This is a genomic window from Pseudomonas sp. 20-5 (assembly GCF_056782835.1).
The window spans coordinates 559639-613345 of record NZ_CM165584.1 but is presented as its reverse complement, the minus strand read 5'-3'; the positions used below and the strand labels follow the sequence as shown (position 1 = coordinate 613345).

Annotated in this window: 57 protein-coding genes (2 of these 57 running past the window's edge); 23 read left to right on the top strand and 34 right to left on the bottom strand. The window is 67.8% G+C overall.

Annotated features, from left to right (window positions below):
- From AC1RB9_RS02850 to epd, 6 genes are all read right to left on the bottom strand, one after another.
- On the bottom strand, positions 1 to 429 hold the 5' portion of the coding sequence (locus AC1RB9_RS02850) for a hypothetical protein (protein WP_003459357.1). 54 nt of this gene lie to the left of the window's left edge; the window shows 429 of its 483 coding nt (coding positions 1-429); it begins with the start codon at positions 427 to 429; its stop codon lies beyond the left edge, outside the window.
- 65 nt (positions 430 to 494) lie between these two features.
- Positions 495 to 1559, bottom strand: coding sequence for a class II fructose-bisphosphate aldolase (gene fba, locus AC1RB9_RS02845; RefSeq protein ID WP_003084964.1), 1065 nt, complete (start codon positions 1557 to 1559; stop codon positions 495 to 497).
- 119 nt (positions 1560 to 1678) lie between these two features.
- Complete coding sequence (locus AC1RB9_RS02840; protein WP_003084963.1) at positions 1679 to 2020, bottom strand: MliC family protein; 342 nt, start codon at positions 2018 to 2020, stop codon at positions 1679 to 1681.
- 159 nt (positions 2021 to 2179) lie between these two features.
- The gene (locus tag AC1RB9_RS02835) at positions 2180 to 2380 is read right to left on the bottom strand and encodes a hypothetical protein (protein ID WP_003084961.1); all 201 of its coding nucleotides are present in this window, start codon (positions 2378 to 2380) and stop codon (positions 2180 to 2182) included.
- Between the two features lie 72 nt (positions 2381 to 2452).
- Positions 2453 to 3616, bottom strand: coding sequence for a phosphoglycerate kinase (locus AC1RB9_RS02830; RefSeq protein ID WP_003101603.1), 1164 nt, complete (start codon positions 3614 to 3616; stop codon positions 2453 to 2455).
- Positions 3617 to 3621: 5 nt separating this feature from the next.
- On the bottom strand, positions 3622 to 4683 hold the full coding sequence (epd, locus tag AC1RB9_RS02825) for an erythrose-4-phosphate dehydrogenase (RefSeq protein WP_003084958.1): 1062 nt from the start codon (positions 4681 to 4683) through the stop codon (positions 3622 to 3624).
- A gap of 214 nt (positions 4684 to 4897) precedes the next feature.
- Between epd and otnI the strand changes: the two genes are divergently transcribed.
- Positions 4898 to 5695: a 2-oxo-tetronate isomerase gene (gene otnI, locus AC1RB9_RS02820; RefSeq protein ID WP_003084956.1), complete on the top strand. Its 798-nt coding sequence runs from the start codon at positions 4898 to 4900 to the stop codon at positions 5693 to 5695.
- Here otnI and AC1RB9_RS02815 read toward each other — a convergent pair.
- Together AC1RB9_RS02815 and tkt are read right to left on the bottom strand one after the other, a co-directional pair.
- Positions 5676 to 6740, bottom strand: a complete 1065-nt coding sequence (locus tag AC1RB9_RS02815) for a hypothetical protein (RefSeq protein WP_003101600.1) — start codon at positions 6738 to 6740, stop codon at positions 5676 to 5678. The genes otnI and AC1RB9_RS02815 overlap by 20 nt on opposite strands.
- Positions 6740 to 8737, bottom strand: a complete 1998-nt coding sequence (tkt, locus tag AC1RB9_RS02810; RefSeq protein ID WP_003101598.1) for a transketolase — start codon at positions 8735 to 8737, stop codon at positions 6740 to 6742. Before tkt ends, AC1RB9_RS02815 begins: the two co-directional genes overlap by 1 nt.
- A 246-nt stretch (positions 8738 to 8983) precedes the next feature.
- Here tkt and AC1RB9_RS02805 point away from each other — a divergent pair, with 246 nt between their 5' ends.
- Both AC1RB9_RS02805 and metK read left to right on the top strand, forming a co-directional pair.
- Positions 8984 to 9985 carry an ArsR/SmtB family transcription factor gene (locus tag AC1RB9_RS02805; protein WP_003113231.1) on the top strand — a complete coding sequence of 334 codons (1002 nt, stop codon included), beginning with the start codon at positions 8984 to 8986 and terminating at the stop codon, positions 9983 to 9985.
- Positions 9986 to 10000: 15 nt separating this feature from the next.
- A complete protein-coding gene (metK, locus tag AC1RB9_RS02800; RefSeq protein WP_003084948.1) occupies positions 10001 to 11191 on the top strand; it encodes a methionine adenosyltransferase in 1191 nt (396 codons plus the stop codon).
- A 55-nt stretch (positions 11192 to 11246) separates the two neighbouring features.
- Here metK and AC1RB9_RS02795 read toward each other — a convergent pair whose 3' ends face one another.
- The gene (locus tag AC1RB9_RS02795) at positions 11247 to 12551 is read right to left on the bottom strand and encodes a ferredoxin reductase family protein (RefSeq protein WP_003142758.1); all 1305 of its coding nucleotides are present in this window, start codon (positions 12549 to 12551) and stop codon (positions 11247 to 11249) included.
- A 204-nt stretch (positions 12552 to 12755) separates the two neighbouring features.
- Here AC1RB9_RS02795 and AC1RB9_RS02790 point away from each other — a divergent pair, with 204 nt between their 5' ends.
- The gene (locus AC1RB9_RS02790) at positions 12756 to 13499 is read left to right on the top strand and encodes a metallophosphoesterase (RefSeq protein WP_003459351.1); all 744 of its coding nucleotides are present in this window, start codon (positions 12756 to 12758) and stop codon (positions 13497 to 13499) included.
- 3 nt (positions 13500 to 13502) lie between these two features.
- Here AC1RB9_RS02790 and AC1RB9_RS02785 read toward each other — a convergent pair whose 3' ends face one another.
- Positions 13503 to 14471: a CE1 family esterase gene (locus AC1RB9_RS02785; protein WP_003101591.1), complete on the bottom strand. Its 969-nt coding sequence runs from the start codon at positions 14469 to 14471 to the stop codon at positions 13503 to 13505.
- A gap of 249 nt (positions 14472 to 14720) precedes the next feature.
- On the opposite strand from AC1RB9_RS02785, the gene AC1RB9_RS02780 reads away from it, so the two are divergent.
- Positions 14721 to 15140, top strand: a complete 420-nt coding sequence (locus AC1RB9_RS02780) for a DUF1090 domain-containing protein (protein ID WP_003101589.1) — start codon at positions 14721 to 14723, stop codon at positions 15138 to 15140.
- A gap of 191 nt (positions 15141 to 15331) precedes the next feature.
- Here AC1RB9_RS02780 and AC1RB9_RS02775 read toward each other — a convergent pair whose 3' ends face one another.
- The 3 genes from AC1RB9_RS02775 to AC1RB9_RS02765 form a co-directional block, all read right to left on the bottom strand.
- Positions 15332 to 15790 (bottom strand): c-type cytochrome, encoded by a 459-nt coding sequence (locus AC1RB9_RS02775; RefSeq protein WP_003110213.1) that lies wholly within the window; start codon positions 15788 to 15790, stop codon positions 15332 to 15334.
- A 112-nt stretch (positions 15791 to 15902) separates the two neighbouring features.
- Entirely contained in the window at positions 15903 to 16289 is a 387-nt protein-coding gene (locus AC1RB9_RS02770; RefSeq protein WP_003101585.1) for an MAPEG family protein, read from the bottom strand.
- A gap of 69 nt (positions 16290 to 16358) precedes the next feature.
- Complete coding sequence (locus AC1RB9_RS02765) at positions 16359 to 17189, bottom strand: DMT family transporter (RefSeq protein ID WP_003101583.1); 831 nt, start codon at positions 17187 to 17189, stop codon at positions 16359 to 16361.
- A gap of 228 nt (positions 17190 to 17417) precedes the next feature.
- On the opposite strand from AC1RB9_RS02765, the gene AC1RB9_RS02760 reads away from it, so the two are divergent.
- From AC1RB9_RS02760 to AC1RB9_RS02750, 3 genes are all read left to right on the top strand, one after another.
- A complete protein-coding gene (locus AC1RB9_RS02760; RefSeq protein ID WP_003459347.1) occupies positions 17418 to 17927 on the top strand; it encodes a disulfide bond formation protein B in 510 nt (169 codons plus the stop codon).
- Between the two features lie 87 nt (positions 17928 to 18014).
- Positions 18015 to 18623 carry a LemA family protein gene (locus tag AC1RB9_RS02755; RefSeq protein WP_003084923.1) on the top strand — a complete coding sequence of 203 codons (609 nt, stop codon included), beginning with the start codon at positions 18015 to 18017 and terminating at the stop codon, positions 18621 to 18623.
- Between the two features lie 3 nt (positions 18624 to 18626).
- A complete protein-coding gene (locus AC1RB9_RS02750; RefSeq protein ID WP_003142752.1) occupies positions 18627 to 19652 on the top strand; it encodes a TPM domain-containing protein in 1026 nt (341 codons plus the stop codon).
- 110 nt (positions 19653 to 19762) lie between these two features.
- Here the strand turns inward: AC1RB9_RS02750 and AC1RB9_RS02745 are convergent, their stop codons facing one another.
- From AC1RB9_RS02745 to AC1RB9_RS02735, 3 genes are all read right to left on the bottom strand, one after another.
- Positions 19763 to 20317 carry a helix-turn-helix domain-containing protein gene (locus tag AC1RB9_RS02745; RefSeq protein ID WP_003101576.1) on the bottom strand — a complete coding sequence of 185 codons (555 nt, stop codon included), beginning with the start codon at positions 20315 to 20317 and terminating at the stop codon, positions 19763 to 19765.
- A 17-nt stretch (positions 20318 to 20334) separates the two neighbouring features.
- Positions 20335 to 21624: an NAD(P)/FAD-dependent oxidoreductase gene (locus tag AC1RB9_RS02740; protein ID WP_003118872.1), complete on the bottom strand. Its 1290-nt coding sequence runs from the start codon at positions 21622 to 21624 to the stop codon at positions 20335 to 20337.
- A 337-nt stretch (positions 21625 to 21961) separates the two neighbouring features.
- Positions 21962 to 23452, bottom strand: coding sequence for a helix-turn-helix transcriptional regulator (locus tag AC1RB9_RS02735; RefSeq protein WP_003121801.1), 1491 nt, complete (start codon positions 23450 to 23452; stop codon positions 21962 to 21964).
- A gap of 285 nt (positions 23453 to 23737) precedes the next feature.
- On the opposite strand from AC1RB9_RS02735, the gene AC1RB9_RS02730 reads away from it, so the two are divergent.
- Positions 23738 to 24001 (top strand): hypothetical protein, encoded by a 264-nt coding sequence (locus AC1RB9_RS02730; RefSeq protein ID WP_003084903.1) that lies wholly within the window; start codon positions 23738 to 23740, stop codon positions 23999 to 24001.
- 74 nt (positions 24002 to 24075) lie between these two features.
- On the opposite strand, the gene AC1RB9_RS02725 is transcribed toward AC1RB9_RS02730, so the two are convergent.
- Genes AC1RB9_RS02725 through AC1RB9_RS02710 form a run of 4 tightly spaced genes read right to left on the bottom strand, consistent with a single transcriptional unit; the run spans position 24076 to position 26900 of the window.
- The gene (locus tag AC1RB9_RS02725; RefSeq protein ID WP_003084901.1) at positions 24076 to 24792 is read right to left on the bottom strand and encodes a type 1 glutamine amidotransferase; all 717 of its coding nucleotides are present in this window, start codon (positions 24790 to 24792) and stop codon (positions 24076 to 24078) included.
- The gene (locus tag AC1RB9_RS02720) at positions 24792 to 25973 is read right to left on the bottom strand and encodes an aspartate aminotransferase family protein (RefSeq protein WP_003459342.1); all 1182 of its coding nucleotides are present in this window, start codon (positions 25971 to 25973) and stop codon (positions 24792 to 24794) included. The genes AC1RB9_RS02725 and AC1RB9_RS02720 overlap by 1 nt, the downstream gene beginning before the upstream one ends.
- Positions 25966 to 26202 carry a hypothetical protein gene (locus tag AC1RB9_RS02715; protein ID WP_003113233.1) on the bottom strand — a complete coding sequence of 79 codons (237 nt, stop codon included), beginning with the start codon at positions 26200 to 26202 and terminating at the stop codon, positions 25966 to 25968. The genes AC1RB9_RS02720 and AC1RB9_RS02715 overlap by 8 nt, the downstream gene beginning before the upstream one ends.
- A complete protein-coding gene (locus tag AC1RB9_RS02710) occupies positions 26199 to 26900 on the bottom strand; it encodes an MOSC domain-containing protein (RefSeq protein ID WP_003160865.1) in 702 nt (233 codons plus the stop codon). Before AC1RB9_RS02710 ends, AC1RB9_RS02715 begins: the two co-directional genes overlap by 4 nt.
- Before the next feature lie 101 nt (positions 26901 to 27001).
- On the opposite strand from AC1RB9_RS02710, the gene AC1RB9_RS02705 reads away from it, so the two are divergent.
- The 3 genes from AC1RB9_RS02705 to AC1RB9_RS02695 all read left to right on the top strand — a co-directional run bounded on the left by AC1RB9_RS02705 (position 27002) and on the right by AC1RB9_RS02695 (position 29195).
- Positions 27002 to 27880 (top strand): LysR family transcriptional regulator, encoded by an 879-nt coding sequence (locus tag AC1RB9_RS02705; RefSeq protein ID WP_003084893.1) that lies wholly within the window; start codon positions 27002 to 27004, stop codon positions 27878 to 27880.
- A gap of 353 nt (positions 27881 to 28233) precedes the next feature.
- Entirely contained in the window at positions 28234 to 28917 is a 684-nt protein-coding gene (gene dnr / locus AC1RB9_RS02700) for a transcriptional regulator Dnr (protein WP_003113234.1), read from the top strand.
- 83 nt (positions 28918 to 29000) lie between these two features.
- Entirely contained in the window at positions 29001 to 29195 is a 195-nt protein-coding gene (locus tag AC1RB9_RS02695; protein WP_003113235.1) for a hypothetical protein, read from the top strand.
- 6 nt (positions 29196 to 29201) lie between these two features.
- On the opposite strand, the gene AC1RB9_RS02690 is transcribed toward AC1RB9_RS02695, so the two are convergent.
- The 6 genes from AC1RB9_RS02690 to nirQ form a co-directional block, all read right to left on the bottom strand.
- Positions 29202 to 31040 carry a nitric oxide reductase activation protein NorD gene (locus tag AC1RB9_RS02690; protein WP_003117939.1) on the bottom strand — a complete coding sequence of 613 codons (1839 nt, stop codon included), beginning with the start codon at positions 31038 to 31040 and terminating at the stop codon, positions 29202 to 29204.
- Between the two features lies 1 nt (position 31041).
- Complete coding sequence (gene norB, locus AC1RB9_RS02685) at positions 31042 to 32439, bottom strand: nitric-oxide reductase subunit NorB (RefSeq protein ID WP_003084883.1); 1398 nt, start codon at positions 32437 to 32439, stop codon at positions 31042 to 31044.
- Complete coding sequence (gene norC, locus AC1RB9_RS02680) at positions 32439 to 32879, bottom strand: nitric oxide reductase subunit NorC (RefSeq protein ID WP_003084881.1); 441 nt, start codon at positions 32877 to 32879, stop codon at positions 32439 to 32441. The genes norB and norC overlap by 1 nt, the downstream gene beginning before the upstream one ends.
- A gap of 89 nt (positions 32880 to 32968) precedes the next feature.
- Positions 32969 to 33226 carry a cytochrome C oxidase subunit IV family protein gene (locus tag AC1RB9_RS02675; RefSeq protein ID WP_003113239.1) on the bottom strand — a complete coding sequence of 86 codons (258 nt, stop codon included), beginning with the start codon at positions 33224 to 33226 and terminating at the stop codon, positions 32969 to 32971.
- 7 nt (positions 33227 to 33233) lie between these two features.
- A complete protein-coding gene (locus AC1RB9_RS02670; RefSeq protein WP_003118864.1) occupies positions 33234 to 33761 on the bottom strand; it encodes a cytochrome c oxidase subunit 3 in 528 nt (175 codons plus the stop codon).
- A 34-nt stretch (positions 33762 to 33795) separates the two neighbouring features.
- Complete coding sequence (gene nirQ, locus AC1RB9_RS02665; RefSeq protein ID WP_003084875.1) at positions 33796 to 34578, bottom strand: transcriptional regulator NirQ; 783 nt, start codon at positions 34576 to 34578, stop codon at positions 33796 to 33798.
- Between the two features lie 215 nt (positions 34579 to 34793).
- Here nirQ and nirS point away from each other — a divergent pair, with 215 nt between their 5' ends.
- The 11 genes from nirS to nirN are packed head-to-tail and all read left to right on the top strand — an operon-like array spanning position 34794 to position 43783.
- Positions 34794 to 36500 (top strand): nitrite reductase, encoded by a 1707-nt coding sequence (nirS, locus tag AC1RB9_RS02660; protein ID WP_003106104.1) that lies wholly within the window; start codon positions 34794 to 34796, stop codon positions 36498 to 36500.
- Positions 36501 to 36550: 50 nt separating this feature from the next.
- Positions 36551 to 36865 carry a cytochrome C-551 gene (gene nirM, locus AC1RB9_RS02655; protein ID WP_003084872.1) on the top strand — a complete coding sequence of 105 codons (315 nt, stop codon included), beginning with the start codon at positions 36551 to 36553 and terminating at the stop codon, positions 36863 to 36865.
- Positions 36862 to 37221 (top strand): cytochrome c55X, encoded by a 360-nt coding sequence (nirC, locus tag AC1RB9_RS02650; RefSeq protein ID WP_003084870.1) that lies wholly within the window; start codon positions 36862 to 36864, stop codon positions 37219 to 37221. The genes nirM and nirC overlap by 4 nt, the downstream gene beginning before the upstream one ends.
- Complete coding sequence (gene nirF, locus AC1RB9_RS02645; RefSeq protein ID WP_003084866.1) at positions 37218 to 38396, top strand: heme d1 biosynthesis protein NirF; 1179 nt, start codon at positions 37218 to 37220, stop codon at positions 38394 to 38396. The genes nirC and nirF overlap by 4 nt, the downstream gene beginning before the upstream one ends.
- An 8-nt stretch (positions 38397 to 38404) precedes the next feature.
- Positions 38405 to 38857, top strand: a complete 453-nt coding sequence (locus AC1RB9_RS02640; protein WP_003084864.1) for an AsnC family transcriptional regulator — start codon at positions 38405 to 38407, stop codon at positions 38855 to 38857.
- Positions 38854 to 39378 carry a siroheme decarboxylase subunit beta gene (gene ahbB, locus AC1RB9_RS02635; RefSeq protein ID WP_003111534.1) on the top strand — a complete coding sequence of 175 codons (525 nt, stop codon included), beginning with the start codon at positions 38854 to 38856 and terminating at the stop codon, positions 39376 to 39378. Before AC1RB9_RS02640 ends, ahbB (AC1RB9_RS02635) begins: the two co-directional genes overlap by 4 nt.
- Positions 39371 to 39814, top strand: coding sequence for an Lrp/AsnC family transcriptional regulator (locus AC1RB9_RS02630; protein ID WP_003084860.1), 444 nt, complete (start codon positions 39371 to 39373; stop codon positions 39812 to 39814). Before ahbB (AC1RB9_RS02635) ends, AC1RB9_RS02630 begins: the two co-directional genes overlap by 8 nt.
- Positions 39789 to 40304 (top strand): siroheme decarboxylase subunit beta, encoded by a 516-nt coding sequence (gene ahbB, locus AC1RB9_RS02625; RefSeq protein ID WP_003084858.1) that lies wholly within the window; start codon positions 39789 to 39791, stop codon positions 40302 to 40304. Before AC1RB9_RS02630 ends, ahbB (AC1RB9_RS02625) begins: the two co-directional genes overlap by 26 nt.
- Positions 40298 to 41461 (top strand): heme d1 biosynthesis radical SAM protein NirJ, encoded by a 1164-nt coding sequence (gene nirJ / locus AC1RB9_RS02620; RefSeq protein WP_003459326.1) that lies wholly within the window; start codon positions 40298 to 40300, stop codon positions 41459 to 41461. Before ahbB (AC1RB9_RS02625) ends, nirJ begins: the two co-directional genes overlap by 7 nt.
- Before the next feature lie 10 nt (positions 41462 to 41471).
- Positions 41472 to 42311 carry a uroporphyrinogen-III C-methyltransferase gene (gene cobA, locus AC1RB9_RS02615; RefSeq protein ID WP_003113243.1) on the top strand — a complete coding sequence of 280 codons (840 nt, stop codon included), beginning with the start codon at positions 41472 to 41474 and terminating at the stop codon, positions 42309 to 42311.
- Positions 42302 to 43783, top strand: a complete 1482-nt coding sequence (gene nirN / locus AC1RB9_RS02610) for a dihydro-heme d1 dehydrogenase (RefSeq protein ID WP_003121798.1) — start codon at positions 42302 to 42304, stop codon at positions 43781 to 43783. Before cobA ends, nirN begins: the two co-directional genes overlap by 10 nt.
- A gap of 463 nt (positions 43784 to 44246) precedes the next feature.
- On the opposite strand, the gene AC1RB9_RS02605 is transcribed toward nirN, so the two are convergent.
- The 8 genes from AC1RB9_RS02605 to bioF all read right to left on the bottom strand — a co-directional run.
- Positions 44247 to 46025 carry an acyl-CoA dehydrogenase C-terminal domain-containing protein gene (locus tag AC1RB9_RS02605; RefSeq protein WP_003163221.1) on the bottom strand — a complete coding sequence of 593 codons (1779 nt, stop codon included), beginning with the start codon at positions 46023 to 46025 and terminating at the stop codon, positions 44247 to 44249.
- Positions 46026 to 46297: 272 nt separating this feature from the next.
- Complete coding sequence (locus AC1RB9_RS02600) at positions 46298 to 48094, bottom strand: acyl-CoA dehydrogenase C-terminal domain-containing protein (protein ID WP_003103343.1); 1797 nt, start codon at positions 48092 to 48094, stop codon at positions 46298 to 46300.
- 212 nt (positions 48095 to 48306) lie between these two features.
- The gene (locus AC1RB9_RS02595) at positions 48307 to 50112 is read right to left on the bottom strand and encodes a phenylacyl-CoA dehydrogenase (protein ID WP_003084842.1); all 1806 of its coding nucleotides are present in this window, start codon (positions 50110 to 50112) and stop codon (positions 48307 to 48309) included.
- Between the two features lie 339 nt (positions 50113 to 50451).
- Positions 50452 to 50682 (bottom strand): hypothetical protein, encoded by a 231-nt coding sequence (locus AC1RB9_RS02590; RefSeq protein WP_003103338.1) that lies wholly within the window; start codon positions 50680 to 50682, stop codon positions 50452 to 50454.
- A 108-nt stretch (positions 50683 to 50790) separates the two neighbouring features.
- Positions 50791 to 51477 carry a dethiobiotin synthase gene (gene bioD / locus AC1RB9_RS02585; RefSeq protein WP_003103336.1) on the bottom strand — a complete coding sequence of 229 codons (687 nt, stop codon included), beginning with the start codon at positions 51475 to 51477 and terminating at the stop codon, positions 50791 to 50793.
- A gap of 3 nt (positions 51478 to 51480) precedes the next feature.
- Positions 51481 to 52305: a malonyl-ACP O-methyltransferase BioC gene (gene bioC, locus AC1RB9_RS02580; protein WP_003113247.1), complete on the bottom strand. Its 825-nt coding sequence runs from the start codon at positions 52303 to 52305 to the stop codon at positions 51481 to 51483.
- Positions 52298 to 53020: an alpha/beta fold hydrolase gene (locus AC1RB9_RS02575; protein ID WP_003103332.1), complete on the bottom strand. Its 723-nt coding sequence runs from the start codon at positions 53018 to 53020 to the stop codon at positions 52298 to 52300. The genes bioC and AC1RB9_RS02575 overlap by 8 nt, the downstream gene beginning before the upstream one ends.
- On the bottom strand, positions 53013 to 53707 hold the 3' portion of the coding sequence (bioF, locus tag AC1RB9_RS02570; protein ID WP_003084826.1) for an 8-amino-7-oxononanoate synthase. Its footprint extends 511 nt past the window's final position; 695 of the gene's 1206 nt are visible here — the last part of the coding sequence; its start codon lies beyond the right edge, outside the window; the stop codon is at positions 53013 to 53015. The genes AC1RB9_RS02575 and bioF overlap by 8 nt, the downstream gene beginning before the upstream one ends.

Sequence of the window (53707 nt, the reverse complement as noted above, 5' to 3'; positions counted from 1 at the left end):
ACTGAGCAGCGAGCAAGGCTTGCCGACCAGGTAGCTGCGGTAGACCTTCAGCAGCATAGCCTGGCTGTAGCGGCAACCCTTGCCGCTCTTGCGCAGGCAGGGGCTCTCGAACTCGAAGCGACCGTTGACCGGCTCGGCCAGCTGGATGCGCAACGCCGGCCAGGTGGAGCGTTGCGGCGCCGGCGGGGTTTCCAGTCGGCGACCGTCGCACACCACCAGTTCGCCGCCGGCCTCTGCATAGTCGAAGACGAACAGCAGGGTGCGCGAAGTCTTGGTCGTGCAGTCGCTACGCGCCAGGCAATCCTGCGGATCGGCGGGATCGCGCGCTACGCTCGGCGACGCGGCCTCCTCGACGTCGCGGGACGGCGCGTGCAGGCCAGCGCAACCGGCCAGCAGGAGGAACGGCAGGGTCAGGAGCCAGCGGCGCATCGGATTTCCCCGGGGCGGATGTGCAAGAGCCCCGACCAGCGGGGCTCCCGTTCGAACGAAGGCGCTTAGTTGACCTTCGGATCCAGCTCGCCGCGGGCGTAGCGCTGGAACATGCCTTCCAGGGAGATCGGCTTGATCTTGGAAGCGTTGCCGGCGGTGCCGAAGGCTTCGTAGCGAGCGATGCAGATGTCGCGCATGGCCTCGACGGTCTTGGAGAAGTACTTGCGCGGGTCGAACTCGCTCGGGTTCTGCGCCAGGAAACGGCGGATGGCACCGGTGGAGGCCAGGCGCAGGTCGGTGTCGATGTTCACCTTGCGCACGCCGTACTTGATGCCCTCGACGATTTCCTCGACCGGCACGCCGTAGGTCTCTTTGATCTCGCCGCCGTACTCGTTGATGATCGCCAGCCAGTCCTGCGGTACCGAGGAAGAGCCGTGCATCACCAGGTGGGTGTCCGGGATGCGCGCGTGGATTTCCTTGATGCGCTGGATCGACAGGGTGTCCCCGGTCGGCGGCTTGGTGAACTTGTAGGCGCCGTGGCTGGTGCCGATGGCGATGGCCAGGGCGTCGACCTTGGTCTTCTTCACGAAGTCGGCGGCTTCTTCCGGGTCGGTCAGCAACTGGCTGTGGTCCAGCACGCCTTCCGCGCCGACGCCGTCTTCCTCGCCGGCCATGCCGGTTTCCAGGGAACCCAGGCAGCCCAGCTCGCCTTCCACGGACACGCCGCAGGCATGGGCGAACGCCACGGTCTGCTGGGTCACGCGGACGTTGTAGTCGTAGTCGGCAGGGGTCTTGCCGTCTTCACGCAGGGAGCCGTCCATCATCACCGAGCTGAAGCCCAGCTGGATGGAACGCTGGCAGACGTCGGGACTGGTGCCGTGATCCTGGTGCATGACCACCGGGATGTGCGGGAATTCTTCGATCGCGGCGAGGATCAGGTGGCGCAGGAAGGGCGCGCCGGCGTATTTGCGAGCACCGGCGGAAGCCTGGACGATCACGGGCGAATCGGTCTTGTCGGCCGCTTCCATGATGGCGCGCATCTGCTCGAGGTTGTTGACGTTGAAGGCCGGCACGCCGTAGCCGAATTCGGCGGCGTGATCCAGCATCTGGCGCATGCTGATGAGTGCCATGGTTCTCGTATCTCCCAATCGCGGGGTCGTTCAGTGATTCAGAAGCCTGCCGCAGGGGCAGGCCCGGTTCAAGTTCCTTGCGAGGAGCGGTCGCGGCGCCGCGCCCCTGCCGGCGCGACTCAGCGCGCCTTGCAACCGCGACCGATGAGGTCGTCGGTTTCGACCCAGTACACCAGGCCTTCGTCGTTCTCCAGGTGGAAGCCCAGGCGTCCGTCGCTATAGAAAGCGCCGACGGCCGCAGGTTCCTGCTCCAGATGGTGGACCACGTCGTCCTCGTCCTTCAGGCGCAGGTCGACGATGTTCTTGCTGCCGTCGATATAGCGCCATTCGATCACCGCCTTGCTGTCGCAGGTCCAGCGGGTCCAGTCCTTGCCACCGGGCTTGCCCGAGGAGCCGGAGCAGCCGGCCAGCAGGGCCGCGGCGGCGAGGCCGCCGAGCAGGGCGATACGCGAGTAGTTCATGTCCATCCTCCATCCGTGCGGAACGCTCCGCCGCACCTCGCCGGGCCGCAAGCGGCCCGCGCGGCGGCCGGCTGGCCTTGCCTGTCACAGGAAAGGCGCAATGCTACTGCGTACGCTGGCGAATCCCCAGCCCTTTCCGTAGAAACTGGCAGAAAAGCACTACGGGCATTCCACCGGCTTTTGTCCGGCGGTCGGATCGCCGCTACTCTGCTGCTCGACCCGCTGGCGGTTCTGCTCGGTCGGCACCATCACGTCCGGCGGACTGATCACCTCGCAGGTGCTCGGGCGTCGACCGCCATCGCCGCTACAGGCGGCCAGGCCCAGGCAGAACATCAGGAGTGGCAAGGTTACGGAACGCATGGGGCACCTCCTTTTTTCGTCGTCCTCAAAGGTGTGACCCCCGAGGACGGCGAATGGTTTGCCCCGTCTGCGTCAGCCCTTGGCGCGCTGCTCCAGGATTTCCACGGCCGGCAGGACCTTGCCCTCGACGAACTCGAGGAACGCGCCGCCACCGGTGGAAATATAGGAGATCCGCTCGGCGATGCCGTACTTGTCGATCGCCGCCAGGGTATCGCCGCCGCCGGCGATGGAGAACGCCGCGCTATCGGCGATGGCATTGGCCAGGGTACGGGTGCCCTCGCCGAACTGGTCGAACTCGAACACCCCGACCGGACCGTTCCACAGGATGGTCTTCGAGGTCTTCAGCAGCTCGGCGAACTGCGCGGCGGTCTGCGGGCCGATGTCGAGGATCATGTCGTCGTCGGCGACCTCGGCGATGGCCTTGACGGTCGCCACGGCGCTCTCGGCGAATTCCTTGGCCACCACCACGTCCACCGGCAGCGGCACCTTGACCTTGGCGGCGATGGCCTTGGCGGTCTCGACCAGGTCGGCCTCGTACAGCGACTTGCCGACCTTGTGTCCGGCCGCGGCGAGGAAGGTGTTGGCGATGCCGCCGCCGACGATCAGCTGGTCGCAGATGCCGGCCAGGCTGTTCAGCACGTCGAGCTTGGTGGAAACCTTGGAGCCGGCGACGATCGCCGCCATCGGCCGCGCCGGGTTGTCCAGCGCCTTGCCCAGCGCGTCCAGTTCGGCGGCCAGCAGCGGGCCGGCGGCGGCGACCTTGGCGAACCTGGCCACGCCGTGGGTCGACCCCTCGGCGCGGTGGGCGGTACCGAAGGCATCCATCACGAACACGTCGCACAGCGCGGCGTACTTCTGCGCCAGCTCGTCGGCGTTCTTCTTCTCGCCCTTGTTGAAGCGCACGTTCTCGAACAGCACCAGGTCGCCCGCCTTGACCTCGACGCCGTCGAGGTAGTCGGCCAGCAGCGGCACTTCGCGGCCCAGGGCCTTGGACAGGTACTCGGCCACCGGCTTCAGGCTGTTCTCGGCGGAGAACTCGCCCTCGGTCGGTCGGCCCAGGTGCGAGCAGACCATCACCGCCGCGCCCTTCTCCAGGGCCAGCTTGAGGGTCGGCAGGGCGGCCTTGATCCGTGCATCGCTCTGCACCTGGCCGTCCTTCACGGGCACGTTGAGGTCCTCGCGGATCAGCACGCGCTTACCTTTGAGGTCGAGGTCAGTCATCTTCAACACGGTCATGACAATCAGTCCTTGGGTACTTGTTGATCAGGCACGGCGGCGCGCAGGTAGTGTCCGGCGACGTCGAGCATACGGTTGGCGAATCCCCATTCGTTGTCGAACCAGGCCAGCAAGTTGACCAGGCGAGGCCCGGAAACGCGGGTCTGGCTGCCATCGACGATGGCCGAATGGGGGTCGTGGTTGAAATCGCAACTGGCGTGCGGCAGCTCGGTATAAGCCAGCAGTCCGCGCAGCGGGCCGCTTTCGGCAGCCTCGCGAAGCACCCGGTTGATCTCGGCGGCGGAGGTGTCGCGGGAAGTCTGCAGGGTGATGTCCAGCGCCGAGACGTTCACCGTGGGCACGCGTATGGCTTTGGCCTGGATGCGCCCGGCAAGTTCCGGCAACAGGCGTTCGATGCCGCGCGCCAGACCGGTGGACACCGGGATCACCGACTGGAACGCCGAACGGGTACGGCGCAGGTCCTCATGGTGGTAGGCGTCGATCACCGGCTGGTCGTTCATCGCCGAGTGGATGGTGGTGATCGACACGTATTCCAGGCCGATCGCCTCGTTCAGCAGCTTGAGCAGCGGCACCCCGCAATTGGTCGTGCAGGAGGCGTTGGAGACCAGCGTTTCGCGGCCGCTGAGGTCCTGCTGGTTGACCCCATAGACGATGGTGGCGTCGATGTCCGCCTCGCTCGCCATCGGCTGCGAGAACAGCACCCGCGGCGCGCCGGCGCGGAGGAAACGCTCGGCCTGGGCGCGGTTGGTGTACTGGCCGGAGCACTCCAGCACCAGGTCGACCCGCAGCGCCTGCCAGTCGATGGCCTCCGGAGTCGGGCTGCGCAGCACCTTCACGCAATCGCCGTTGATGTGCAGGCAGTCGCCGTCGACCTTCACTTCGCCGGGAAAGCGGCCATGGGTGGAGTCGAAGCGGGTCAGGTACTCGACGCTGGCCTGGTCGGCCAGGTCGTTCAGCGCGACGATCTCGAAGCCCAGTTGCTCCGGGCGCTCGTGCAGCGCGCGCAGGACGCAGCGGCCGATACGGCCATAGCCATTGAGCGCGACGCGAAAAGGCGGGGTGGACATCGGCAGGGATAGCTCCGGCAAGGGGCCAGTGAAAGGCGCCAATTATGCGGGGGATGGGCCCGCCTGGGAACCGTCCGCGACCCGCGCGGCGCGGCGTGCGCCGCGGCGACGGCTCGCGTGCAGGCGCTGAAACGATTCATGCGACACCTGGCTGGCGCGACCGCGTTCCGCTGTGCAAGGCTCGCCCGCATCCACCGACCGCCAGGAGCGCCAGATGCCCCGCTTCGCCGCCAACCTCAGCATGCTCTACCCCCGCCACGACTTCCTCGAACGCTTCGCCGCCGCCGCGGCGGACGGCTTCGAGGGCGTGGAGTACCTGTTCCCCTATGCCTACCCTGCGGCCGAACTGAAGGCCCGGCTGGACGACCACGGCCTGCGCCAGGTGCTGTTCAATGCCGCACCCGGCGACTGGGACAAGGGCGAGCGCGGCCTGGCCAGCCTGCCGGGGCGCGAGGCCGAATTCCGCCGCGCCATCGCCCAGGCCATCGACTATGCCCAGGTCCTCGGCAACCGCCACATCCATGTCATGGCCGGACTGCTGCCGGCCGGCGCCGACCGCATCCGCCACCGCGAGACCTACCTCGACAACCTCGCCCATGCCGCCCGCGAAGCCGCCGGCGCCAGGCTGACGGTGCTCATAGAGCCGATCAACAACCGCGACATGCCGGGCTTCTTCCTCACCCGCCAGGACGACGCCCAGGCCATCTGCCGCGAGGTCGGCGCGGACAACCTGCAGGTGCAGTTCGACTGCTACCACTGCCAGATCGTCGAGGGCGACCTGGCCACCACCCTGCGTCGCGACATCGGCAATATCGGCCATGTCCAGATCGCCGGGGTACCCGACCGCCACGAGCCGGATGACGACAACGAAGTGAACTACCCCTACCTGTTCGAGCTACTCGACCGGCTCGGCTACCAGGGCTGGATCGGCTGCGAGTACCGTCCGCGCGGCGACACCTCGGCAGGCCTGGAATGGCTGCGGCGCTGGCGCGCTACTCGACGCGACGGATGATCGGCTCCAGCGCGTCCAGGCGCTCGCGGGCGGCCAGCCAGTCGCGCACTTCCGCGCACCACTGTTCTTCCTTCAGCACCGCGCGTGCACGGGTCAGCACTCGCGGCCAGGGACGGTCGTCGAACAGGCGCAGCAGCACCTGGTTGAGCTGTTCGCTATCCAGCGGCCGGCGTCCACGGCGCACCGGCGCGTCGACCCGCTGCGCCAGCGATTGCAGCACCCGTTCGCGCTGTGCCGTATCCACCGGCATCGGCTGCTCGTCGTAGGCGCAGAGCACCAGGATCTCCGGCGCGACGTTCTCCAGCAGGCCGGCGCGCAGCCGGCAGTGGCCATCGAGGATCACGCAGGCATCCAGGCAGTTCAGGCGCAGCGCCAGCACCGGCGGCAGCTCGCCTTCGCGGGCCTTCTTGCGCCACCACTTGACCCGCCCCTCGTCATCCTCGACCCGGCGCAGGGCGATCAGGGCGTCGTTGTCGCGCCCCCACCAGTCGAGCCACTGCACCCAGTCGTCGTCGAGGACCTTCTCCAGGCTGTAGAAGCGCCAGTCCGGCAACAGTGCGTCGCGCCCGACGCTGCGGTAGCGCCAGCGTTCCAGCACCCGTTCGCGCGGATCGTGGCTCTGCGGTGGCTGCCAGGCGGGCACCTGCTCGGCGAGCGACAGGCGCAGCAACCAGCGCCCGGCCTCCAGGCAACTGCCCGGGCTGGTACGCAGGGTCTCGACGAAATAGCGGCTCCAGGCCTTGTAGCGGGCCTCGCCGCGCAGGCCGCGCAACGCTTCCAGGGTCGGCGAGTCGATGGGCGGCACGCTGGCCTGCGCCGGGCTCGCCGCGACCAGGCTCTTCACCAGCCAGATGCCATCGTGGTACGGCAACTGGGTGGCCCAGAGCAGCGGCTGATCGCCACGCATCAGGCGAATGCGGGCCTGGCCGCCGGATTGCAGATGAAGGAAAGAGGGCGCCCGATGGGCGCCCTCCACCTGGACCGCGAGGCCCAGCCATTCGCCATTGGCGGGGCTTTCGAGGTCCCGCCAGTAGAGCGTGTGCATCAGTCTTCCAGCAGCTCCTCGGCCACCGCCAGGACGTTGTCCAGGGTGAAGCCGAAGTGCTCGAACAGCGCCGGGGCCGGCGCCGACTCGCCGAAGCTGGTCATGCCGATGATGCGCCCGTCGAGACCGACGTACTTGTACCAGTAGTCGGCATGGGCGGCCTCGATGGCGATGCGCGCGCCGACTTCCACCGGCAGCACGGACTGCTTGTAGGACTCGTCCTGCTGCTCGTAGACGCTGGTGCATGGCATCGATACCACGCGGACCTTGCGGCCCTGCTCGCTGAGCTTGTCGTAGGCCTGCACGGCCAGGCCGACTTCCGAACCGGTGGCGATCAGGATCAGTTCCGGCTCGCCTTCGCAGTCCTTCAGCACGTAGCCGCCGCGGGCGATGTCGGCCACCTGGGCGACGTCGCGCGCCTGGTGCGGCAGGTTCTGGCGGGAAAAGATCAGCGCGGACGGACCGTCGGCGCGCTCGATGGCATGCTTCCAGGCCACCGCCGACTCGACCGCGTCGGCCGGGCGCCAGGTGTCCAGGTTCGGGGTCAGGCGCAGGCTGGCCAGTTGTTCGATCGGCTGGTGGGTCGGGCCGTCCTCGCCGAGGCCGATGGAGTCGTGGGTGAACACGTAGAGCACGCGCTGCTTCATCAGTGCGGACATGCGCACAGCGTTGCGCGCGTATTCCATGAAGATCAGGAAGGTCGCACCGTAGGGAATGAAACCGCCGTGCAGGGCGACGCCATTCATGATCGCGCTCATGCCGAATTCGCGCACGCCGTAGAACACGTAGTTGCCGGCGGCGTCGTCGGCGCTGACGCCCTTGCAGCCCTTCCACAGGGTCAGGTTGGAGCCGGCCAGGTCGGCGGAACCGCCGAGCAGCTCCGGCAGCAACGGGCCGAAGGCGTTCAGCGCGTTCTGGCTGGCCTTGCGGCTGGCGATGGTCTCACCCTTGTTGGCAACATCGGCGACGTAGGCCGCGGCCTTCTCGGCGAAGTCGGCCGGCAGCTCGCCCTTCAGGCGGCGCAGCAATTCGGCGGCCAGTTCCGGATGGGCAGCCTGGTAGGCGGCGAAACGCTTGTTCCACTCGGCTTCCTGGGCGGCGCCGGATTCCTTGGCGTCCCACTCGGCGTAGATCTGCGCCGGGATCTCGAACGGAGCGTGCTCCCAGCCCAGCGCGGCGCGGGTCGCGGCGATCTCGTCGGCGCCCAGCGGCGCGCCGTGGCACTCTTCCTTGCCCTGCTTGTTCGGCGAGCCGAAACCGATCACGGTCTTGCAGCAGATCAGGGTCGGCTGGTCGCTCTTGCGCGCGGTATCGATGGCGGTCTTGATCTCGTCGGCGTCATGCCCGTCGACGTTGCGGATCACTTGCCAGCCATAGGCCTCGAAGCGCTTCGGGGTGTCGTCGGTGAACCAGCCGTGGACCTCGCCGTCGATGGAAATGCCGTTGTCGTCGTAGAAGGCGATCAGCTTGTTCAGGCGCAGGGTGCCGGCCAGCGAGGCGACCTCATGGGAAATGCCTTCCATCATGCAGCCGTCGCCGAGGAAGGCGTAGGTGTAGTGGTCGACCACCGCGTGGCCGTCGCGGTTGAACTGGGCGGCCAGGACCTTCTCCGCCAGCGCCATGCCCACCGCATTGGCGATGCCCTGGCCGAGCGGACCGGTGGTGGTCTCGACGCCGGCGGTGTAGCCGTACTCCGGGTGGCCCGGGGTGCGCGAGTTGAGCTGGCGGAAGTTCTTCAGGTCCTCGATGCCGAGGTCGTACCCGGTGAGGTGCAGCAGGGAGTAGATCAGCATCGAGCCGTGGCCGTTGGACAGCACGAAGCGGTCGCGGTTGGCCCACTGCGGGTTGCTCGGGTTGTGCTGCATGTAGTCGCGCCAGAGGACCTCGGCGATATCGGCCATGCCCATCGGGGCGCCCGGGTGGCCGCTGTTGGCTTTCTGCACGGCATCCATGCTCAGTGCACGGATGGCATTGGCTCGCTCACGACGGCTGGGCATCGCAATTCTCCTACGGGGGTTGCTGGTCGGAAGACCAGGAGTGAAAAAAAGGGCGCCATTTTCGCCCACCGAAGGCCCAAGGGGCAATGACAGATCGGCAGGGGGACAGTATGTCGCTGCCGACCGGTTTTGCCAGAAGCCTGGCGCAGCCGGATTGCAATTGCGCGACGGCCACCCGTCATCAATATCAAAAATTTTTGATACAGGCATTGCCGGGGTTCGGACCCGGTACTAGACTGCGCCTCCATGAGCCTTCGCGTGCCTTCGATACGACCAGACGACTACGACCCGCTCGCCGCGCTGTGCAAGGCGGCTGGCGACTCGCTGCGACTGAATGTGTTGCGCGCCCTGGCCAACGATTCGTTCGGCGTGCTGGAGCTGGCGCAGATCTTCGCCATCGGCCAGTCGGGCATGAGCCACCACCTCAAGGTGCTGGCCCAGGCCGGGCTGGTGGCGACGCGCCGCGAGGGCAACGCGATCTTCTACCGACGTTCGCTGCCCCTGGCCGAACGCACCGGCGGCGCGCTGCACGCGGCGCTGCTGGAGGAAGTGGACGAACGGGCGCTACCCGACGACGTGCGGGCGCGGATCGATGCCGTGCACGCCCAGCGCGCGGCGGTCAGCCAGGACTTCTTCGCCCGCGCGGCGGACAAGTTCCAGGCCCAGCAGGACCTGATCGCAGGACTGCCGCAATACCGTGAGAGCGTGTTGGCCTTGCTCGACGCACTGGCCTTCGCCCCCGGCGCCACGGCGCTGGAGGTCGGCCCGGGGGACGGCGGATTCCTGCCGGAACTCGCCAGGCGTTTCCGCCAGGTCACGGCGCTGGACAACAGCGCGGCGATGCTGGAACTGGCGCGCCAGCGCTGCAAGGAAGAAGGATTGGGCAACGTCCGCCTGGAATTGGCCGATGCCCTGCAGGACGCCGCCGAACCGGCCGATTGCGTGGTGCTGAACATGGTCCTGCACCACTTCGCCGCGCCGGCGGAGGCGCTGAAACAGTTGGCCCGCCTGGTCCATCCGGGCGGCAGCCTGCTGGTGACGGACTTGTGCCGGCACAACCAGGGCTGGGCCAGGGAGGCCTGCGGCGACCTCTGGTTGGGTTTCGAACAGGAGGACCTGGCCCAGTGGGCCGACGCCGCAGGGCTCACGCCCGGCGAGAGTCTTTACATTGGTTTACGCAATGGCTTCCAGATCCAGGTCCGGCACTTCGCCAGGGATGCATCCGAAAGCCGCCTCACCCACCGGTAATGTAGGAACCGATTGATGAGCGAATATTCCGTTTTCACCTCCGAGTCCGTGTCCGAAGGCCATCCGGACAAGATCGCGGACCAGATCTCCGACGCGGTGCTGGACGCCATCATCGCCAAGGACAAGTACGCTCGCGTGGCATGCGAAACCCTGGTCAAGACCGGCGTGGCGATCATCGCCGGTGAAGTCACCACCTCCGCCTGGGTCGACCTGGAAGAGCTGGTGCGCAAGGTCATCATCGACATCGGCTACGACAGCTCCGACGTCGGCTTCGATGGTGCCACCTGCGGCGTGCTGAACATCATCGGCAAGCAGTCGGTGGACATCAACCAGGGCGTCGACCGGGCCAAGCCGGAAGACCAGGGCGCCGGCGACCAGGGCCTGATGTTCGGCTACGCCAGTAACGAGACCGACGTGCTGATGCCGGCGCCGATCTGCTTCTCCCACCGCCTGGTCGAGCGCCAGGCAGAGGCGCGCAAGTCCGGCCTGCTGCCATGGCTGCGCCCGGACGCCAAGTCCCAGGTGACCTGCCGCTACGAAGGCGGCAAGGTGGTCGGCATCGATGCGGTGGTGCTGTCCACCCAGCACAACCCGGAAGTCTCCTATAACGACCTGCGCGACGGCGTGATGGAGCTGATCATCAAGCAGGTGCTGCCGGCCGAGCTGCTGCACAAGGACACCCAGTTCCACATCAACCCGACCGGCAACTTCGTGATCGGCGGCCCGGTCGGCGACTGCGGCCTGACCGGACGCAAGATCATCGTCGACTCCTACGGCGGCATGGCCCGCCACGGCGGCGGCGCGTTCTCCGGCAAGGACCCGTCCAAGGTCGACCGCTCCGCCGCCTACGCCGGCCGCTACGTGGCGAAGAACATCGTCGCCGCCGGCCTCGCCGAGCGTTGCGAGATCCAGGTTTCCTATGCCATCGGCGTGGCCCAGCCGACCTCGATCTCGATCAACACCTTCGGTACCGGCAAGGTCAGCGACGAGAAGATCGTGCAACTGGTCCGCGAGCACTTCGACCTGCGCCCGTACGCGATCACCAAGATGCTCGACCTGCTCCACCCGATGTACCAGCCGACCGCGGCCTACGGCCACTTCGGTCGTCATCCGTTCGAGCTGACCGTGGACGGCGATACCTTCACCGCGTTCACCTGGGAGAAGACCGACAAGGCCGCTCTCCTGCGCGACGCCGCCGGCCTCTGAGCGACCGCGCGATAAAAAGCCCCGCTTCGGCGGGGCTTTTTCGTTTCCGGCAGGCTCAGCGCATGCGGAAGGCTTCCTGGTGGAACAGCCGCAGCGGCATGCCCTGCCGGCGCAGATCGCGGCGCAGGCTGTCGGCCAGCCCCTGCGGACCGCAGAACCAGACGCTCGGCCAGCGTCCTTCGGCGCTCTTCAGCACGCCCAGTTGCGCCGCCTGCGGCTTGCCCTGCTCGTCGCTATAGCGGATGTGCAGGGTCACGCTGGGCAGGTGTTCGCAAAGCTCGCGCAAGCGCCCGGCGAACAGCGCTTCCTGGGAATTGCGCACGCAATAGTGCAGCTCCACCGATGGCGCGCTTTCCGGCGCGGCCTGCAGCGACTCCAGCCAGGCGATGAACGGCGTCACGCCGATCCCGGCGGCGACCCAGACCTGCCGCCCGGCCAGGCCACGGCGGAAGTCGAAGCAGCCGTATGGCCCCTCCACCTCGACCCTGGCGCCGACCTCCAGGTTGTCCTGCAGGCGCCGGGTGTAGTCGCCCAACGCCTTGATGCTGAAGCGCACCTCGCCGCAGCCGCGGTCGGCGCTGGCGATGGTGAACGGATGGGCACCCTCCAGGCGGTCGCAGGTGAGAAAGGCGAACTGCCCGGCCCTGTGCGACCAGTCGCCCTGCAGCCGGCAGGTCACCTCGAGCAGGCTTTCGCCGTGCCGCTCGACGGCGGTGACCACGCCCGCATGGCGACGCGTGCGACCGATCCGCCCGCTCAGAGACAACAGTGCGCAGGCCGAACCGAGCAGTGCGCAGGCCGCCACCAGCCAGCCGGCCGGCTGGCTCCAGTAGCTGGCCGGGGCGAGCACCACGGAATGGAAGGCCAGTACCAGGTAGACCAGGGCCAACGCCTTGTGCACATAACGCCAGAGGTGATACGGGAAGCGCTGCCAGAGAGTGATCAGCAGCATCCCGCCGAGAATCCACGCCGACCATTCACCCAACTCCTTGGCCGAGCCACGGAAGACATCGAGGAAGGTTTCCACCCGCGGGCCTTTCACCGGTTTGCCGACGATACCCGCCAGCCAGGGGCCGGCCAACTCCAGCAGGTAGTGCAACAGGCCGAGGACGATGGCCAGGATGCCCGCCCACTTGTGCAGGCGGTACATGCGGTCGAGCCCGTCCAGCGGCTTCTCCAGCCAGACCGGACGCACCGCCAGCAGCATGATCAACGACATCAGGGCGAAGGACGCTACCCCGGTAAGCAGGATCGCCTGCTTGCGCACCACCCAGATGTCCAGGCTCGCCGGCGGATCGACGGCCAGCGTCAGGCCCCAGGCCGCCAGCGCGGCGGCGAGAACTCCCCATAACAGTTTCATTGGCACCACTCCCCGACAGAACGCGCGAATCGCTGGAATGAACCCTGCGCGTCCAGTCTTAATTGTCCCTTAACTTCATGGGGGAATTAGCGAGGCCAGCGAGGTTTTCCCGCACAGCCATGACCTGCGTCAATCGTTGTCGGCCTTCAACCCCGGGGTGGGCGGAGCTATGCTGGTCCGCCGCGCCTACCGCCGAGCCGTGCCATGAAGATCCGCCTGCTGTCCGACCTCCACCACGAACATTTCGACGGGCGACGCCAACTGCCAGAGGTCGAGGCCGACGTGGTGGTGCTGGCCGGCGATATCCACAGCCACCTGGAAGGCCTGCACTGGGCCCGCGAGACCTTCGCCGACAGCGAGATCGTCTACGTCGCCGGCAACCATGAGTTCTACTCCTCGGAAATGACCGACCTGACCCAGGCGATGCGCAATATCGCCCGGGCGCTGGAGATCCACTTCCTGGAAAACGACGAAGCGCGGATCGGCCCGGCGCGCTTCCTCGGCGCCACCCTGTGGACCGACTTCCAGCTCTATGGCGCGGACGGCTATGCGCCCGCCCATGAGCTGGCCCTGCAATCGATGCCGGACTTCAGCTGCATCGACTGGTTCGGTGGCGACTTCACCCCCGAGCAGAGCATCGCCCTGCACCAGGCCTCGCGCGACTGGCTCGCCGAACAGCTGGCGCGGCCCCACGACGGCCCGACGCTGGTGGTCAGCCACCACGCGCCCAGTGCGCTGTCGATCCCGCCGCAGTTCGTCGGCAACCCACTGTCGCCAGCCTTCGCTTCCAACCTCGACGAACTGGTGGCGCAGGCCGACTACTGGCTGCACGGTCACGTCCACGACGCCCTCGACTACCGCATCGGCCGGGCACGGGTGCTGGCCAATCCGGGCGGCTATCCCCACGAGAAAGGCGGGTTCCGTCCGGAATTCGTCTTCGAGGTCTGAGCCTCATCGCGGCAACTGGCTGAAGAAGCGCCAGATTTCCACTGGCGCGTCCAGTTCCGGGTCGCTCTTGCCGAGAATCCGCGGGAAGCGATAGTCCGGCTGCGCCAGCACGTGGCCGCCGCCATGCACGCTGAGCAGCTCCACCGGCGGATGGCCGTCTTCCTGCCAGCGCTGGCGCTCGGTCCAGACCGGGCCGGGACGGGTCAGCGGCGCCACGTCCGGCGGCGCTGCGATGCCGTTCAGGCCGGCCCACCAGCGTGCCGAGTCCAGGGTCGAGCGTACCGCGCCCCGGTCGCCGAAGCCGAACAGGCTGACCTTGCCGCCGAGATAGGGATTGATCGGATCGCGCGTGCCGTTGATCAGCAACGCCGCGGTCGGCCGCTCGACCGGCCGACAGGCATCGTTCCCCGTGGTCGGCAGGCTCGCCGCCACCGCTGCGATCGCCGCCGGCAACCCCGGCGCTTCGGCGGCCAGGCGGAAAGCCATCTGGCCGCCATTGGAGTAGCCGGCGACATATACCCGCTGCGAATCGACGCGGTATTCCTGGGCCAGCCGCGCCACCAGCGCGCGGAGGAAAGCCACGTCATCGACGTCACGCAGCCGCGCCGAATAGCTGGCGGCCTTGCGGCAATCGTTCCAGTGGCCCTCGAAGCCGTCCGGGTAGGCCACCAGGAAACCTTCTTGCGCCGCCAGCCGGTCGAAGCCGTAGCCGCTGATGCGGCGCATCTGCGCGCCGTCGCCCCGTGAGCCGTGCAGCACCACCAGCAACGGCGCTCCCTCGGACACGCCCGGCGGCACGTAGAGCAGGTAATGCCGGCGCAGGCCTGCGACCTTCAGACTCGAGTCCTCGCTGTGGCCGGCCAGCGCGGGGGGGCGCAGGGCCTCGTCCTGCAACCACCACCAGGCGCCGGCGAGCAGCGCCAGGACCAGCAGCAGGATAAGCGTGCGAACCAGGCGGATCAGCGTACGCATCGCGGTTCTCCCGTTCTCGGTGTCTTCGGACAACGTTAGGCCGGGTTGTGCCGGAATGCCCGAACCATGGCCCTTCTCCAGAGACCCCGGGGCGGCGTACTTTGCTCCCGGACAACCACAACCGTGCCGTTTGCTGGCACACTTGCGCCTTTGTCACGCCGGCTGCCGCCTGCCTCATCCGCCTGCCAGGACGCTCGGCCGAGCCGTCGTCCGGCAACCGCACCGGCCGTTCGATCAAGGAGCCAACCGATGTCCATTCGTCCTTCACTGCCGCTGGCCGGGCTGCTGCTCGCCGTCGCCCTGCCGCTCTCTGCCGCCCAGCCGGGCGCCGCCAAAGGCGCTCCACTCAGCGGTTGCGCCGCCAAGCAGGCCGCCATCGAGGCGAAGCTGGAAACGGCCCGCTCGTTCGCCAACGAAGGCCAGGTGGCCGGCTTGGAAAAGGCCCTCTCCGAGGTCAAGGAACACTGCACCGAAGCCGGCCTGCTGAGGGAGAACAAGCAGAAGGTGATCGACAGCGAGCGCGAGGTCAGCGAACGCGAGAAGGATTTGCGCAAGGCCATGGGCAAGGGCGATCCGGAGAAGATCGAGAAACGCAAGGCCAAGCTGGCCGAGGCCCGCGCCGAACTGGAAGAGGCCAAGAAAGGCCTGGAACAGGCCCAGGCGCAGTAGGACACCAGGTACCGCCCTACGCCTCGCGCCTCCCACGCAAGGCGTATGACGCCCATGGTGTTATCCGCCATCCGCGCCGCAGCGGGACACCAGGTGCCGCCCAGCGCTGCCGCAACGGCGGATGAGCGCCAGCGCTCATTCGCCCTACCCCTCGCGCCTTCCAGGCAGAGCGTATGACGCCCGGTCCGGCCTCAGAGCGCGCGGAATTTCTTGTGGCAGGCTTCGCAGGCGTCTTCCACCGCGGCGAAGTCCTTGCGCACGCCATCCGGGGTCGGCGTGGCCTGGCGGGTGTTGTCCTGGAGACGGTTCATCGCGTCGATGAAGACCTGGGTGGCGGCCTTGAACTCCTGCTGGCGCTGCCAGACCTCGTCCTTGGCGCGGGTGTCCTCGCCCTCCTCGCCGGCCTTGGGACTGGGGAAGTACTGCCAGGGCTGGTCGGCCAGTTGGTGCAACTTCGCCGATCCGGCACGGAACTTCTCCGCGTCGAAGGGCAGGCGTCCGCGGAGCATCCCGCCCATGTCCTCGCTGGTCCGTAGCATTTCCTTGAAGATCGCCTGGCGCTTGGCCTCGGGCGAATTGGGATCCATACGGTGACAGCCGCTCAGGGCGACGCCGGCCAGCAGCACGACGAGCAGGGACTTCAGCTTCATGGCAAGGCTCTTTTTTCAGGGTCGATCACGGAAGCGGCGGATTATCCGCCGCCACCGCCGATTGATCCAGAGCCGCGCGCCCGCACTGCGGCCATAGGCCGCAGCGGGCTGCTCAGGCGGAAACCACGAAGAACGCGGCGATGAGCAGCATGCCGACGAACCAGACCAGCGAGCGCAACGGCCCCCAGTCGGCGAGGTAGCAGATGACGTAGAGCAGGCGACTGGTGATCCAGGCAATGGCCAGGCTATCCAGGGTCGCCTGCGAAGCGTTGCCGACCAGATGGGCGATGATCACCGCCGCGGCGAACGCCGGGGTCACTTCGAAAGCGTTCAACTGGGCGTTGTTGGCACGCCGGCGAAAGCCTTCGAGCGAACCGAGGAACGCCCGCGGGTCGGCGTTGGCCCGACCGCCGTAGCCCTCCCCGCCGAACTTGGCGATGGAGGTACAGACGTAAGGCAGGAAGATCGCGATCAGCACGCACCAGAAAGCGATGGTCATGGCAGTTCCTTGTAGTTGTGGAACTGCAACTCAAGCTGGCGCCGCTCGTTCTGTAAAGGCACAGCCCCTTCAGAGCTTCATCAGCAGCATTCCGGCCAGCACCAGGCCGCACGCCAGCAGGCGTGGCAGTCCGAACGGCTCGTTGAGGAAGCGCATGCCGAACAGCACCGCCAGCAGCACGCTGGTCTCGCGCAACGCTGCCGCTTCGGCGATCGACCCCAGCTGCATGGCCCACAGCACCAGGCCGTAGCTGGCCAGCACGCAGACCCCGACCGCCAGGCCGAGCTTCCACTCCAGCGCCCAGAAGCGGGCGAAGGCGCGGGTTCGCGCGCCAACGGCGATCAGCGGGAACGGCAGGCCGGAAAGCAGCGTCAGCCAGACCAGGTAGTCAAGCGCCAACGGCCAGCGCTTCAAGGCGTTGCCGTCGCTCCAGGTGTAGCCGCCGATGCACAGGCCGATCAGCAGCACCACCGGCAGGGTCCGCCAGGGCAGCCGCGAACCGCCGCCGCCCCAGAGCAGGCAAAGCATGCCGAAGGGGATCAACAGGATGCCGAGGATCTGCCGGCCGCTGAGCTGCTCGCCGCCGAACGCCAGGGTCAGGCCCAGCACCACCAGCGGCGACAGCCCGCGCATCAGCGGATAGACCAGGCCCAGGTCGCCGACCTTGTAGGCCTCGATCAACAGTACCCGGTAGAGCAGTTGCAGGACGGTGGCGCCGAGCAGCCAGGGCCAGACTTCGGCCGGCGGCAGGCTGACGAAGGGCAACAGCAGGATGGCGCAGAGCACGCCGACCACGTCCATGCAGGCGACGACCAGCAAGCGGTCGCTGCTGAACTTGACCAGGGTGTTCCAGGTAGCGTGGAGAACGGCGGCGCACAGCACCAGGCTGGTGGCTAGCATGACGGACCTTATTGGTATAGACCAAGATAGTCTATCCCGGCGGAGGCTCCAAATGCTCGCCTCGTTGCGGCGTTTTTCCCTGAAAGCTCCTACGAAAGCGGAGAAACATGCAGCAGACATCGTTACGTCAAACGGCTTAATCTTCGGACAATCCTGATGGACTACCATCGGCCAGCGCCGCACAGTGCCGGCCCGGCCTCCCTTATCAACGACACAGGAATCCCTGCCTTGAGCGCTCTCCTCAAGCCCCTCGACAATCGCTTGTTCTGGCCCGCGGTCGCCATCGGCGGCCTGCTGATCCTCGCTTTCGTACTCTACCTCCAGCACGTGCGCGGCTTCGCGCCCTGCTCGCTATGCATCTTCATCCGCCTGGACGTGCTCGGCCTGGTGCTCGCCGGGATCGTCGGCAGCCTCGCCCCGCGTTCGCGGATCGCCGGCAGCATCGCCGCGCTGGGCATGCTCGCCGCCAGCCTGGGCGGGATCTACCACGCCTGGTCGCTGGTCGCGGAAGAGAAACTGGCTGCCCAGGGCATGGGCAGTTGCAAGATGTTCATGGGCTTCCCCGAATGGATACCGCTGGATACCTGGCTGCCGCAGGTCTTCCAGCCCGAGGGGCTGTGCGGCGAAGTGGTCTGGACCCTGCTCGGCCAGTCCATGGCGGTCTGGTCGCTGGCGCTGTTCGTGTTCTGCCTGCTGGTCCTGGCGGCCAAGCTGGCGTTCGGCCGCCGCACCGCCTGACAGCGCCGATATCCGTGCCGGCACAAGGAACGTGCTGGCCATTGGCTGGTCTACAATCGAGCTTTCTCAACCCGGATGAGTACCACCATGCCTCGATTCCTCAGAAATGCCCTCCTTCCCGTCCTCGCCCTGCTGCTCAGCGGCTGCGGCTACAACGCCATGCAGGCCGGCGACGAACAGGTGAAAGCCGCCTGGTCGGAAGTGCTCAACCAGTACCAGCGGCGCGCCGACCTGGTGCCCAACCTGGTCAGCACGGTGAAGGGCTATGCCTCCCATGAGGCGTCGGTCCTGACCCAGGTCACCGAGGCCCGGGCCAAGGTCGGCAGCGTGCAACTGAACGCCGACCAACTGGACGACGAGCAGGCCGTGCAGCGCTTCCAGAAGGCCCAGGGCGAACTGAGCTCGGCGCTTTCGCGCCTGCTGGTAGTCACCGAGAACTACCCGCAACTGAAGGCCGATGGCCTGTTCAAGGACCTGCTGACCCAACTGGAAGGCACCGAGAACCGCATCGCCGTCGCTCGCGGCCGCTACGTCAAGTCGGTACAGGAATACAACGTGCTGCTGCGCCAGTTCCCCGGCGTGATCACCGCCAAGCTGTTCGGCTACAAGCCCAAGGCGAACTTCAGCGTGGAAAACGAAGCGGCCATCTCCACCGCGCCGAAAGTCGATTTCGGCAACCCGCAACCGGCGCAGTAAGCCATGCGCCGGCTGCTACTGGGCGCCGGGCTGCTGCTCGCCAGCCTGGTCGCCTGGGCCGATGTGCCACCGATACCCGCGCTGACGGCGCGGGTCACCGACCTCACCGCGACCCTTTCCGGCGACCAGCGCCAGCACCTGGAGCAACAGCTCGCCGCCCTGGAAGCCAAGAGCGGCGCGCAGCTCGCGGTGCTGCTGGTCCCGACCACCGGCGACGATTCCATCGAGGAGTACGCGGTGCGTACCTTCGAGAAATGGAAGCTGGGCCAGAAGAAGGTCGACGACGGCGTCCTGCTGCTGGTGGCGAAGAACGACCGCACCCTGCGCATCGAGGTCGGCTACGGCCTGGAAGGGGCCATCACCGACGTCCAGGCCGGGCGGATCATCAGCGAGCGGATCACGCCGCAGTTCCGCCAGGGCAATTTCTATGGCGGAATCCAGGCCGGCGTGGACAGCCTGGTGCAACTGATCGATGCCGAGAAGAACCCGGAAAGCGCTACCGCCAGCGCTCCCGTCGACGCCTTGCCGGCGGTTCCCGAGGCCACGCCGCCGCGGGCCCTGCCGGCACCGGTCGACGAGGGTGAGGTGTATGACAGCGCCCCGCCGGAGCCGAAAAAGAAGAGCGGCCTGAGCGGACAGCTCTGGGGCAACCCGGTCTACCTCGGTGTCTATGTGGCGGTCCTGCTCGCCGTGGCCCTACTCGGACGCCTGCTGCCGTTGCAGTGGATGCGGCGGCGCAGCATCGGCCGCTTCCTGCTTTGCAGCGCGGCGGTCGCCGGCCTGGCCTGGCTGTTGAGCATGGGCCTGTGGCAGAACGTCGACCGCGCGGCGGACGACAGTCTCGGCGTACTGGCGCCGACCCTGTTCATCTACGCCCTGTTCCTGCTTCCCGGCGAAGTGCTGATGGCCATCCTCAGCGCCATCCTCAATAGTCGCGGCGGCGGTGGGGGAGGCGGCAGCGGCGGTGGCAGCATCTTCCGCGGTGGCGGCGGCTCCAGCGGCGGCGGCGGCGCCTCCGGACGCTGGTGACGAAAAGCCCGAGGCCTGTGCCTCGGGCTTTTTTCATCGGTCGGCGACGGTTCTCGCCGATGCCGGAAGTCTTCGCCGCTATCCGGCAAACGACCGGGTAACGCGCTTCGTCAGGCGTATACCCAGAGCACCCTGACCGGCGCCTGGCTGCGGTTGGCGTAGCGGCTGCGCATATGGCTGGGAATCTGGAAACCGTCGCCGGCCTGCAGGCGCAGCTCCTCGTCCTCCAGCCACAGGGTCAGCTCGCCTTCGAGCACGTAGCCGCCCTGCTCCGAGCTGTCCAGCAGGTCGCGCTCGCCGCTGTCGGCACCCGCTTCAAGGCAGGTTTCGAGCATGAAGAAGGCGCCGCCGAGACGCGGCGATACCAGGTTGTCGCTGGCGCCACGAGCGTAGGCCAGGGTCCGACGCTCGCCCGGGCGGGTCACCCAGGGCGAGGCCTGGATCTTCGGCGAGCAGAAGAAGTAGGTCGCCGGCACCCCGAGCACCTGGCTGATGGCGACCAGGTCGTCCACCGCCGGCCGCGAAAGGCCGCGCTCGACCTGGGAGACGAAGCCCACCGAACGGCGAATGCCGTCGGCCAGCGCCTGCAGGGTGATGCCCTTGCGCTTGCGCAATTCGCGCACCAGGCTGGCGATCTCCGCCAGGTCGTCGGCTACTTCGCTCATCTCGGCTCCAGGCCCTCTCAGAACAGGTCGCGCAAACGGTAATACGCTTTGCCCAGGGCTTCCAGCGGCGCGGCGAAGCGCTGGCCGCCGGGAAACTTCGGATTGCGCAGGCGCTGGTAGAGCGCCAGGGTCTCGTCGTCGCCGAGCAGCGCGTCGCTGACCGCCCTGGCCGCCGCCAGACTCGGCAGCACGCCGTGGCCGGAGTAGCCTTGCAGCCAGTAGCGGTTGCCCTGCCGGCCGAGGTCCGGGGTACGCCGCATGCTGCAGTCGATATGCCCGCCCCAGGCGTACTCCAGCGCCACCCCGCGCAACTGCGGGAACACCCTTTCGAGATAGGGCCGGGTGGCGGCGCGGATGTCGCTGGGCATGCCGCCCAGGTAGGTGCAGCCGCCGCCGAACAGCAGGCGGTAGTCCGGGGTCAGGCGGAAGTAGTCGAGGACGAACTGGTTGTCGGTCACGCAGCAGTTGCGCGGCAGCAACGACTTCGCCCGTTCCTCGCCGAGCGGCTCAGTGGCGACCTGATAGGTGCCCACCGGCAGCATCCGTTGCGACAGCTCGCTGTCCAGCCCGTCGATGTAGGCGTTGCAGGCCAGCACCAGCGCCGCGCAGCGGATCTCGCCGTGCTCGGTACGGACCCGGTAGCCGTCGCCCTCCTCGCGATAGTTCAGGGCCCGGGTCCGCTCGTGGATACGCCCGCCGGCGCGCTCGATGGCGGCGGCCAGGCCGAACGCCAGCTTGAGCGGATTCAGGTGTGCGGCGTGGGGATCGTAGAGACCGGCAAGGTAGCGCTCGCTGGCGATCCATTCGGGCAACTCGTCCTTCGCCACGAAGCGTAGCCCCTCGTAGCCCCAGCGACGGTTGGCCTCGGCCTGCCAGTCGTAGAGCAGGCCGACCCGGCGCGGCAGGATCGCCGTCCATAGGTGGCCGACCCGGTAGTCGCAGTCGAAGCCATGTCGCTGCGGCAACTCGCGCATCTCGCCGGCCGCCCAGAGCATGCCGTCCCAGAGACGGCGTGCGCCTTCGTAGCCGAGGTCGGCCTCCAGCGGCGGCAGGTCGCTGGACCAGCCGGGCAGCGCCTGCCCACCGTTGCGCCCGGAGGCCGCCCAGGCGATCCGGCTGGCTTCGATGACGCATACCTGGCGTCCGCCTTCGACCAGCCGCAGCGCCGTGTGCAAGCCGCTGAAACCGGCGCCGACCACCAGCACCTCGCAGTCGAGGTCACCCTCCAGGGCCTGGCGCGGCTGGATCAGTTCGGGATTGACGGCGGCGTAGTAAGTGCCGACATGCTCGTTGGATTGCAGGAACATCGCGACCTCCGTGAAATTATATTGGTTATTTTTCATGAAAAATAACACTTAAAATTTCACGAAACCAGTCCCGAGCATTCGCAAACGGCCGGCAGGATGCCGTCGCGCACCAGCAGAGGCAGAGGGGCAAATATTCGAAAGGAGGCGGGAAGCCCCCCGCCAGAGCGAAACTGGCGAGGGGAACAGACGTGCGGACAGCGCGGCTCGCGCCGCGGAGAAAAGGTGCACGACCACGGGCGGGGGCATGCCGGGCGTGCTGCGCCAGTGTCGGCGCCGACGGGAGCGGGCGACAGGTACGAATGCACCAGCCGCCCTGGTGCATTCGTACCCTCTTCGTTTATTTGCGCCCGTTGCCGTTGCGCGGCTCCGGCGCGAATCCGCGTTCGCGTGCCCAGACGATGGCCTCGCCACGGCTGTGGACATCGAGCTTGGCGTAGATGGTCGCCACGTGGTTGCGCACGGTGTTCGGCGCCAGGCCCAGTTCCTTGGCGATCTCCTTGTCCGCCAGGCCCTGGCAGATGAGGTCGAACACCTCGCGCTCGCGCGCAGTCAGGTCGGCCAGTTCGGCGCCGGTGCCCGGCGCGTTGGCGCGGCGAACGTTGGCGAGCTTTTCGATCAGGGTGCGGCTGAACCATGAAGCGTCCTGCATCACCGTCTCGATGGCGTGCACCAGCTCCATTTCGGTGCGCCGCCGGTCGCTGATGTCCAGCAAGGCCACCAGCACGCAGTCCTGCTCGTTGAGGCTCACCGCCTCGGCCGAGACCAGGCAGTCCAGGCCGTTGCGATCCTTGTGCTGCAGGCGCAGCTGGACGTTGCGCACGCTGCCGCTCTGCGCCAGCAGCTCGCCCAGGCGCTCGGCGCCGCCGTCCTGCCACAGCCCGCAGGCGACGGTGGACTCGCCGAGCAGTTCCTCGGCCTGGTAGCCGAAGGTTTCGCTGAAGGCCTGGTTGATGTCCAGCACCTGCAGGTCGTCGCCGCACAGCACCAGGCTCGGCACCGGTGCCATGCGGAAGGCCTTGGCGAAGCGCTCCTCGCTCTTGCGCAGGGCCTCCTCGGCCTTCTTCCGCGGTTCGAGATCGGTGAAGGTGAAGAGCATGCAGGCCTCCTCGCCGACCTCTATCGGCTGCCCGGCGACCACCACGCACTTGCGTCCGCCCTCCGCCACCCGCAGGCTCGCCTCCATCTGCGGGATGGTCTCGCCGGCGCCCAGACGCTCCACCGCCAGTTCGCGGCGCTCGGCCTGGTCGAGTACGTCCAGCTCGTACACCGAACGGCCGATCACCTGGTCGCGGGCATAGCCGGTCATTTCCAGGAAACCGACATTGACCTTCACGTAGCGGTAGTCGCTGAGCCGGCAGATCACCGCCGGCGCCGGGTTGGCATTGAAGGTCTTCTCGAAGCGCTGCTCGGCGCTGGCCCACTCGGTGGCGTCGTGGAGGATCAGCACCAGGCAGTCGGGCTTGTCCTCGGGGGTGGTCAGCACCAACCCGCGCACGCGGTGCACCCAGCGGGTGTCCTCGTCGGCGGCGGGAAACACTTCCACCACCACGTCGCTGAAGCACTCGCCAGCCACCAGGCGCTCGGCCGGGTACTGCCCCTCCTGCAGCGGATGATTGTTGCGGTAGCGCAGGCGAAAGCGTTCGCGATACTCGCCGGTATCGGCGCCCAGGCCTTCCAGCGAATCGACGCCGTGCATCGCCAGGGCCGCCTCGTTGGCCCAGAGGATGCGCTGGTCCGGCTCGATCAGGATCACCCCTTCGGTAAGGCCGGCGATGATCTGCTGCAACTGGCGGCGGTCGGTCTGGGTACGCAGTACCTGGTCGTTCATGCTGTTCCTCTTGGATGGAGCGATTTTCCGGGGGCAGCAAGGATGCCCGCCCGCCCTGACCGCGCACGCGTGACGATTGCACTAGCGGTGCTAGTGCATTTGCATCGCGAAACGATAGCGGAGGCACCCCTACCCTGGCGATACAGGAAGCAATGTCCGGGCGGGAAGCCCAGACGCCGCGCCGGCCGGGAGGCTACGCCGCCCCTCGGTCCCGAGGTCGTCGACGCATCCACCCGACTCGCCCTGCACGAGAAGAAAGCCCCATCCCCTTGCATGAGCGACGCGATGAGCAAGAACAAGCACCCCGATCTCGGCGAGATCCAGCGCAGCCTGAACCAGGCGCTGGAAGGCTACGACTGCCAGTGCCGGATGCACTACGACGGCACCGTCAGTATCAATGTCGCCGCCCGAGAGCACGACGAAACCTTCACCTTCGTCGGCATCCAGCCCGGCGAGCTGGACAACCCCACCCGCCTGCACCTGTTCGCCGAAAGCCTGCGTCGCGACCTGGCACTACTGGAGCCCTGGTTGGGAAAGCACGCAGCCTAGAATAAAAAAAGCGCCCCACAGGACCAAAACGACGTCCGGAGGCGCATGCGAGGACAGAGGAATCTTTCTGGCGATCAGGCCCGGCGTGCGATCTCCGCCGGCCGATGCGCCAGGTAATCGAGCAACAGGAACAGCACCGGCGCCACCTCGCGGCAATGCGCGACACCCTGGCGGATCCTCCCGGCGCTCTGCACCGCCCCTTCCCGTTGCAGGTCCTGCGGGCAGGCATCGAGCAGCGCCTCGATGCTCTCCGCGGTGCTTTCCAGGTGACATTGCAGGCCGATAGCCTGCTCGTTCCAGATGAAGCCCTGGTTGGCGCAGGCAGCCGAACCATAGAGCGGCACGCTGCCGGCCGGCAGGTCGAAGGTCTCGCCGTGCCAGTGGAACGCCATCAGCCGTTCCGGCAGGCGCTCGCCCAGCGGCGAGCCCAGCGCCTGGCTGTACCTGTGCAGCGGCCACCAGCCGATCTCCGCCTGGCGTCCCGGGCGTACCGCAGCCCCCAGCGCCTGGGCCAGCAGCTGCGCGCCGAGGCAGATGCCGAGGACCTTCTTGCCGGCATCCAGCGCCGCGCGGATCAAACGCTTCTCCGCCACCAGCCAGGGATATTGCGCTTCGTCGTGGACGCTCATCGGCCCGCCCATCACCACCAGCAGGTCGAAGCTGTCCAGCGCAGGCAGGTGGGCGTCGGCGTAGAGGTAGCAGACGTGCTCGTGCTCGCAGTGGCGGCCGATCCAGTCGCCGATCCGCGCGCTGCCTTCGAAGGGAACGTGTTGCAATACCAGGGCGCGCATCAGGCCACCTCCTCGTGTCGGTTGGCGACCCGGGCCAGGGCCCGCTCCAGTCGCCGCAGCATTTCGTCGACGTTGGCCCGGCTCACCGTCAACGCCGGGGAAAAACGCAGGCAATGCGGCTGCGGCGCGTTGATCAGCAGGCCTTCGCCGAACGCCGCGCGAACCACCGCCGGCGCGCGCTGGCCGATCAGCGGCAGCCCCCAGAACAGTCCCTGGCCGCGCAGCGGACCATGCCCATAGCGACGCGCGACACGGGCCAGGCCATCGCGCAGGTGAGTGCCCTGCTCGCGCACCTGCTCCAGGAAACCCGGCTCCAGCACGGTATTCAGTACCGCCAGCCCGGCAGCGGTCATCAACGCGTTGCCGTGGTGGGTGCCAAGCTGGTCGCCCGGTTCGAAGCAGCAGGCGTTGCCACGCGCCAGCAGCGCCGACAGCGGCACCCCGGCGCCGAGGCCCTTGCCGAGGGTAACGATGTCGGCGCGTACCCCGTACAGTTCCTCCGCCAGCAGCGCGCCGCAGCGGCCGATGCCGGTCTGCACCTCGTCGAGGATCAACAGGACGCCGCGCTGCCGGCACAGCCGCTCGATGCCACGCAGGTAGTCGAGGGTCGCCGGGATCACCCCGGCATCGCCCTGCACCGGCTCCAGCATCACCGCCACCGTCTCTTCGTCGATGGCCGCGGCCATGGCGTCGAGGTCGTTGAACGGCACCCTGGCAAATCCCTCCAGGCCATGCTGCGCCGGCTTGCCACAAGCCGTCAGGGTGCCCGGGGTGCGTCCATGGATGCTGTTGACAGTGCTGACGATCCGTTGCGCGCCGCCGCGATGCAGGCGGCCCCACTTGCGCGCCAGGGCGATGGCCGCTTCGTTGGCCTCGGCGCCGCTGGTGAGGAAGTAGGCCTGGTCGCTGCCGGTCGCCAGGCACAGGCGCTGCGCCAATGCCAGCACCGGCCGGTTGAGCAGGCAGGGGCCGGCGCTGACCAGCTCCCGCGCCTGCCGGGCCAGGGCCTGGACCAGCACGCTGGGACTGTGGCCAAGGCAGTTCACCGCCAGGCCCTGGGTGAAGTCGAGGAAGGCGCGTCCGTCGCTGTCCCACAGCCACGAGCCCTGGCCACGGACGAACACCTGTTCGGGCCGTTCCTGGGTGCGCATCAGGCGCAGGCTATCCAGCGCATCAGCCATCTTTCAGTTCCTCGGTCATGTACTCCACCGCCAGCAGGCGCACGCCCTGTGGCCCCTGCTCCAGCAGCCGACGCTTTTCCCGGCGCGTTTCGAAGCGCAGTTCGAAGCCGTCGCCGGCGGGGAAGCGCTGGCGCATCAGCTCGCGCACCTCGGCAAAGCGCGCGGCGCTCACCGTCATGCTGGCCAACAGCCGGCCGGACTGGCTCAGGGTGATCAGGTAGTCGCTCAAGAGGCATGCTCCCGGTAATCCGACGGCCCGCGCAGGCGCGGCCCCCAGTCTTCCACCACGCCGCTGGACAGGCGTTTCGCCGCTGTCTTGCGCCAACGCTGGGAGAGCGCGTCGCAGGCCATCATCTGGCGCAACCCGAGAGGCTCCAGGGGATCGCCGAAATACCACTGCAACAGGCGGGCGACGGTCAGTTCGGGGTAATGCCGCTGGACCAGCTTCAGCTGGTCCCCGGGAGTCACCATGCCGCTGCGCAGGACCCGATAGAACCAGCCGCAGCGGCCGCCGCTCTGCAATTCGTCGGGCAGCTCGGGAAGATTCCAGCGCTGGCCCTGGCGATAGCAGGGCGAACGCGGCTGGCTGACTTCCAGCAGGGCATCGCCCCAATGGAACTGGTCGCCGATGCAGACCTCGGCTTCGGTGATCCCGTAGGTCGAGATGTTCTCGCCGAACGCCGGCAGTTGCCAGCGGTTCAGCGGGTGGCGCTTGCGCCAGTAGCGGTAGTGCTCGGCGGGATAGTGATGGAGAGCGCGCTCGAGGCCGCCGTGGTGGCGGATGTCGGCCTGTTCGTCGCCGGGCAGGCCATCGTGGCCCAGCCAGAACTCCTGCTCGACCGGCAGCTTGTCGATCGCGCTGACCAATCCGCCCCAGGTTTCTTCGACTTTACCTATGAAAACACCGTTTACGACTATCTGCTCCATTGCTCCGCGACCACCCGATGTACCGCCAATGCAGCTAGACTAGTGCCTCACGCGGGACCCACTCCATTTCGATTTTCCAGTTTCATCGATAAGAACAGCTTATGGATTTTCGCCAACTCCGCTATTTCGTCGCGCTCTACGAAGAAGGCCACGTCGGCCGCGCCGCCGAACGCCTGGCCCTGTCGCAACCGGCCCTCTCGCAGCAGATCCGCCAGTTGGAGCAGAACCTCGACGTCTCGCTGTTCCAGCGCAGCGGCAAGCGCCTGCTGCCGACCGTCGCCGCCCACACCCTGTACAACCATGCGGTACCGCTGCTGGAGGGATTGGAAAGGGCCCGCGAGGCGATGCGCGTATTCCGCGGGCAGACCCCGCGCAGCCTGGCGATCGGCGTGCTGCAGACGGTCAACGCCAGCCTGGTGCCGTACATGGTCGAACGCCTGCACGCCGCGCAGCCGCATCTGCGGGTGCAGATCTACGAACTGTCGGGAATCGACATCGAGCGGCGCCTGCTCACCGGCAACCTGGATATCGGCATCGGCTTCCTGCCGCCGCGCCAGCCGGGCTTGCACAGCGTCGAGCTGTACGAGGACGAATTGCAGCTGGTGATCCCCGAGGAACACCCGTTGAAGGAGTTCAGAAAGGTGTCCCTGGCCCAGGCCGCGGAGTTGCCGATGCTGCTGCTCGGCGAAGAGTTCCGCGCGCGCCAGATCTGGCAGGAGCAACTCGCCGCGATCGGCCGGCGGCCGCGGGTGCAGGCGGAACTGAACCACATGAGCGGGATTCTCGACAGCCTGCCGCAGACCCGCTTCGCCACCGTTCTACCGGGCAAGGCACGGCAGATGCACTCGAACCAGCGGCTGCTGTGGAAACCGCTCAGCGAACCGCGCATCCCGCTGAAGGTCGGCCTGGTCTACCGCGACGCGCAACGCCAGCACGCCAGCGTCGAGCTGCTGCGCTCGCTGCTGGAAGGCGTGGTCTGAGCGACGCGGTTTTCCTCGGGCAATAAAAAACCCCGCCTTTTGGGCGGGGTTTTGCAGACCTCTATCCTGACATCCGTGCTACGCCACCATCCATGGTGGATTCCCTGAGTTTCCGTATTGTCTTTGGCGCTTCCTGCGCAATGTCCTGACGGTTTGAAGATTACGCATCTCCGCGAGGGGGAGAAAGCAGCCAAAACCACCGCCGTTTGTAAGCCTTGGCTTACACGCTGTAATAGTTCCGCTCGCCGGACCGACGGCAACACCCAGCCGCCGGGAGCTTGCCGTGCGTCAAGATGATCTGCGCCGGGCCCGCTACAGTGGCCAGTCCCCTCATCATCGCGAGCCTTCCCAGCATGGAATTCCAGCGCGTCCACCAGCAGTTGCTGCAAAGCCACCACCTGTTCGAACCGCTTTCTCCCGTCCAGCTCCAGGAACTGCTCGCCAGCAGCGACCTGGTCAACCTCGACAAGGGCGCCTACGTGTTCCGCCAGGGCGAGCCGGCGCACGCCTTCTACTACCTGATTTCCGGCTGCGTGAAGATCTACCGGCTGACCCCGGAAGGCCAGGAGAAGATTCTCGAAGTGACCAACGAACGCAACACCTTCGCCGAGGCGATGATGTTCATGGACACCCCGAACTACGTGGCCACCGCCCAGGCCGTGGTGCCCAGCCAGCTGTTCCGTTTCTCCAACAAGGCCTACCTGCGCCAGTTGCAGGACAACACCCCGTTGGCCCTGGCCCTGCTGGCCAAGCTCAGCACCCGCCTGCACCAGCGCATCGACGAGATCGAGACGCTTTCCCTGAAGAACGCCACCCACCGCGTGGTGCGCTACCTGCTGACCCTCGCCGCCCACGCGCCGGGGGAGAACTGCCGGGTGGAAATCCCGGTGGCCAAGCAACTGGTGGCCGGTCACCTGTCGATCCAGCCGGAAACCTTCTCGCGAATCATGCACCGCCTCGGCGACGAGGGCATCATCCACCTCGACGGCCGCGAAATCAGCATCCTCGACCGCGAACGCCTGGAGTGCTTCGAGTGAACAGCGCCGCCGCTTGATCGCGGTCAAGCGCGCCACGGCCCGTCCGCCGGCAAGCTGGCGGGGTCGAGCCCGCGAGAACGCCCATGCGCCAATGCCTGTATTGCCTCCATGAAACCGAAGGCGCGGAAAGCGCCTGCGAACAGTGCGGCATGCCGCTGCCCAGCGCTTCCCAGCACCAGCTCCAGGGTCGCCGGCAGCGGCGCTTCGCCTGGTTCTGCGTCGGGCTGGCGCTGTTCTGCCTGGGCATGATGCTCTGGTTGCCGCGCGATGCTCCCTGAGGCATCTCAGCGGCGCAGGCGCCGATAGAGCTGGAGCAGGCGCTCGGGCAACTGCCCGGCGCGCTCGACCAGCGCGAAGCCGTCGGCGCCGAACAGGTAGGGCAGGTAGTCCGCCGCCTCCTTGTCGATGGTGATGCAGAAGGGCACCAGTCCCTGGCTGCGCGCCTCGATCACCGCCTGGCGGGTATCCTCGATGCCGTAGCGGCCCTCGTAGCGGTCCAGGTCGTTGGGCTTGCCGTCGCTCAACAGCAACAGCAGGCGACGCTTCTGCGGCTGCCCGCCGAGCACCTGGCTGGCCCGGCGGATCGCCGCGCCCATCCGCGTGTAGTAGCCCGGCGAGAGCGCCAGCACGCGACCGCGGACCTCGCCGCCGTAGCCTTCGTCGAAGTCCTTCAGCACCTGCCAGCGCACCTGCTGCCGGCGCACCGAGGAAAACCCGTACAGCGCGAAGGGGTCGCCCAGCGCCTGCAACGCCTCGCCGAACAGCAGCAGGCTGTCGACGATGCTGTCGATCACTCGCCGCTGGTCGTCGAGGTAGGCTTCGGTGGACATCGACAGGTCCGCCAGCAACAGGCAGGCGAGGTCGCGCCGGCGCGGCCGCTGTTCGAGGAACAGGCCTGGCTGGGTGGAACCGCCGCGGCGCCGCTCGACCTGGAAGTCGAGCCAGGCATCGAGGTCGATCTCGTCGCCTTGCGGCTGCTGGCGCAGGCGTTGGCGGCCGTCGCGCAGGCAGGCGAACTGGCGGCGCAGATGCAGCGCGGTCTTCTCCAGGTGCGCCGGCAGGCTGGCGCTGGTCGCGCCGCGCGGCCGCATCGGTTGCAGCAGCACGTGGTCGCTCAGCAGGCGCTGCTGCCGATAGTCCCACTCGGGCAGCTTCAGCCCGGGGCCGAGCGGCAGGTCATCGTAGTCGGCGGCCGGCAGGTCGAGATCCAGGCGCAGGCCGCCGCCCTTCTGCGTGCGCTGGCGCGACAGCGACAGGTAGTCGAGGTCTTCGGCGACGCGCGCGCCGTCCGGGTCGTCCTCGTCGTCGCTACAGCGGTCCAGGGCCAGGTGCTCCGACCAACTGAGCAGGCTTTCCAGGCGGAACAGCAGCAGGTTGCGCTCGCTGTCGCGCTCCTCGACGCGCTCGGCGCGCTTGCGCGCTCCGCTGCGGGCGACCTGGCGCTTGCCGGCGCCGGCGGCCGCTTCCTCGCCGTCCTCCGCGCTGGCGGAAGGCGTCCAGCGCTCGCCGGGATACAGCCACAGCGGCACCGGCCAGGGCGCCCGCTCGACTCGCGGGAAGCGCTCGACGCTGCCCGGCTCGGCAAGCGCGCGGCGCAGGGCGATTTCCAGTTCGGCGTCTGCCGCCGGGCAATCGTCCAGCGACGGGCGCTGGCGCAGATGCGCGGCGACCAGCCGGGCGTAGCGCGGGCGTAGCGCCGGATAGGCATCGAGCAACTGCCGCGCCCAGCGCTGGTTGTCCTGGGCCCAGTGCCGCAGCGGCCCGGCGCTGGCCGCCAGCAGCGCCAGCCAGCGATACAGTTCACGGTTCAGCTCGGCCTGCGGATAGACCGCGAGGGATTCCGGCAGGCGCAGGCTGTCGCCGTTGAACCAGGACACCGGGGCCTGCTCGCAGGTCCCGGCGACCCGCTGCAACCAGGTGCGGCGTAGCAGCAGGCGGCGCGCCGGGGTCGCCTCGAGGGCTACCCCCGGTGCGCCGCCGAGCGCCCGGAAGAGCATGCCGAGCGGACGCCGCATGCTCTCCAGGGTCACCCGCGCCGCCTCGAACTCGCCGCTGGCATGGCGGGTGATGAAGCGGTGCCAGTGGGCGCCGACCCATTCCTCCAGCTCGACGGCGAAGGCCATCTCAGGCGGCCGCCTTGCCGCGCCGGAAGCTCAGCAGGTAGGCGACCAGGCCGATGAGGAACACCACCCCGGCGCCTTCGCGCAGCCAGTAGAAGATCGCCAGCTGGTCCTGGGTGGCCATGAAGGTCATCGCCGCGCCGTCCGCCGGCATCCGTTGCAGCCAGACCTGCAGCACCCCGGCCGCGGAGAGGAACAGGGTGATGAACACCATCGCCACGGTCATCAGCCAGAAGCCCCACATCTCCAGGACCTGCGAGCGGTTGTCCATCGCCTCGCCGATCCCGCGCAGGCGCGGCATGGCGTAGGAGATGATGGTCATCACGATCATCGCGTAGGCGCCATAGAAGGCCATGTGGCCGTGGGCGGCGGTGAGCTGGGTGCCGTGGGTGTAGTAGTTGACCGGCGCCAGGGTATGCATGAAGCCCCACACTCCCGCGCCGAGGAAGGCCATCACCGTGGTGCCCATGGCCCACAGCGCGACCGCGCGGTTCGGATAGTCGCGGCGGCGGCGGTTGATGGTGTTGAAGGCGAACAGCACCATGGCGAAGAACGGCAGCGGCTCCAGCGCCGAGAATACCGAGCCGAGCCACAGCCAGTAGCCGGGCACGCCGATCCAGAAGTAGTGGTGGCCGGTGCCGATGATGCCGCTGATCAGCGCCATGGCGATGATCACGTAGAGCCACTTCTCGATCACCTCGCGGTCGACCCCGGTGATCTTCACCAGCACGAAGGCGAGGATCGCACCCATGATCAGTTCCCACACGCCTTCCACCCACAGGTGCACCACCCACCACCAGTAGAACTTGTCGCGGGTGAGGTTTTCCGGGTTGTAGAAGGAGAACAGGAACAGCAGGGCGAGGCCGATCAGGCCGGTCATCAGGACCATGCTGATGGCGGTCTTGCGCCCGCGCAGCACGGTCATGCCGACGTTGAACAGGAAGCCCAGGGCGACGATCACGATGCCCGCCTTGCTGATGGTCGGCTGTTCGAGGAACTCGCGGCCCATGGTCGGCCACAGTTCGTTGCCGGTGAGCCTGGCCAGGCCGGCGTAGGGCACCAGCAGGTAGCCGAGGATGGTCAGCACGCCGGCGGCGGCGAATACCCAGAACAGGATCCAGGCCAGCTTCGGGCTGTACAGCTCGCAGTCGCTCTCCTCCGGCACCAGGTAGTAGGCAGCGCCCATGAAGCCGAACAGCAGCCAGACGATCAGCAGGTTGGTGTGCACCATGCGCGCGACGTTGAAGGGGATCGCCGGGAACAGGAAGTCGCCGACCACGTACTGCAGGCCCATGATCAGGCCGAACAGGATCTGCCCGACGAAGAGGATCAGGGCGAACACGAAGTAGGGTTTGGCGACCGCCTGCGAGGCGAATTTCAGGGAGCCATTGGGCGACATCATCAACCCTCCTTGTTCGGCGGCCATTGGTTGGTATCGATCTTCGAGCTCCACTTGAGGAACTCGGCCAGGTCGTCGACCTGGCCCTCGCTGAGATGGAACTGCGGCATCGCGCGACGGCCCGGCACGTTCAGCGGCTGGATCTTCATCCAGGCCTGGAGGAAGGTGTTGAAGCCCTCCTCGCCGCCACGGCGTCCGACCACGTTGCCCAGCTCCGGCGCGAAGTAGGCGCCCTCCCCGAGCAGGGTGTGGCAGCCGACGCAGTTGTTCTGCTCCCAGACCAGCTTGCCGCGCACCACCGCGGCGCTCATCGCGGCCTCGTTGGTGCGCTCGGGCAGGGTTTTCTCGGTGTGGTAGGTCAGGGCCAGGAACAGCAGGATGAAGAACACACTCCCGCCGAAATAGATGTTCCTGGCCATGCCTTTGGTAAAGGTCTCGGACATGCGGCCTCCTGGAATGGGTGGTGCGGCGATTCTAGGAAGCGGCGGCGGCGAACCCGCTTGATGGCAATCAAGATTCCCGAACGATTTACTCAGTTATTCATCCGCGCCAGGTACAGCGCAGCGCCCACCGCCAGGGCCATCAGCAGCGGCCAGGCCAGCAGCAGGCGGCGCCATAGCGCCGGGGCATGGGCCAGCTCCATGAAGCGCTCGCCGATCAGCCAACCCTTGGCCACCGCGCAGGCCAGCACCGCCGCCAGCAGCCAGGGAGAGTCGCCGGCGCCGCCCAGCAGCACACCGGTCACGGCCAGCGCCAGCAACGCCAGCCAGCAGAGGGTCAGGGTTCGCATCGGCACCTCATTGCAGGACGTAGACCAGCGGGAACAGCAGCACCCAGACCAGGTCGACCATATGCCAGTAGAGCACTCCCGACTCCAGTCCCGAGCAAGCCTGCGGCGTATAACACCGGCGCCAGCAGGCCTGCGCCAGCCAGCCGAGGATCAGCAGGCCGAGCAGGACGTGGAGGAAATGGAAGCCGGTCAGGCACCAGTAGAGGGTGAAGAAAGTGTCGTGCTCGATGTCCAGGCCGAGATCGGCGAGCCGCCCGTACTCGTGCAGCTTCAGGCCGACGTAGACCAGCGCCAGCAGCAGCGCCGCCAGCAACCAGCCGCTCGCCTGGCGCGGCCGTCCGCGGCGCACCGCATGCACCGCCAGCGCGGCGAGCCAGCCGGAGCTGAGCAGGGCCACGGTCAGCAACAGGCCCCAGCGGCTATCCAGTTGCTCCCGGCCGGCACGGAACAGCTCCGGCTGCCAGGCCTGGGCGCCGGCGAACGCCAGCAGCAGCAGGCTGAACACGCTGAGTTCGGCGAGGATGAAGAACCACATCGCCAGGTCGCCGGGCAGGCGCCGCTCGACGGTATCAGGCGACATGGAGATCGACGATGTCCATCAGCGCCGCCACCGTCGCCGGGTCGTCCGAGAGCGGTTCGGCCAGCGCCACCCGGCACGCCTCGCGCGGGTCCATGCCGTCGCCGATGAGGCGCGCGGCGAAGATCAGCAGGCGGGTCGAGGCGACTTCCTCCAGGTCGTGCTGCTCCAGCCGCCGCAGCGCCTGGCCCAACTGCACCAGGCGCTGCGCCAGGGCCTCGGCACAACCGCTCTCGCCGACCAGGATGCGTGCCTCCTGCTGCGCCGCCGGGTAGTCGAAGCGCAACGCGACGAAACGCTGCCGGGTGCTGGGCTTCAGGCCCTTGAGCAGGTTCTGGTAGCCGGGGTTGTAGGACACCACCAGCATGAACGAAGGCGGCGCCTGCAACGTCTCGCCGGTGCGCTCCAGGTACAGCTCGCGGCGGTCGTCGGCCAGCGGGTGGATGGCGACCGTGGTGTCCTGGCGCGCCTCCACCACTTCGTCCAGGTAGCAGATACCGCCTTCGCGCACCGCGCGGGTCAGCGGGCCGTCCTGCCACCAGGTGCCGTCGGCGCCGATCAGATGGCGGCCGAGCAGGTCGGCGGCGCCCAGGTCGTCATGGCAGGCGACGCTGTACAGCGGCAGTTCCAGGCGCCGCGCCATGTACTGGACGAAGCGGGTCTTGCCGCAACCGGTGGGGCCCTTGAGCAATACCGGCAGGCCGTGCCGCCAGGCGCGCTCGAAGACTTCGATCTCATGGCCGGTGGCCTCGTAGAAGGGTGTCGCGTCCCGCATGTCCTACTCCTGCGCTAGGGATTAGGACCGCACGCTATTCACAGTTGGAAGGTGCCACAAGCGCAAAGCAACGCAATCTTGATTCCGGTCAAGCAAGGGTAAAGACCCTGCTTTCTATGATCCTTTCGCGCCATGAATTCCCGGGAGTTCCCGACGCAGCCACCCCCAAAACACTGCTAAGGGAGCGCCTCGCAGGGCTCCTGAGGAGATAGACCATGCCATTTGGCAAGCCACTGGCGGGCACCTTGCTCGCCTCGCTGACGCTGCTGGGCCTGGCCACCGCTCACGCCAAGGACGACATGAAAGCCGCCGAGCAATACCAGGGTGCCGCTTCCGCCGTCGATCCCGCTCACGTGGTGCGCACCAACGGTGCCCCCGACATGAGTGAAAGCGAGTTCAACGAGGCCAAGCAGATCTACTTCCAACGCTGCGCCGGTTGCCACGGCGTCCTGCGCAAGGGCGCCACCGGCAAGCCGCTGACCCCGGACATCACCCAGCAACGCGGCCAGCAATACCTGGAAGCGCTGATCACCTACGGCACCCCGCTGGGCATGCCGAACTGGGGCAGCTCCGGCGAGCTGAGCAAGGAACAGATCACCCTGATGGCCAAGTACATCCAGCACACCCCGCCGCAACCGCCGGAGTGGGGCATGCCGGAGATGCGCGAATCGTGGAAGGTGCTGGTGAAGCCGGAGGACCGGCCGAAGAAACAGCTCAACGACCTCGACCTGCCCAACCTGTTCTCGGTGACCCTGCGCGACGCCGGGCAGATCGCCCTGGTCGACGGCGACAGCAAGAAGATCGTCAAGGTCATCGATACCGGCTATGCCGTGCATATCTCGCGGATGTCCGCTTCCGGCCGCTACCTGCTGGTGATCGGCCGCGACGCGCGGATCGACATGATCGACCTGTGGGCCAAGGAGCCGACCAAGGTCGCCGAGATCAAGATCGGCATCGAGGCGCGCTCGGTGGAAAGCTCCAAGTTCAAGGGCTACGAGGACCGCTACACCATCGCCGGCGCCTACTGGCCGCCGCAGTTCGCGATCATGGACGGCGAGACCCTGGAGCCGAAGCAGATCGTCTCCACCCGCGGCATGACCGTAGACACCCAGACCTACCACCCGGAACCGCGCGTGGCGGCGATCATCGCCTCCCACGAGCACCCCGAGTTCATCGTCAACGTGAAGGAGACCGGCAAGGTCCTGCTGGTCAACTACAAGGATATCGACAACCTCACCGTCACCAGCATCGGTGCGGCGCCGTTCCTCCACGACGGCGGCTGGGACAGCAGCCACCGCTACTTCATGACCGCCGCCAACAACTCCAACAAGGTTGCCGTGATCGACTCCAAGGACCGTCGCCTGTCGGCCCTGGTCGACGTCGGCAAGACCCCGCACCCGGGGCGGGGCGCCAACTTCGTACATCCCAAGTACGGCCCGGTGTGGAGCACCAGCCACCTGGGCGACGGCAGCATCTCGCTGATCGGCACCGATCCGAAGAACCATCCGCAGTACGCCTGGAAGAAAGTCGCCGAACTACAGGGCCAGGGCGGCGGCTCGCTGTTCATCAAGACCCATCCGAAGTCCTCGCACCTCTACGTCGACACCACCTTCAACCCCGACGCCAGGATCAGCCAGAGCGTCGCGGTGTTCGACCTGAAGAACCTCGACGCCAAGTACCAGGTGCTGCCGATCGCCGAATGGGCCGATCTCGGCGAAGGCGCCAAGCGGGTGGTGCAGCCCGAGTACAACAAGCGCGGCGATGAAGTCTGGTTCTCGGTGTGGAACGGCAAGAACGACAGCTCCGCGCTGGTGGTGGTGGACGACAAGACCCTGAAGCTCAAGGCCGTGGTCAAGGACCCGCGGCTGATCACCCCGACCGGTAAGTTCAACGTCTACAACACCCAGCACGACGTGTACTGAGACCCGCGTGCGGGGCACGCCCCGCACGCTCCCCCCTACGAGGAACCGTGATGAAACCGTACGCACTGCTTTCGCTGCTCGCCACCGGCACCCTGCTCGCCCAGGGCGCCTGGGCCGAAGACCCCGAAGTGCTGTTCAAGAACAAGGGCTGCGTGGCCTGCCATGCCATCGACACCAAGATGGTCGGCCCGGCCTACAAGGACGTCGCCGCCAAGTTCGCCGGCCAGGCCGGCGCCGAAGCGGAACTCGCGCAGCGGATCAAGAACGGCAGCCAGGGCGTCTGGGGCCCGATCCCGATGCCGCCGAACGCGGTCAGCGACGACGAGGCGCAGACCCTGGCGAAGTGGGTCCTGTCGCAGAAATGAACGCCCCTCCGGACTTCCGGCGCGCCGCCAGCCACGCCTTGTGGCTGGCCCTCGCGCTGACGTTCGCCTGTCCTCTTCCGGGCCTGGCCGACGAGCATCCCGATGCCCGTCGCCAGGCCCAGTTGCGTCACCTGCTGTTGCAGGACTGCGGCTCCTGCCACGGCCTGCGCCTGACCGGCGGCCTCGGCCCGGCGCTGACCCCCGAGGCCCTGCGCGGCAAGCCGCGCGAATCGCTGGTCGCCACCGTGCTCATGGGCCGTCCGCAAACCCCGATGCCCCCCTGGGCCGGCCTGCTCAGCGAAGACGACGCCGGCTGGCTGGTGGACCGCCTGATCGAAGGAGAGATCGCCCCATGAACCTGCGTCCCCTCGCGCCGCTTTTCCTCGCCCTGCTCGCCGGCTGTAGCCAGCAGCCGCCCTTGCGCGGCAGCGGCGACCTCGGCGTGCTGATCGAACGCGCCGACGGCAGCGTGCAGATCCTCGACGGCACGGCGAAGACCTCGCTGGCGCGGGTCGAAGGCCTCGGCGACCTGTCCCACGCCTCCCTGGTGTTCTCCCGCGACCAGCGCTACGCCTACGTATTCGGTCGCGACGGCGGCCTGACCAAGCTCGACCTGCTGGCCCAGCGCATCGACAAGCGCCTGATCCAGGGCGGCAACAGCATCGGCGGAGCGATCAGCCAGGACGGTCGGCTGGTCGCGGTATCCAACTACGAGCCGGGCGGGGTCAAGGTGTTCGACAGCCGCACCCTGGAGCTGGTCGCCGAGATTCCCGCCACCCGCCTCCCCGGCCAGGACAGGAACTCCCGGGTGGTCGGCCTGGTCGACGCGCCCGGGCAGCGCTTCGTGTTCAGCCTGTTCGACAGCGGCGAGATCTGGATCGCCGACTTCAGCCAGGGCGACACGCCGCACCTGACCCGCTTCCGCGATATCGGCAAGCAACCCTACGACGCCCTCATCAGCCCCGACGGGCGCTACTACATGGCCGGGCTGTTCGGCGAGGACGGCATGGCCCAGCTCGACCTCTGGCACCCGGAGCGCGGCGTCAGGCGCGTACTCGGCGACTACGGCCGCGGCCAACGCAAGCTGCCGGTGTACAAGATGCCGCACCTGGAGGGCTGGACCATCGCCAGCGACCAGGCCTTCGTCCCGGCGGTCGGCCATCACCAGGTGCTGGTGCTCGACGCGCGCGACTGGAAGCAGACCGACGCCATCGACGTCGCCGGCCAGCCGGTGTTCGTCATGACTCGACCGGACGACCGGCAGATCTGGGTCAACTTCGCCTACCCGGACAACGACAAGGTGCAGGTCATCGACAGCGAGACCCACGAAGTGATCGAAACCCTGCGCCCTGGCCCCGGCGTACTGCACATGGAATTCAGCGGGCGCGGCGACCAGGTCTGGATCTCGGTGCGCGACGCCGACCAGTTGCAGGTCTGGGACCCGTACCGCCTGAAGCGCATCGGCAGCCTTCCGGCCCGCAGCCCGAGCGGCATCTTCTTCAGCCACCGCGCCCAGCACATCGGACTCTAGGAGGCACCATGGACGACCTCTCCCGCCGCCTCCTCGCCCGCTACCAGAAAGGCCTGCCGATCTGCGCGGAACCCTATCGGCGGATGGCCGAGACCCTGGGTTGCAGCGAAGCCGAGGTGCTCGAACGGCTGCGTCGACTGGAAGCCGACGGCGCGTTGTCGCGGGTCGGCCCGGTGCTCCGCCACCAACGCGCCGGGGCCAGCACCCTGGCTGCCCTGGCGGTGCCCGAGGAGCGTCTGCAACGGGTCGCCGAGCGCATCAGCCAGTACGCCGAGGTCAACCACAACTACCAGCGCGAACACCGCTACAACCTGTGGTTCGTGCTCACCGCCGGCGACCGCGCGCAACTCGACCGGGTACTGGCGGAGATCGCCGCCGACACCGGCCTGCAACCCCTCGACCTGCCGATGCAGGAAGCCTACTGCATCGACCTCGCGTTTCCCCTGGAGGCCAGCCGATGAACCCCGTCGAACCCCTCGCCGCGCCGCAGCGGCAACACCTGCGCTACCTGCTGGAACAGGGCCTGCCGCTGGCCAGCCGGCCCTACCGGGTGCTCGCCGAACGCATCGGCGCCGGCGAAGACGAAGTGCTGGAACAGGTCCGCCGCTGGGACGAAGACGGCCTGTTCCGCCGCTTCGGGGTGATCCTCCACCACCGCGCCCTGGGCTATACCGCCAACGCCATGCTGGTGCTGGACGTCGCCGACGCGGAGGTCGACGCCGTCGGCCGCGCCCTCGCCCACGAAACGATCGTCTCGCTCTGTTACCGCCGCCCGCGTCGCCTGCCGATGTGGCCATACAACCTGTTCTGCATGATCCACGGCCGCGAGCGCGGCGAAGTGGAACGCCAGATCGAGGCCCTGCTGGAGCGCCACGCCCTGCGCCAGACACCGCACCGCTGGCTGTTCAGCCTGCGCGCCTACAAGCAGTGCGGCGGCCGCTACACCGCGCCGCCGGCCGACCTGGAGCGCCGCCATGGATGAGTTCGACCGGCGCCTGCTGAACCGCCTGCAACACGGCCTGCCGCTGGAGCCGCATCCCTACGCGCTGCTCGCCGCCGAGCTGGATTGCCGCGAGGAAGACATCCTGCGCCGCCTGGACGACCTGCTCGACGACGGCACCCTGACCCGCTTCGGTCCGCTGTTCGATATCGAGCCCCTCGGCGGTGCCTTCACCCTGGCCGCCATGAGCGTGCCGGAGGCGCGTTTCGAAGAGATCGCCGCGCTGCTCGCCGGCTGGCCGCAGGTCGCCCACAACTACCGTCGCGAGCACGCCCTGAACATGTGGCTGGTGGTCGCCTGCGACAGCCCGGCGGAGGTCGCCGAGACCCTCGCACGGCTGGAGCGCGAGAGCGGGCTGGCGGTACTCGACCTGCCCAAGGAGGCGACCTACCATGTCGGCCTGCATTTCCCCCTCTGACGCCCTGCTCGCCCGCCGCCTGATCGAACTGACCCAGGCCGGCCTGCCGCTGGTCGCCGACCCTTGGGCGTGGATCGCCGCGCAACTGCGGCTGAGCGAGGCGGAGACCCTGGCGCTGCTGAAGCGCCTGCGCGACGCCGGGGTGATCCGGCGCATCGCCGCGGTGCCCAACCACTATCGCCTTGGCTACCGGCACAACGGCATGACCGTCTGGGACGTCGCCGACGAACGCATCGAACGCCTCGGCCGGCTGGTCGGCGGGCTGTCCTTCGTCAGCCATTGCTACCGGCGCCCGCGCCATCTGCCGCAGTGGCGCTACAACCTGTTCGCCATGGTTCACGGCCGCAGCGAAGCGGAGATCGAAGGCTATCGCCAGCAGATCCGCCTGCTGCTCGGCGAGGACTGTCGCGCCGACGAGATGCTGGTGAGCAGCCGCATCCTGAAGAAGACCGGCCTGCGCCTGGCGCAGAAGGAGGAACGTCCATGCTGAGGATCAGCCATTACCTGCGCAGCCTCGCCGAGGACGCGCCGACGCCGCGCCGCGCCGGCGGCAGGCGCGCCCCGGTGGTGATCTGGAACCTGCTGCGGCGCTGCAACCTGACCTGCAAGCACTGTTACTCCACCTCCGCCGACAGCGACTTCCGTGGCGAGCTGGAGACCGCGGAAATCCTTCGCGGCATCGACGACCTGCGCGCCGCCGGAGTGCGCGTGCTGATCCTCTCCGGCGGCGAGCCGCTGATGCACCCGGACCTCTTCGAGATCGCCGCCCATGCGCGCCAGGCCGGGATGTTCGTGGCGCTGTCGAGCAACGGTACGCTGATCGACGAAGGCAACATCCAGCGCGTCGCCGAGGCCCGCTTCGACTACGTCGGCATCAGCCTCGACGGCCTGCGCGAGACCCACGACCGCTTCCGCCAGAAGCAGGGCAGCTTCGACGCCGCGCTGGCGGCCATGCGCCTGTGCCGCGAGGCGGATATCCGCGTCGGCATGCGCACCACCCTGACCGAGGAGAACGCCGCGCAACTACCGGCACTGCTCGACCTGATACGCGAACTCGACGTGCAGAAGTTCTACCTCTCGCACCTCAACTACAGTGGCCGCGGCCGCCGCAGCCGCGCCCTCGACGCCCACCACCGGCGCACCCGCGAGGCCCTCGCGCTGCTCTTCGAACGGGCCGACGAGGACATCCGGCAGGGGCGCGACAGCGACTTCGTCACCGGCAACAACGACGCCGACGCGATCCTTCTCCTCGACTGGCTCAAGCGCCGCCGCCCGCAGCAACTGGCGCGTCTCTGCGAGCTGCTGCTGGACTGGGGCGGCAACGCCTCGGGCGAGGGCATCGCCAACATCGACAACACCGGCGAGGTGCATCCGGACAGCTACTGGTGGCACCACAGCGTCGGCAACATCCGCCATCAGCGCTTCGCCGACTTCTGGTTCGAGCGCCCCGACCCGCTGCTCCTGCAACTGCGCCAGCGCCCGCGACCGGTGGTCGGGCGCTGCAGCCAATGCCGCTGGCTGGACATCTGCAACGGCAACACCCGCACCCGCGCCTGGGCCGGCGGAGAACTCTGGGGCGAAGACCCCGGCTGCTACCTCAGCGATCAGGAAATCGGCCTCGAGCGCATCGCGCTGCACGCCGTCTAAGGAAAGCCTCATGAACACTACCGTGATTCCGCCGTCCCTCCTCGATGTCGATTTCCCTGCCGGCAGCGTCGCCCTGGTCGGCGCCGGCCCCGGCGATCCGGGCCTGCTCACCCTGCGCGCCTGGGCCCTGCTGCAACAGGCCGAGGTGGTGGTCTACGACCGCCTGGTCGCCCGCGAGCTGATCGCCCTTCTGCCGGAAAGCTGCCAGCGCATCTACGTCGGCAAGCGCTGCGGCCACCACAGCCTGCCGCAGGAAGAAATCAACGAGCTGCTGGTGCGCCTGGCCCGGCAGCAACGCCGGGTGGTCCGCCTGAAAGGCGGCGACCCGTTCATCTTCGGTCGCGGCGCCGAGGAGCTGGAGCGCCTGCTCGAAGCCGGCGTCGACTGCCAGGTGGTCCCCGGCGTCACCGCCGCCTCCGGTTGCAGTACCTACGCCGGCATCCCGCTGACCCACCGCGACCTCGCCCAGTCCTGCACCTTCGTCACCGGCCACCTGCAGAACGACGGCCGCCTCGACCTCGACTGGGCCGGCCTGGCGCGTGGCAAGCAGACCCTGGTGTTCTACATGGGCCTGGGCAACCTCGCCGAGATCGCCGCGCGCCTGGTCGAGCACGGCCTCGCCAGCGACACCCCGGCGGCGCTGGTCAGCCAGGGCACCCAGGCGGGCCAGCAGGTGACCCGCGGCGCCCTTGCCGAGCTGCCGGCGCTGGCGCGACGCTACCAGTTGAAGCCGCCGACGCTGATCGTCGTCGGCCAGGTGGTCGCGCTCTTCGCCGAGCGCGCGATGGCGCATCCGTCATACCTGGGCGCCGGCTCGCCGGTCAGCCGCGAGGCCGTCGCATGCGCCTGATCGGCCTCGCCCTCGGCCTGCTCCTCGGCGCCCTCGCACAGGCCGGCGAAGCGCCGGGGGAAGCGCTCTACCGCCAGCACTGCCAGGCCTGCCACGGCGCCGGGCGGCTCGGCGGCAGCGGCCCGACCCTGCTCCCGGAAAGCCTTTCGCGGCTGAAGCCGGCGCAGGCCCGCGAGGTGATCCTGCACGGTCGCCCGGCAACCCAGATGGCCGGCTTTGCCGGTCAATTGGACGACGCCGCGGCGGACGCCCTGGTCGCCTATCTCTACCAGGCGCCGCCGCGCGAACCGCAGTGGACCGCCGAGGACATCCGGGCCAGCCAGGTTCAGCCGCATCCCCTCGCCACCCTGCCGTCCAGGCCCCGCTTCGAGGCCGACCCGCTGAACCTGTTCGTGGTGGTGGAGTCCGGCGACCACCACGTGACCATCCTCGACGGCGATCGCTTCGAGCCCATCGCCCGCTTCCCCTCGCGCTACGCCCTGCACGGAGGTCCGAAGTTCTCCCCGGACGGGCGCCTGGTGTACTTCGCCTCGCGCGACGGCTGGGTAACCCTCTACGACCTGTACAACCTGAAGGTGGTCGCCGAGGTCCGCGCCGGCCTCAACACGCGCAACCTGGCGGTCAGCGACGACGGGCGCTGGGTCCTGGTGGGCAACTACCTGCCCGGCAACCTGGTGCTGCTGGACGCCCGCGACCTGTCCCTGGTGCAGGTCATCCCGGCGGCCGACGCCCAGGGCCAGGCCTCGCGGGTCAGCGCGGTATACACGGCACCGCCGCGACACAGCTTCGTGGTCGCCCTGAAGGACGTCCACGAGCTGTGGGAGCTGCCCTATGCCAACGGCAAGCCGGTCGCGCCGAAACGGCTGGCGGTCGCCGACTACCTCGACGACTTCTCCTTCAGCCCCGACTACCGCTACCTGCTGGGCAGCTCGCGGCAGGCCAGGGGCGGCGAGGTGATCGAGCTGGACAGCGGCGCGCGGGTCGCCTCGATCCCGCTGTCGGGCATGCCGCACCTCGGCTCGGGCATCTACTGGAAGCGCGACGGGCGCTGGGTGTTCGCCACGCCGAACATCAGCCGCGGGGTGATCTCGGTGATCGACCTGCAAAACTGGAAGCCGTTGAAGGAAATCGTCACCGACGGCCCCGGCTTCTTCATGCGCAGCCATGCCGACTCGCCCTACGCCTGGACCGATACCTTCCTTGGCAAGAAACACGACGAGATCCTGCTGATCGACAAGCAGACCCTGGAAATCGCCCATCGCCTGCGCCCCAGCCCGGGCAAGGTGGCCGGCCACGTCGAGTTCACCCGCGACGGCCGCTACGCCCTGCTCAGCGTCTGGGACCGCGACGGCGCGCTGGTGGTCTACGACGCACACAGCCTGGAGGAAGTGAAGCGACTGCCGATGAACAAGCCGTCGGGCAAGTACAACGTCGGCAACAAGATCGGCTATGCGGAGGGAACCTCGCACTGAGGCTCGGGCGAGACGCCATCAACGGATATCCCCGTATCCTCCGCGACGGACCGCGACAACCCTGTCCCCTCACGGCACGAGAAAAATCACGGGAATGGCGGATAACCGCAAGCGGTTATTCGCCCTACCGCCCGTCCCGCGCGAGGAGCCGTAGGGCGCATAACGCCAACGGCGTTATCCGCCGATCACCCTGTCCCATCACGGCCCCGAGAAAACCACGGGAATGGCGGATAACCGCAAGCGGTTATTCGCCCTACCGCCCACCCTGCGCGAGGAGCCGTAGGGCGCATAACGCCAACGGCGTTATCCGCCGATCACCCTGTCCCATCACGGCCCCGAGAAAACCCTGGGAATGGCGGATAGCCGCAAGCGGATATCCACCCCCCACCCGTCCCGCGCGCCGCCCCCCGGCGCCCAGAAAAAAGCCCCGCATCGCGGGGCTTTCCGTCTCAGGCGCCAGGCCTCAGAACTGCTCGGCGTCCAGCAGGTACAGCGACTCGCTGCCGGCGCGCACGGAGGCGCTCAGGGAATGGATGCGCGGCAGCAGGCGGGCGAAGTAGAAGCGCGCGGTACCCAGCTTGCTGGCGTAGAAGTCGTCCTCGCCCTGCTTGGCCAGCGCGGTGCGCGCCATCAATGCCCACATGTAGGCATAGGCGGTGTAGCCGAACACATGCAGGTATTCGACCGACGCCGCGCCGATCTCGTTGGGATTGCCCTTGGCGCGGTCGAGCAGCCAGGCGGTCAGCTCTTCCAGGTTCTCCACGGCGGCCGCCAGCGGCTTGCTGAACTCGCCCAGGGCCTCGTCGGCGGAAGCGACGAAGGCCTTGATCTCGTTGGTGAAGTGACGGGAGAAGGCGCCGCCGCTGCCGATCACCTTGCGCCCCACCAGGTCGAGCGCCTGGATGCCGTTGGTGCCTTCGTAGATCTGCGTGATGCGACAGTCGCGCACCAGTTGCTCCTGGCCCCATTCGCGGATGAAGCCGTGGCCACCGAAGATCTGCTGGCCATGGATGGTGGTTTCCAGCCCCATGTCGGTGAGGAATGCCTTGGCCACCGGGGTCAGCAGCGCCACCAGCTCTTCCGCGCGCTTGCGGGTGACCGAGTCTTCGCTGTACTTGGCGGTGTCCAGCTGCATCGCGACGTAGCTGGAGAAGGCGCGGCCGCCTTCGTTCAGCGCCTTCATGGTGAGCAGCATGCGACGCACGTCGGGGTGCACGATGATCGGGTCGGCGGCCTTGTCCTTGGCCACCGGGCCGGTCGGCGCGCGGCTCTGGATACGCTCGCGGGCATATTCGATGGCGCTCTGGTAGGAGCGCTCGCCAGTGGCCAGGCCCTGGATGCCGACGCCAAGGCGCTCGTAGTTCATCATGGTGAACATCGCCGCCAGGCCCTTGTTGACCTCGCCCACCAGCCAACCGGTAGCGCCGTCGAAGTTCATCACGCAGGTGGCCGAGGCCTTGATCCCCATCTTGTGCTCGATGGAGCCGCAACCCAGGCTGTTCTTCTCGCCCAGCGAGCCATCGGCGTTGACCAGCACCTTCGGTACCAGGAACAGCGAGATGCCCTTCGGCCCGGCCGGGGCGTCGGGCAGCTTGGCCAGCACCAAGTGGATGATGTTCTCGGTCAGGTCATGCTCGCCGCCGGTGATGAAGATCTTGGTCCCGCTGATCTTGTAGGAGCCGTCGGCCTGCGGCTCGGCCCTGGTGCGGATGATGCCCAGGTCGGTGCCGGCATGCGGCTCGGTCAGGCACATGGAACCGGCCCAGATACCGGCGTACATGTTCGGCAGGTACTTGTCCTTCAGTTCGTCGCTGGCATGGGCATTGAGCGCCAGGCAGGCGCCGGCGGTCAGCATCGGATACAGGCCGAACGACAGGTTGGCCGAGTTGACCAGTTCCTCGACCTGCGCCGAGATCACCTTGGGCATACCCATGCCGCCGTAGGCCGGATCACCGCCGACGCCGACCCAGCCGCCTTCGGCGTAGGTCCGGTAGGCCTCGGGGAAGCCGGCCGGGGTGCTCACCGCGCCAGCGTTCCACTGGCAGCCTTCCTCGTCGCCCGGACGGTTCAGCGGGGCGATGGTACCGGCGGTGACCTTGCCGGCCTCTTCGAGGATCGCCGCGGCGGTCTCGGCGTCGACCACTTCGGCCAGCGCCGGCAGTTGCGCCCAGAGCCGGGAGACCTCGAACACCTCATTGAGGACGAAGCGCATGTCGCGCAGCGGAGCTTTGTAATCAGCCATGTGGGGAATCCTCGATCGTACCGATCGCCGGCCGGGGGCCAGCGGCAACAAAATGGAGGCACGAAAGGCGTGCCGCGGCCGAGTCTACACCACCAACATTTCGGACTTGTAGCGTCACGTCGTGACCGGAAAGTCTATATCGGTCTTCTATGCGACAGGCATGAGAAAGCCCGCTTTTCGCGGGCTCGAGCGAGTTCGCCGGGAGTCCGACGGGCCCGGCGGGTGCGGGAGAAACCGGGGGAAGAAGCGCCGCGCCCCTGCCCCGGCAGCCGCTAGAGCGAAAACTGCTCCGCCGACAGGCTCATCAGGCCCGCCGCGCCGGCCTGGATCGCCGCGGCGTGCGCCGCGGTGCGCGGCAGCAGGCGACTGAAGTAGAAGTCGGCGGTGGCCAGCTTGGCTTCGTAGAACGCGGCCTCGCCGCTGCCGGCATCCAGCTTCTCGCGCGCCACCAGGGCGATGCGCAACCAGAAATAGGCCAGGGTCACGTAGCCGGAGAACATCAGGTAGTCCACCGAGGCGGCGCCCACTTCGTCGGCATTCTTCATCGCCGCCAGACCCACCTGCTGGGTCAGTTCGCCCCACTGCGCGTTCAGCGCCGCCAGTTGCGCGACCTGTCCCTTCAGTTGCGGATGCTCGGCCTGGGCCTGGCACAACTGGTGGACCAGTTTGGTGAAACCGCGCAACAGCTTGCCCTGGCTGCCCAGTACCTTGCGGCCGAGCAGGTCGAGGGCCTGGATGCCGTTGGTGCCTTCGTAGATCTGTGCGATGCGGCAATCGCGGACCAACTGCTCCATGCCCCACTCGCGGATGTAGCCGTGGCCGCCGTAGACCTGCATGCCGAGGTTGGTCACCTCCTGCCCGGTCTCGGTCATGAAGGCCTTGCAGATCGGTGTCAGGAAGGCCAGCAGGTCGGCGGCCCGCTCGCGCTCGGCGGCGTCCTGCGACAGGTGCTCGGTGTCGAGCAACTGGGCGGTGAAGTAGGCCAGCGCGCGGTTGCCTTCGTTGAACGCCTTCATGGTCAGCAGCATGCGCCGCACGTCGGGGTGCACGATGATCGGGTCGGCCGGCTTGTCCGGCGCCTTCGGCCCGGTCAGCGAGCGCATCTGCAAGCGCTCCCGGGCGTAGCGCACGGCGCCCTGGTAACTGGTCTCGCCAAGGCACAGGCCCTGCATGCCGGTGCCCAGGCGGGCGTGGTTCATCATGGTGAACATGCAGTGCAGGCCCTTGTTCGGCTCGCCGATCAGGTAGCCGGTGGCGCCGTCGAAGTTCATCACACAGGTGGCCGAGGCCTTGATCCCCATCTTGTGCTCGATGGAGCCACAGGAGACCGCATTGCGCGCGCCCACGTTACCTTCGGCGTCGGGTAGGAACTTCGGCACGATGAACAGCGAGATACCCTTGGTCCCGGCCGGCGCATCGGGAAGCTTGGCCAGCACCAGGTGGACGATGTTCTCGCTCAGGTCGTGCTCGCCGGCGGAGATGAAGATCTTCGTCCCGCTGATCGCATGGCTGCCGTCGGCGTTCGGCACCGCGCGGGTCTTGATGATGCCCAGGTCGGTGCCGCAGTGCGGCTCGGTCAGGCACATGGTGCCGGTCCAGGTGCCGGCGGTCATCCGCGCCAGGTAGAGGTCCTTCTGCGCCTGGCTGCCGTGGGCGTGGATCGCCGACATGGCGCCGCGGGTCAGGCCCGGGTACATGCCCCAGGAGACATTGCTGGCGCCGATCATCTCGCTGAGCAGCAGACCCAGCGAGTGCGGCAGGCCCTGGCCGCCGTACGCGGGATCGCTGGCGACACCGTTCCAGCCACCCTCGACGTACTGTGCATAGGCTTCCTTGAAACCCTTGGGCGTGGTCACCACGCCGTTGTCGAAGTGGCAGCCCTCTTCGTCGCCGGAGCGGTTCAGCGGCGCCAGAACCTGTTCGCAGAATTTCGACCCTTCATCGAGGATCGCCGCCACCATGTCCGGGGTCGCGTCGCTGGCGCCGAGCGCCTGGTAGCGCCCATGGAAGTCGAATACCTCATCGATCAGGAAGCGCATGTCGCGCAGCGGAGCCTTGTATTCCGGCATCTCTGTTCTCCTCGGCAGGGGCGCCCCACAGGCGCGAATCCCTCGAAGCTACTGCGCCGGGCGGGCGCCTACAATCACGCTGCGGACGCTGAATGCAACGCCATAACCCCGAGGTCGGAAGGCCAGGATGCAGCGGATCGCAGGCATGAAAAAGCCCGCCGAAGGGCGGGCTCTTTCTCACCTGGGGAACGGGCCGCCAGCGGCCCGTGCCATCAGTAACCGAGGGCGAAATCTTCCTCGGCCATCTCCATCAGGTTGTTGGCGCCGGACAGCATGGCGGCGACGTGGGCGCGGGTACGCGGCAGGATGCGCTGGAAGTAGAAGCGCGCGGTCTGCAGCTTGGCCTTGTAGAAGGCTTCCTCGCCGGTGCCGGCGGCCAGCTTCTCGGCGGCCAGGCGCGCCATGTCGGCCCAGAAGTAGGCCAGGCAGGCGTAGCCGGAGTACATCAGGTAGTCCACCGAAGCGGCGCCGACTTCCTCGCGATCCTTCATGGCGGCCATGCCGACCTTCATGGTCAGGTCGCCCCACTCCTTGTTCAGCTGTGCCAGCGGAGCGACGAATTCCTTGACGGCTTCGTTGGCTTCGTTGGCCTGGCAGAACTTGTGCACGATCTTGGTGAAGCCCTTCAGCGCCTCGCCCTGGGTCATCAGCACCTTGCGGCCCAGCAGGTCGAGGGCCTGAACGCCGGTGGTGCCTTCGTACAGCATCGAGATGCGGCTGTCGCGGACGTTCTGCTCCATGCCGTGCTCGGCGATGAAACCGTGGCCACCGAAGATCTGCACGCCGTGGTTGGCGGACTCGAAGCCGACTTCGGTCATGAACGCCTTGGCGATCGGCGTGAGGAAGGCCAGCATCGAGTCGGCGGCTTTCTTCTGCTCTTCGTCCTGGCTGCGCTGGACGATGTCGACCTGCTTGGCGGCGAAGTACAGCATCGCGCGGTTGCCTTCGGCGAAGGCCTTCATGGTCAGCAGCATGCGGCGCACGTCAGGATGCACGATGATCGGGTCGGCGGGCTTCTCGGGCGCCTTCGGACCGGTCAGCGAGCGCATCTGCAGACGCTCGCGAGCATAGGCGATGCCGCCCTGGAAACCGACTTCGGCATGGGCCAGGCCTTGCAGCGCGGTACCCAGGCGAGCGGTGTTCATGAAGGTGAACATGCAGTTCAGGCCCTTGTTCGGCGGGCCGATCAGGAAGCCGGTGGCGGCGTCGAAGTTCATCACGCAGGTGGCGTTGCCGTGGATGCCCATCTTGTGCTCGATGGAACCGCAGGAAACCGCGTTGCGCTCGCCGGCGTTGCCTTCGGCGTTGGGCAGGAACTTCGGCACGATGAACAGCGAGATGCCCTTGGTGCCCTGCGGGGCGTCGGGCAGGCGGGCCAGGACGATATGGACGATGTTGTCGGCCATGTCGTGCTCGCCGGCGGAGATGAAGATCTTGGTGCCGGTGACCTTGTAGCTACCGTCGGCCTGCGGCTCGGCCTTGGTGCGCAGCATGCCCAGGTCGGTGCCGCAGTGCGGCTCGGTCAGGCACATGGTGCCGGTCCACTCGCCGGAGACCAGCTTGGTCAGGTAGGTTGCCTGCTGCTCGGCGGTGCCGTGGGCATGCAGGGTGTTCATGGCGCCGTGGGACAGGCCCGGGTACATGCCCCAGGACCAGTTGGCCTGGCCGACCATCTCGCTGATGGCCAGGCCGAGGGATTCCGGCAGACCCTGGCCGCCGTGCTCGACGTCATGGGCCAGGCTCGGCCAACCGCCTTCGACGAACTGCTGGTAGGCCTCCTTGAAGCCGGTCGGGGTCTTCACGCCGTCGGCGCTCCAGGTGCAGCCTTCCAGGTCGCCGACGCGGTTCAGCGGAGCGATCACCTGTTCGCAGAACTTCGCACCTTCCTCGAGGATGGCGTTGACCATGTCGGGAGTCGCGTCTTCGGCGCCCGGCAGGCTCTGGTAGTGCGCTTCGTAGCCCAGCAGCTCGTCGCGAACGAAACGGATATCACGCAAGGGGGCCTTGTAATCAGGCATAGCAGTCAACCTCTACGAAGGGTTCTGGTTAATCGGCGACCGGACGGATGTCCAGAGTCTGCGGTCGCAGTGCGGGATCGCTCCCGGTCGCCTTGCCGGACGCACTCATGCGTCCCGACTCTCAAACAGGCGTTTGAAACATACGTTTACGCCAATCCCTTGTCAAGCATCCGAACCGACCGCTCGGTCATGCCCGAAATCACTGGCAGCCACGTCCTTCCAAAGCACTTTCGTCTCTCTCAGTAAAGCCCATGGCGAAGCGCCCGGCAGGCTTCAGGGGCCGCCGGGTGACAGTCGGAAAAGGAAGGGTCGGGGCGGCCGCTGCCGGCCGCCAGGAAGTCAGGCGTGGGTATCGATCAGGGTACCGAGGGTCTCGTCGGCTACCTCGATGACCCGGGCGCCGCTCTGCGCCTCGAGCTTGCCGCGGGTCAGTTCGACCATCTGCTCGGCCTGGGGCGAACGGGCCTCCACGGTATTGCGGGCGATCTCGCTGCCGGCCTGGGCGACGCGGGCGCTGCCCGACTGCACCGCGTTGAGGCCACTGACGAAAGCGTTGCCGGAAATTTCCACCCTCTACTCCTGGGGACGCGCACGCGCCACTGCGATAGCAAGTGGCTTCTATTCAAACAGACTTGGCCGGCGCTGGGTACCGCCCGTTGGTTATGGACGGCCTGCTGTTTATAGCCCGATACCCAGGGGCCGCAGGTCGAGGTGTGCGGCCACGGCCGCGGGAGTGGCTTCCTCCAGGCGCGGTACCCGACCCAGGCAGGGCGCCGGCAGGCGTTCGGCGAGGGTCGCCAGGTTCTCTTCCAGGCGCGAGGTAGCCGGGTCGACGACGTTGGCCACCCAGCCGGCCAGCGCCAGGCCGTCGCCCAGGATCGCCTCGGCGCTGAGCAGCGCATGGTTGATACAGCCCAGGCGCACGCCGACCACCAGCACCACCGGCAGCGCCAGCAGGCGCGCCAGGTCGGACAGGTTCTCGCGGCCCAGCAACGGCACGCGCCATCCGCCGGCGCCCTCCACCAGGGTGAAGTCGGCCTGTAGCGCCAGCACCTCGCGCACCGCCTCGTGCAAGCGTGCGGCGCTCAGTTCGACGCCAGCCTCGCGCGCCGCCAGGTGCGGGGCGATGGCCGGTGCGAAGGCCAGCGGGTTGACCTGCTCGTAGGCCAGCGCCAGCGAGCACTGGCCGAGCAACACCAACGCGTCGCCATTGCGCAGGCCTTGCGCCGTGGGCTCGCAGCCGGAGGCCACCGGCTTCGCCGCGGCGGTGCTCAGGCCGGCACTCCGGGCCGCGTGGAGCAGGCCGGCGGCGATGGTGGTCTTGCCGATCTCGGTGTCGGTACCGGTGACGAAGAACGCCGGCATGGTTCAGGAATCCTTGCGCAGCACGCCGAAGACGACGCGGTAGGTAGCGGGCAGCCCCTCGGGCTGGCGGAAACGCTCGTAGGCGGCGACCAGCGCGCGGATGCGCTGGCGCCCGGTCAGGCCGTCGGGCCGCCCGGGGTTGAGGTTGTGCGCGCCCAGCGCCTTGAGTTCGTGGGTCAGGCTGCGCAGGTCGGGGAAATGCAGGAGCCGGTCCTCGTGGCGCAGGGTCAGCGGCAGCAGGCCGCTGCCGGCCGCGTGTTGCAGGTAGTCGGCGAAGGCGCGGAAGCGATTGACGTGGACGAAGCCGTCCACCACCCGCCAACTGTCGCGCAACTCGCCCAGGGTACCGACGCACAGGCTGCTGAACGCCAGCACGCCGCCCGGCCGCAGGACCCGCCGCGCCTCGGCCAGGACCGCCGGGAGGTCGGCGCACCACTGGATGGCCAGGCTGGAGAACAGCAGGTCGCAACTGCCGTCGCGCAACGGCAGCCTCTCGGCGTCGCCGCCGATGAAATGGCTGGCGCCGCCGCGCGCGCGGGCATGCCGCAGCATGCCTTCGGCGATATCCACGGCCAGGCCCTCGGCCGCACCGAAGCGTCGTTCCAGGGCCCGGCTGAAATAACCGGTGCCGCAGCCGAGATCGACCCAGCGGCGCGGCGAGAAGCCTTCCGGCAATGCCGACAGCAGGCTCTCACCGACGCCGCGCTGGAGTTCGGCCACCGCGTCGTAGCTGGCCGCCGCGCGGGAAAACGACGCGGCGACCTGGCGCTTGTCGGGCAGCGCGGCAACGCCATGGGGCGCCAGCAGCGGCGAGGAATCGTCAGGCATCGTCACCCTCGCGAAGGAATCTCAGGATTGCGCCGGCCACCTCGTCCGGACATTCCAGCGGCAGGCCGTGACTGGCCGCCAGGGTCGAGACCTCGACGTCCGGCAGCCACTCGAGCAGGGCCTCGGCGGCGGCCAGCGGCACCAGCGCATCGGCTTCGGCGAACAGGTGCAATTGCGGCCCGCGGAAGTTTTCCAGGGCGGCCCGGGTATCCAGTTGGCCGAGCAACTGCAGGCCGGCGACCAGCGCCTCGCGCTCCAGTTGCGGCAGCGCCACCTGCAGTTGCCGCGCCAGGGTCCGAGGGTCGCGCGCACCCTGGCTGACCAGCAGGGTGAAACGCTTGCGGGTCAGGTGCGGTTCGAGCAGGAAAGCCTCGAAGAAGTCCTCGAAGGTTTCCGCCGGCATCGCGTTCGGCCAGTCCTCGCGCACGCGGAAGCACGGATTGCTGGCCAGGGTCAGCAGTCCCCGGCAATCGTCACCGCGGCGCGCCGCCAGTTCGCCGGCGAGCATGCCTCCCAGCGACCAGCCGGCCAGCCAGCTATCGCGCGGCAGGTTATCGTCGAGTTCGTCGAGCCAGTCGGCGGCGTCGTCCAGCGACGGCAGCGGCTCGATCAACACGTTCAGGTGCGGCTCGCGCTCGTGCAGCGCGTCGCGCAGCGGTTCCAGCGGTGCGCTACCCAGGCCCCAGCCCGGCAACAGGATCAAGTGGTCACGCATCGTCTCCCTCCTCGGCTTCGATCTCTGCCAGAAGGCTAGACGACAGCTGTCGCCAGCTTTCGCCGAGGGCTTCGAGCAAGCGGTCGACCTGCGCTTCGCTGTGCGCGGCGGACAGCGTGACGCGCAGCCGCGCGCTGTTGGCCGGCACGGTTGGCGGGCGGATCGCGCCGACCATGATGCCACGGGCTCGAAGCATGCCGGCCAGGGCCACGGCCTGGCGGCTGCCGCCGACCAGGATCGGCTGGATCGGCGTGAAGCTGTCCATCAGGGTCAGGCCAAGCGCCTCGGCGCCATGGCGGAAACGGGCGATCAGCGCCGCCAGGTGTTGCCGCCGCCAGCTTTCGCGGCGCAGCAGCTCCAGGCTCTTCAGGGTGGCGCAGGCCACCGCTGGCGGCTGGCTGGTGGTGTAGATGTAGGGCCGGGCGTACTGGATCAGGGTCTCGATCAGTTCCTCGCTGCCCGCTACGAAGGCGCCGGCGGTACCGAAACCCTTGCCGAGGGTGCCGATCAGCACCGGCACCTGCTCCTGGCCGAGGCCGAAGTGTTCGACGATCCCGCCGCCGCTGGCGCCCAGCGGGCCGAAGCCATGCGCGTCGTCGACCATCAGCCAGGCGCCGCGGGCCTGCGCGACGGCGGCCAGGGCCGGCAGGTCGGCGAGATTGCCGTCCATGCTGAAGACCCCGTCGG

Coding starts and splice junctions, on each gene's coding strand:
- AC1RB9_RS02595 (WP_003084842.1), bottom strand. CDS start 50,112: ATGCCTGATTACAAGGCCCCCTTGCGTGATATCCGTTTCGTTCGCGAC.
- AC1RB9_RS02770 (WP_003101585.1), bottom strand. CDS start 16,289: ATGACCATCGCTTTCTGGTGCGTGCTGATCGCGATCTTCCTGCCTTAC.
- bioC (WP_003113247.1), bottom strand. CDS start 52,305: ATGCCTGACGATTCCTCGCCGCTGCTGGCGCCCCATGGCGTTGCCGCG.
- cobA (WP_003113243.1), top strand. CDS start 41,472: ATGAACACTACCGTGATTCCGCCGTCCCTCCTCGATGTCGATTTCCCT.
- AC1RB9_RS02600 (WP_003103343.1), bottom strand. CDS start 48,094: ATGCCGGAATACAAGGCTCCGCTGCGCGACATGCGCTTCCTGATCGAT.
- nirS (WP_003106104.1), top strand. CDS start 34,794: ATGCCATTTGGCAAGCCACTGGCGGGCACCTTGCTCGCCTCGCTGACG.
- AC1RB9_RS02785 (WP_003101591.1), bottom strand. CDS start 14,471: ATGCGTACGCTGATCCGCCTGGTTCGCACGCTTATCCTGCTGCTGGTC.
- AC1RB9_RS02780 (WP_003101589.1), top strand. CDS start 14,721: ATGTCCATTCGTCCTTCACTGCCGCTGGCCGGGCTGCTGCTCGCCGTC.
- AC1RB9_RS02815 (WP_003101600.1), bottom strand. CDS start 6,740: ATGCACACGCTCTACTGGCGGGACCTCGAAAGCCCCGCCAATGGCGAA.
- AC1RB9_RS02690 (WP_003117939.1), bottom strand. CDS start 31,040: ATGGCCTTCGCCGTCGAGCTGGAGGAATGGGTCGGCGCCCACTGGCAC.
- AC1RB9_RS02750 (WP_003142752.1), top strand. CDS start 18,627: ATGCGCCGGCTGCTACTGGGCGCCGGGCTGCTGCTCGCCAGCCTGGTC.
- AC1RB9_RS02745 (WP_003101576.1), bottom strand. CDS start 20,317: ATGAGCGAAGTAGCCGACGACCTGGCGGAGATCGCCAGCCTGGTGCGC.
- AC1RB9_RS02575 (WP_003103332.1), bottom strand. CDS start 53,020: ATGCGTGACCACTTGATCCTGTTGCCGGGCTGGGGCCTGGGTAGCGCA.
- ahbB (WP_003084858.1), top strand. CDS start 39,789: ATGTCGGCCTGCATTTCCCCCTCTGACGCCCTGCTCGCCCGCCGCCTG.
- AC1RB9_RS02640 (WP_003084864.1), top strand. CDS start 38,405: ATGGACGACCTCTCCCGCCGCCTCCTCGCCCGCTACCAGAAAGGCCTG.
- AC1RB9_RS02725 (WP_003084901.1), bottom strand. CDS start 24,792: ATGCGCGCCCTGGTATTGCAACACGTTCCCTTCGAAGGCAGCGCGCGG.
- AC1RB9_RS02710 (WP_003160865.1), bottom strand. CDS start 26,900: ATGGAGCAGATAGTCGTAAACGGTGTTTTCATAGGTAAAGTCGAAGAA.
- AC1RB9_RS02835 (WP_003084961.1), bottom strand. CDS start 2,380: ATGCGTTCCGTAACCTTGCCACTCCTGATGTTCTGCCTGGGCCTGGCC.
- AC1RB9_RS02795 (WP_003142758.1), bottom strand. CDS start 12,551: ATGAAACTGTTATGGGGAGTTCTCGCCGCCGCGCTGGCGGCCTGGGGC.
- AC1RB9_RS02720 (WP_003459342.1), bottom strand. CDS start 25,973: ATGGCTGATGCGCTGGATAGCCTGCGCCTGATGCGCACCCAGGAACGG.
- fba (WP_003084964.1), bottom strand. CDS start 1,559: ATGGCACTCATCAGCATGCGCCAGATGCTGGATCACGCCGCCGAATTC.
- AC1RB9_RS02740 (WP_003118872.1), bottom strand. CDS start 21,624: ATGTTCCTGCAATCCAACGAGCATGTCGGCACTTACTACGCCGCCGTC.
- AC1RB9_RS02670 (WP_003118864.1), bottom strand. CDS start 33,761: ATGTGGTTCTTCATCCTCGCCGAACTCAGCGTGTTCAGCCTGCTGCTG.
- AC1RB9_RS02765 (WP_003101583.1), bottom strand. CDS start 17,189: ATGCTAGCCACCAGCCTGGTGCTGTGCGCCGCCGTTCTCCACGCTACC.
- norB (WP_003084883.1), bottom strand. CDS start 32,439: ATGATGTCGCCCAATGGCTCCCTGAAATTCGCCTCGCAGGCGGTCGCC.
- AC1RB9_RS02755 (WP_003084923.1), top strand. CDS start 18,015: ATGCCTCGATTCCTCAGAAATGCCCTCCTTCCCGTCCTCGCCCTGCTG.
- AC1RB9_RS02790 (WP_003459351.1), top strand. CDS start 12,756: ATGAAGATCCGCCTGCTGTCCGACCTCCACCACGAACATTTCGACGGG.
- tkt (WP_003101598.1), bottom strand. CDS start 8,737: ATGCCCAGCCGTCGTGAGCGAGCCAATGCCATCCGTGCACTGAGCATG.
- ahbB (WP_003111534.1), top strand. CDS start 38,854: ATGAACCCCGTCGAACCCCTCGCCGCGCCGCAGCGGCAACACCTGCGC.
- metK (WP_003084948.1), top strand. CDS start 10,001: ATGAGCGAATATTCCGTTTTCACCTCCGAGTCCGTGTCCGAAGGCCAT.
- AC1RB9_RS02840 (WP_003084963.1), bottom strand. CDS start 2,020: ATGAACTACTCGCGTATCGCCCTGCTCGGCGGCCTCGCCGCCGCGGCC.
- AC1RB9_RS02705 (WP_003084893.1), top strand. CDS start 27,002: ATGGATTTTCGCCAACTCCGCTATTTCGTCGCGCTCTACGAAGAAGGC.
- otnI (WP_003084956.1), top strand. CDS start 4,898: ATGCCCCGCTTCGCCGCCAACCTCAGCATGCTCTACCCCCGCCACGAC.
- AC1RB9_RS02630 (WP_003084860.1), top strand. CDS start 39,371: ATGGATGAGTTCGACCGGCGCCTGCTGAACCGCCTGCAACACGGCCTG.
- nirM (WP_003084872.1), top strand. CDS start 36,551: ATGAAACCGTACGCACTGCTTTCGCTGCTCGCCACCGGCACCCTGCTC.
- epd (WP_003084958.1), bottom strand. CDS start 4,683: ATGTCCACCCCGCCTTTTCGCGTCGCGCTCAATGGCTATGGCCGTATC.
- dnr (WP_003113234.1), top strand. CDS start 28,234: ATGGAATTCCAGCGCGTCCACCAGCAGTTGCTGCAAAGCCACCACCTG.
- AC1RB9_RS02805 (WP_003113231.1), top strand. CDS start 8,984: ATGAGCCTTCGCGTGCCTTCGATACGACCAGACGACTACGACCCGCTC.
- AC1RB9_RS02695 (WP_003113235.1), top strand. CDS start 29,001: ATGCGCCAATGCCTGTATTGCCTCCATGAAACCGAAGGCGCGGAAAGC.
- nirQ (WP_003084875.1), bottom strand. CDS start 34,578: ATGCGGGACGCGACACCCTTCTACGAGGCCACCGGCCATGAGATCGAA.
- nirC (WP_003084870.1), top strand. CDS start 36,862: ATGAACGCCCCTCCGGACTTCCGGCGCGCCGCCAGCCACGCCTTGTGG.
- AC1RB9_RS02735 (WP_003121801.1), bottom strand. CDS start 23,452: ATGAACGACCAGGTACTGCGTACCCAGACCGACCGCCGCCAGTTGCAG.
- norC (WP_003084881.1), bottom strand. CDS start 32,879: ATGTCCGAGACCTTTACCAAAGGCATGGCCAGGAACATCTATTTCGGC.
- AC1RB9_RS02675 (WP_003113239.1), bottom strand. CDS start 33,226: ATGCGAACCCTGACCCTCTGCTGGCTGGCGTTGCTGGCGCTGGCCGTG.
- nirJ (WP_003459326.1), top strand. CDS start 40,298: ATGCTGAGGATCAGCCATTACCTGCGCAGCCTCGCCGAGGACGCGCCG.
- bioD (WP_003103336.1), bottom strand. CDS start 51,477: ATGCCGGCGTTCTTCGTCACCGGTACCGACACCGAGATCGGCAAGACC.
- AC1RB9_RS02830 (WP_003101603.1), bottom strand. CDS start 3,616: ATGACCGTGTTGAAGATGACTGACCTCGACCTCAAAGGTAAGCGCGTG.
- nirF (WP_003084866.1), top strand. CDS start 37,218: ATGAACCTGCGTCCCCTCGCGCCGCTTTTCCTCGCCCTGCTCGCCGGC.
- nirN (WP_003121798.1), top strand. CDS start 42,302: ATGCGCCTGATCGGCCTCGCCCTCGGCCTGCTCCTCGGCGCCCTCGCA.
- AC1RB9_RS02775 (WP_003110213.1), bottom strand. CDS start 15,790: ATGAAGCTGAAGTCCCTGCTCGTCGTGCTGCTGGCCGGCGTCGCCCTG.
- AC1RB9_RS02605 (WP_003163221.1), bottom strand. CDS start 46,025: ATGGCTGATTACAAAGCTCCGCTGCGCGACATGCGCTTCGTCCTCAAT.
- AC1RB9_RS02730 (WP_003084903.1), top strand. CDS start 23,738: ATGAGCAAGAACAAGCACCCCGATCTCGGCGAGATCCAGCGCAGCCTG.